The sequence below is a fragment of the Enterobacter cloacae complex sp. P29RS genome, from assembly GCF_014893445.1.
Taxonomy (GTDB): Bacteria; Pseudomonadota; Gammaproteobacteria; order Enterobacterales; family Enterobacteriaceae; genus Enterobacter; species Enterobacter intestinihominis.
The window spans coordinates 114621-172291 of sequence record NZ_JADBPZ010000005.1; the positions used below are offsets into that span (position 1 = coordinate 114621).

Genomic DNA, 57671 nt, shown 5'->3' on the forward strand with positions numbered 1-57671 from the left:
AGGCGGCTACGCATCTGGTCCGGGGTAATGTTGTTCTGCTTTGCAATGTTGGCGATCGCCTGATCGAGCTGCTCGTCAGAGATCTTCACACCCATTTTCTGGCCCATTTGCAGGACAATCTGATCCATGATCAGACGTTCCAGGATCTGGTGGCGCAGCGTAGCGTCATCCGGAAGTTGTTGACCTGCCTGGCCCGAGTTGAGCTTTACAGATTTCATCAAACCGTCAACGTCACTTTCAAGCACGACGCCGTTGTTAACCACAGCCGCGACTTTATCGACAACCTGTGGGGCCGCGAAGCTGGTATTCGCAACCATAGCGACACCGAGTAGCAGCGTTTTCCAGTTCTTCATACTTTTTCCATTTCAATTAACCGCAAAGCGGATTACGTTGTAAATCAAGCACATTACAATGAACTACGATACGGCAGAATGTTCGAGCGCAGCATCTGCTGCGTGCCCAGACCGTAGTTAGAGCTCAGGCCGCGCAACTCGATATTAAAGCCAATCACGTTATCGTATTTGCCCTGACTGTTTTGCGTATCCCAGCCGTTAAGTTTGCGTTCGTAACCGACACGTATTGCGTAACAGCAGGAGTTATATTGCAGACCCAGCATCTGGTCAGCAGGTTTTTGGGCATTCGTGTCATAGTAGTACGCTCCGACGACTGACCAACGATCGGCGATCGGCCAGCTCGCGGCGGTACCCACCTGTGAAATACCGTCTTTGTATTGGTCTGTATTCGCATAGTTTGGCAGTGTCGCCTGGATATACTCCGGGCTGGCGTAACGGTACGTCAACTGCAACATGCGATCTTCATCACGACGATATTCGATGGCAGCGCTGCCCGTCGCGATATTGTCCAGTCGTGTATCGTACTGAACACCACCGCGCAGACCCCAACGATCCGTCATACGCCAGTAGGTGTCGCCCGCCCATACCAGTGAGCCCGTTTTGTTGTCTTTCTCCCAGTTAATGTCGTCATCACCGGTACGAGACTCGGTGAAATAGTAGATTTGACCAACAGAAACGTTAAAACGTTCAACGGCAGCATCATCATAAATGCGCGTTGTGACGCCGGTCGTTAACTGGTTAGCAGACGCAATACGGTCAAGGCCGCCGTAGGTACGATCTCGGAACAGGCCGCTGTAGTCTGATTGCAGGAAGGACGAGTCGTAGTTTTGAATTTTGCTCTGATCGCGATAAGGCACGTACAGATACTGCATACGTGGCTCAAGCGTCTGGGTGTAACCATCCGCGAGAAGAGCCATATCACGTTCGAAAATCAGCTTCCCATCCATTTTGAATTGCGGAAGCGTACGGTTTACCGACTCTTCAAGATCGGTGCCATAGCGTTTGTTATACCAGTCCAGATTTTTCTGCTGATAGTGGGTGGCCATCAGCTTGGCTTCGGTATTCAGGCTCGCCCAGTCGTTTGACCACGGCAGATTGATCGTCGGCTCGATATGCAGACGCGTTGATTCCGGCATATCCGAGTTGGTGTTGACGAAATGGACCGCCTGAGCGTAAACGTGCGTGTCGAAAGGACCCACATCGTTCTGGTACCAGTTCACGTCCAGCTGCGGCTCTGCACCATAGGTACTACGCGATTGCGTATCAAATACCTGGAACTGCTTGGTCGACACCGTCGCGTCAAAGTTCTCAATGGCGTAGCCCACGCTGAATTTCTGCGTGGCGTAACCGTCGGTACTGGACCCGTATTTAGAGTCGAAGTCGTTGAAGTAATACGGATCGCTGACTTTGGTGTAGTCGATGTTGAAGCGCCACACCTGATCCAAAACCCCGGCGTGCTTCCAGTAGTACATCCAGCGGTGCTTATCACCTTCGCTCGGATGTTCGTCCTGGAACACCTTATCTGATGGCAGATAATCAAACTCCATCAGACCCGCGCCCGCTTTGGTCAGATAGCGGAATTCGTTCTCCCACATGATGTTACCGCGCTTATGGATGTAGTGCGGCGTGATCGTGGCGTCCATGTTGGGCGCAATGTTCCAGTAGTACGGCAGGTAGAACTCAAAGTAGTTCGACGTGCTGTACTTGGCGTTCGGGATCAGGAAGCCTGAACGACGTTTGTCACCCACAGGCAGTTGCAGGTAAGGACTATAGAAAATGGGCACCGGGCCGAGTTTAAAACGGGCGTTCCAGATCTCTGCAACCTGTTCTTCACGGTCGTGGATCACTTCGCTGCCCACAACGCTCCAGGTATTTGACCCTGGCAAACAGGACGTAAACGAGCCGTTTTCGAGAATGGTGTAGCGGTTCTCGCCGCGCTGCTTCATCAGGTCTGCGGTACCGCGCCCCTGACGACCGACCATCTGATAATCACCTTCCCAGACGTTGGTGTCTTTGGTATTCAGATTCGACCAGGCTTTCGGACCTTTCAGGATGACCTGATTGTCGTCATAGTGCACATTACCCAGCGCATCCACCGTACGGACAGGCGCCTGAGCACCTTCCGGCTGCTTCTGGTGCAATTGCACTTCGTCAGCCAGCAGACGGCTGTTTCCCTGGTTAATATCGACATTGCCCGTAAAGGTTGCATTGTCAGGATAATTACCTTTTGCGCTGTCGGCATTAATGGTGACGGGTAAGTCATTCGTATCGCCTTTCACCAGTGGGCGATTGTAACTTGGGACGCCAAGCATACACTGCGAGGCGAGATCGGCTGCGAGCCCCTGTTGGCTGTACAGGGCGGTGCCAATCATTGTGGCCAGAAGGGTGGGGATACGTTTTTTCATACGTTGTATTTTATTGTTCCGTCATCAGTGGCTACGGCTTACAAACGCTCAGAGACTATCTTACTCATCAGCGCAGTACCAGCGTTAATCCTGCCCGTTTGCGCGCCAGAGTGTTAGGCTCGCTATCGAATGACGAGTATGATAATGCAAATTATAGGCGATGTCCCTCAATTGACCGTGGCGCGACCACTGTAATGATGGCGTTGCGTCGGCCAGGAACATGACCATTCGGGGAGTATATGCAGTATTGGGGTAAAATAATCGGCGTTGCGTTCGCAATTATTATGGGTGCCGGATTCTGGGGTGTTGTTCTTGGCCTCATTATCGGCCATATGTTTGATAAAGCACGCAGCCGCAAAATGGCCTGGTTTGCCAACCAGCGCGAGCGCCAGTCACTCTTCTTCTCCACCACCTTCGAGGTGATGGGGCACTTAACCAAATCAAAAGGGCGCGTAACGGAAGCCGATATTCAGGTTGCCAGCGTCTTTATGGATCGCATGAATCTGCACGGCGAATCCCGCGTCGCGGCGCAGAATGCATTCCGGATTGGTAAAGCGGATAACTACCCGCTGCGTGAAAAAATGCGGCAGTTCCGTAGCATCTGCTTCGGGCGCTTTGATTTAATTCGGATGTTTCTGGAAATTCAAATCCAGGCCGCCTTCGCGGATGGCTCTCTGCATCCGAATGAACGGGACGTCCTGTATGTGATTGCTGAAGAGCTGGGCATTTCCCGCATGCAGTTCGATCAGTTCCTGCGCATGATGCAGGGTGGCGCGCACTTTGGCGGCGGTTATCAACAGCAATCGTCCGGTGGCGGCTGGCAGCAGGCGCAGCGTGGCCCTACGCTTGAAGATGCCTGTAATGTCCTCGGCGTGAAGCCCTCTGACGATGTCACGACCATCAAACGCGCCTATCGTAAGCTGATGAGCGAGCACCATCCGGATAAGCTGGTGGCGAAAGGCCTGCCGCCTGAGATGATGGAGATGGCGAAACAGAAAGCGCAGGAAATCCAGAAAGCCTACGAGCTGATTAAAGAGCAGAAAGGTTTTAAATAAAAAAATGGCCCGACAGTGTCGGGCCATTTTTTCAGAAGTCCACCGGGGCTTTGAACGTCATGGCGTTGTAGAAAGCAGGGTGGGTGATGGTGAGCGTCTGCGCATGCAGTTGCAGGCGCGGCGCTAACGCCAGCGCTTCCGGCGGCGCATAGAATCTGTCACCCAGAATCGGGTGACCCATCGCAAGCATATGCACACGCAGCTGATGGGAACGCCCGGTAATCGGCTTCAGCAGGACGCGCGCGGTATTATCCGGCGCGTACTCCAGCACTTCATACTCGGTCTGCGCAGCCTTGCCGGTTTCATAACACACCTTCTGCTTTGGCCGGTTCGGCCAGTCGCAAATCAGCGGTAAATCCACCAGCCCTTCCGCCTGCGCCGGATGGCCCCACACGCGGGCGACATACTGCTTCTTCGGCTCGCGCTCGCGGAACTGACGCTTCAGCTCACGTTCTGCCGCCTTATTAAGAGCCACCACAATCACGCCGCTGGTCGCCATATCCAGACGATGGACAGACTCGGCCTGGGGATAATCGCGCTGGATACGCGTCATCACGCTGTCTTTATGCTCTTCCAGACGCCCCGGCACGGACAACAGACCGCTCGGCTTGTTAACCACCATAATGTGCTCGTCCTGATACAGAATGACCAGCCACGGATCCATCGGGGGATTGTAGGGCTCCATTACCATTTTGCGCTCCGCTTACTGATGCGTCACAACGATAAGACGCAGGGCGTCGAGACGCCATCCGGCCTGATTCAGACTTTCCAGCACCTGCTGGCGGTTGCTCTCAATTGCGGCCAGCTCATCGTCACGAATGTTCGGGTTCACCGCTTTCAACGCTTCCAGACGCGACAGCTCGGCAGAAAGCTTCTCATCGGCTTCGCTGCGCGCCGCATCAATCAGCACTCTGGCCGCTTTTTCGGCCTGGGTTTCACCCAGTTGCAGAATGGCATGCACGTCCTGTTGCACCGCATTCACCAGCTTGCTGCCGGTATGGCGGTTCACCGCGCTCAACTGACGGTTGAAGCTTTCAAACTCCACCTGGCCGGCCAGATTCGTACCGTTTTTATCCAGCAGCAGACGCACCGGCGTTGGCGGGAGGAAGCGGTTAAGCTGAAGCTGTTTCGGCGCCTGCGCTTCCACAACGTAGATCAGCTCCACCAGCAGCGTGCCCACAGGCAAGGCTTTGTTCTTCAACAGGGAAATGGTGCTGCTGCCGGTATCGCCGGAGAGGATCAGATCCAGACCGTTGCGGATCAGCGGGTGCTCCCAGGTAATGAACTGTGCGTCTTCGCGGGACAGCGCCACATCACGCTCAAAGGTGATAGTGCAGCCGTCTTCCGGCAGGCCCGGGAAATCCGGCACCAGCATATGATCGGACGGGGTCAGCACGATCATGTTCTCGCCGCGATCGTCCTGGTTTATACCGACGATGTCGAACAGATTCATGGAGAAGCTGATCAGGCTGGTGTCGTCGTCCTGCTCTTCAATGCTTTCGGCCAGCTGCTGCGCTTTTTCACCGCCGTTGGAGTGGATCTCCAGCAGGCGATCGCGACCCTGCTCCAGCTGCGCTTTCAGTGCGTCGTGCTTCTCACGGCAGGATTTGATCAGTTCATCAAAGCCCTCACTATTTTCAGGCGCGGCCAGGTAACCGATCAGATCGCCATGGACCTGATCGTAAATGGTGCGGCCGGTCGGGCAGGTGTGTTCAAACGCGTCCAGCCCTTCGTGGTACCAGCGCACCAGCACCGACTGGGCGGTTTTCTCCAGATACGGCACGTGGATCTGAATATCGTGCGCCTGCCCGATACGATCCAGACGGCCGATACGCTGCTCCAGCAGATCCGGGTTAAACGGCAGATCGAACATCACCAGATTGCTGGCGAACTGGAAGTTACGGCCTTCAGAACCGATTTCAGAGCACAGCAGAACCTGCGCGCCGCTGTCCTCTTCACCAAACCAGGCTGCTGCACGATCGCGCTCAACTATGGACATGCCTTCGTGGAACACGGCGGCGCGAATGCCTTCGCGCTCACGCAGAACCTGCTCCAGCTGCAATGCGGTAGCGGCTTTGGCGCAGATCACCAGCACTTTCTGGGAACGGTGAGCGGTGAGGTAGCCCATCAACCACTCCACGCGCGGATCGAAGTTCCACCAGGTGCCGGTGTCGCCTTCGAATTCCTGATAAATCTGCTCCGGGTAGAGCATGTCGCGCGCGCGATCTTCCGCAGATTTACGGGTACCCATAATGCCGGAGACTTTAATCGCCGTCTGGTACTGGGTCGGCAGCGGCAGTTTGATGGTGTGCAGCTCGCGTTTCGGGAAGCCTTTCACGCCGTTACGGGTGTTACGGAACAGCACGCGGCTGGTACCGTGGCGGTCCATCAGCATGTCGATCAGCTCTTTACGCGCGGATCCCGCATTATCGCTGTCGCTGTTCGCGGCCTGAAGCAGCGGCTCAATATCCTGCTCGCCAATCAGATCGCTGAGAGTGTTAAGCTCATCATTAGAGAGACGATTACCGGCCAGCAGCAGCGCGACGGCGTCCGCCACCGGGCGGTAGTTTTTCTGCTCTTCAACAAACTGCTCAAAATCGTGGAAACGGTTGGGATCGAGCAGGCGCAGACGGGCGAAGTGGCTCTCAAGACCCAGCTGCTCCGGCGTGGCGGTCAGGAGCAGAACGCCCGGTACGCGCTCGGCAAGCTGCTCAATCGCCATGTATTCACGGCTTGGCGCGTCTTCGCTCCAGACGAGGTGGTGCGCTTCGTCGACGACCATCAGATCCCATTCAGCGTCGCACAGATGCTCCAGGCGCTGCTTGCTGCGGCGCACGAAGTCCAGGGAACAAATGACCAGCTGTTCGGTTTCAAACGGGTTGTCCGCGTCGTGCTGGGCTTCGGCATAGCGCTCATCGTCGAACAGGGAGAAGCGCAGGTTAAAGCGGCGCAGCATTTCAACCAGCCACTGATGTTGCAGCGTTTCTGGAACCACAATCAGCACGCGCTCGGCAGCGCCAGAGAGCAGCTGCTGGTGCAGGATCATGCCTGCTTCGATGGTTTTACCCAGGCCCACTTCGTCAGCCAGCAGCACGCGAGGCGCATGGCGACGGCCCACGTCATGGGCGATATTCAGCTGATGGGGAATAAGGCTGGTACGCTGACCGCGCAGGCCGCTCCACGGCATGCGGTACTGCTCACTCTGGAACTTACGCGCGCGGTAGCGCAGGGAGAAGCGATCCATTCGGTCGATTTGCCCGGCAAACAGACGGTCCTGCGGCTTGCTGAACACCAGTTTGCTGTCGAGCAGCACTTCACGCAGGATGACATTCGTCTCGTCGGTATCAAGACGCGTTCCGATGTAGGCGAGCAGTCCATTCTCTTCTTTTACGTCTTCAACCTTCAGTTGCCAGCCGTCATGGCTGGTCACGGTATCACCCGGATTGAACATTACGCGGGTAACAGGGGAGTCATTGCGAGCGTACAGGCGGTTTTCACCGGTAGCAGGGAAAAGGAGGGTAACCATGCGCGCATCGACGGCAACGACGGTTCCTAATCCAAGTTCGCTTTCTGTATCGCTGATCCAGCGTTGACCAAGTGTAAAAGGCATAGTTGTTCGGCTCTAATCTTTAATTGCAGGCAATAGTTCGACCCCGTCAAAAAAGACGGTCATCGAAAAATGGGTCCGGGAATGGAAAGGGCGCTATGGTACTGGATGGCAACGGTTTCGTCACGCGTCAAAATAGCCCAAGTTGTCCTGTCACTAGTGTAGCAAAGTCGTCGTTGATGAACGGTAAAATTCCCTCCGCAACAGGCTGAAGCTGGCGGGTCAGGTAGTGATCGTAATCGAGCGGAGACTGCTGGTAATCAACGGGTTCTGGTCCGTTCGTTGTCCAGACGTATTTGATCGTTCCCCGGTTCTGATACTGCGGCGCGCGGCCCCGTCGAACGTTCTCTTCATCCGCCAGTCGCGCCGCGCGGACGTGCGGAGGAACATTACGCTGGTAGTCCGCCAGCGGGCGGCGCAGGCGCTTGCGATACACCAGCTGCGCGTCAAGTTCGCCCGCCATCAGGCTGGCTATCGTCTCGCGCACGTAGTCCTGATACGGCTCATTGCGGAACACCCGCAGATAAAGGGTTTGCTGAAACTGCTGTGCCAGCGGCGTCCAGTCGGTGCGCACTGTCTCCAGCCCTTTAAACACCATCCGCTGCTTGTCGCCTTCCTGAATCAGTCCGGCGTAGCGCTTCTTGCTGCCCTGGTCGGTCCCGCGAATGGTCGGCATTAAAAAGCGGGCAAAATGGGTTTCAAACTCCAGCTCTAACGCACTGGTTAACCGCTCTTTTTGCAAACTTTCGCGCCACCAGGCGTTCACGAAGGCGACCAGTTCTTTGCCGATTTGCGCGGCGTCGTCTTCTGAACGGGCCGATTTCAGCCAGACAAAGGTGGAATCGGTGTCGCCATAAATAACGTCATAACCCCGGGATTCAATTAACGCTTTGGTCTGGCGCATAATGTCGTGCCCGCGCATGGTGATGGACGACGCCAGACGCGGATCAAAGAAGCGGCAGGCGCTGGTGCCCAGCACCCCGTAAAAGGCGTTCATAATGATTTTCAGCGCCTGTGAGAGCGGCTTGTTGCCGTGGCGTTTTGCCTCGTCGCGGCCGTGCCAGATGTTTCCCACGATCTCAGGCAGGCAGTGTTTTTCGCGCGAGAAGCGTGCCCCGAGAAAACCTTCAGTACTGTGCGCATCGTCTGGCTGCGCCATCCCCTCGACCAGCCCTACCGGATCAATCAGAAATGTGCGGATAATCGACGGGTACAGACTTTTATAATCCAGCACCAGCACCGAATCATACAGCCCGGGCCGTGAATCCATCACGTAACCGCCGGGACTGGCCTGCGGCGGCACGTCACCGAGGTTAGGGGCCACATAGCCCGCCCGGTGCATCCGCGGGAAATAGAGGTGGCTGAAGGCCGCTACCGAGCCGCCGTGCCTGTCGACCGCGAGACCGTTTACCGTTGCGCGTTCCAGCAGGAAGGGCATGATCTCGGTTTTATGGAAAATCTGCGTTACCAGCTCACAGTCTTTCAGGTTATAGGTAGCGAGCGCTGGCTTATCCTCATTAAAGCGCCGGTCGATCTCGTCCATTCGGTCCCAGGGATTGTCGATGGATTTACCTTCACCGAGCAGCGCCTGGGCGACCGCTTCCAGCGAGAAGGAAGAGAAGTTCCAGAAGGCCGATTTCAGCGCCTCGATGCCGTCGATTATCAGGCGACCGTTAGCCTGTGCGAAGAATACGCCGTTCTTAAAACCGTGCTCTCGCCACTCCAGCTCCGTGTTTCCGCGCCCTAACGTCATGGGAATGCGGTACCGCTCGGCATGTTTTTGCAGCACGCGCAGGTCAAACTGCACCACGTTCCAGCCGATCAGCACGTCGGGATCGTGCTCGGCAAACCACTGGTTAAGCTTCTCCAGCAGCTGTGGTCGGCTGATAACGTATTCCAGATGAAAATCCAGCGCGGACGCATCGCCGTTCGGGGGCCCGAGCATATAGACAACCCGCTGCCCACAGCCCTCCAGGCCGATGCAGTAAAGCTCGCCGTGACGGGTGGTTTCGATATCCAGCGAGACCCACTTCAGCGGCGGGCGATAGTGCGGGTTAGGCTTCAGGCGCGCGTTCACGAGAAAACCGTTCTGCTCAGCGCCGTCCACCCAGACGGGGGCGGTGATAAACCGCTCCATCAGAAAACGTTCCGGCGGGCGAATGTCCGCTTCGTAGAGCGTCACGCCCGCTTCGCGGAGCAATTTTTCATAGCGCATCAGCTGGCGATGGGCGCGACAGTAGAGGCCATAAACCGGCTGGCGGTGGAAGTCTTTTAGCTCAAGAGGCGTGAGGCGCCAGCCGTTTTCACCGCGCAGCAGCTGCTTTACCTTCTCGACGTGGTGTTCAGGGATAAACGCCACGGACTCCTGAGGCGGCAGGGTAACGTGCAGCGGGCCGTTATCCGTCGCCAGCCAGAACGCAACCTCGGTGCCCTGAGGGGTATCCCGCCAGTGTCGGGTCAGTAAAAAGCCTTCTTGCGCCTGTGCCACGCCGCTATCCCACAAAACAAAACCAGGCCTGATTATAGCCTGGTTGAGGGGTATTTGCTGGGGTTTTATACAGTGCCTGTTTTGCCGGATGGCGCTACGCTTATCCGGCCAACAGGATCCGTAGGCCCGATAAGCGCAGCGCCACCGGACAATGTTTTACTGCCCGTAGTACGCCTTCGCGCCGTGCTTGCGCAGATAATGCTTATCCAGCAGGGTTTGCTGCATATCCGGCAACTGCGGTGCCAGCTGGCGGCAGAAGATCCCCATGTAGGCGACTTCCTCCAGCACGATCGCGTTGTGCACCGCGTCCTCCGCGTTTTTACCCCAGGCAAACGGACCGTGGGAGTGCACCAGCACGCCGGGCATTTGCGCCGCGTCGATACCCTGTTTTTCGAAGGTTTCGACGATCACGTTCCCGGTTTCCCATTCGTACTCACCGCCGATCTCCGCATCGGTCATCAGACGCGTGCAGGGAATGGTGCCGTAAAAGTAGTCCGCGTGGGTGGTGCCGGTGGCCGGAATTGGCTGGCCCGCCTGCGCCCAGATGGTCGCGTGACGCGAATGGGTATGCACAATCCCACCGATGGTCGGGAAGGCCTGATACAGCAGGCGGTGAGTGGGCGTATCGGAGGAGGGCTTTTTATCGCCTTCAACCACTTCACCCGTTTCGATGCTGACCACCACCATATCTTCCGCGGTCATCACCGTGTAATCCACGCCCGAAGGCTTGATCACGAACACGCCTTTTTCCCGGTCAACGGCGCTGACGTTGCCCCAAGTCAGGGTCACCAGGTTATGTTTTGGCAGCGCCAGGTTGGCTTCGAGTACCTGACGTTTGAGATCTTCTAACATTGTCGTCTCCTGCCGGATGGCGTTTCGCTTATCCGGCCTACAGAACCGTAGGCCCGGTAAACGAAGTGCCACCGGGCATTCAGGGCTTAGCGTTTTGAACCGTAATAGACTTCGTTCCAGCGCAGCGCGTCTTTAAAGGCTGGCAGACGGGTGTCGTTATCAATCACGGTCAGTTCGATGTCGTGCAGCTCGGCAAACTGACGCATATCGTTCAGGTCAAGCGCGTGGCTGAAGACGGTGTGGTGCGCGCCGCCGGCCAGGATCCAGGCTTCCGACGCGGTTGGCAGGTCAGGTTGCGCTTTCCACAGGGCGTTCGCGACCGGCAGTTTCGGCAGAGAATGCGGAGTTTCCACAGCATCGACGCAGTTCACCAGCAGGCGGAAACGGTCGCCGAGGTCGATCAGGCTGGCGTTAATGGCCGGGCCGGTACGGGTGTTGAAGATCAGACGGGCCGGATCCGCTTTGCCGCCAATGCCGAGGTACTGCACATCGAGGATCGGTTTCTCTTCAACGGCGATAGACGGACACACTTCCAGCATGTGCGAGCCGAGCACCAGATCGTTACCGTTCTCGAAGTGGTAGGTGTAGTCTTCCATAAAAGAGGTGCCGCCCTGCAGACCGGTCGACATCACCTTCATGATGCGAAGCAGAGCGGCAGTTTTCCAGTCGCCTTCGCCCGCAAAACCGTAGCCCTGCTGCATCAGACGTTGTACAGCCAGGCCCGGGAGCTGTTTCAGGCCGTGGAGATCTTCAAAGGTGGTGGTGAAGGCATGGAAGCCGCCCTGTTCCAGAAAACGCTTCATGCCCAGTTCAATGCGTGCGGCATCCAGCACGTTCTGGCGCTTGTCACCGTTGACCTGTGCCGCAGGCGTCAGGCGGTAGCTGCTTTCGTACTCGTCCACCAGCGCGTTCACGTCGCCATCGCTGATGTCATTCACCACCTGCACCAGGTCGCCCACCGCCCAGGTATTTACGGAGAAGCCGAACTTGATCTGCGCGGCCACTTTGTCGCCGTCGGTTACGGCAACTTCACGCATGTTGTCGCCGAAACGCACCACTTTAAGGTGACGGGTATCCTGCTTAGAGACCGCCTGACGCATCCAGGAGCCAATGCGTTTTTGTGCCTGGCCGTCCTGCCAGTGGCCGGTCACCACGGCATGCTGTTGACGCATACGTGCGCCGATGAAGCCGAACTCGCGACCGCCGTGCGCGGTCTGATTCAGGTTCATGAAGTCCATGTCGATGCTGTCCCACGGCAGGGAGGCGTTGAACTGAGTGTGGAATTGCAGCAGCGGTTTGTTGAGGATAGCCAGGCCGTTGATCCACATTTTGGCTGGCGAGAAGGTGTGCAGCCACACCACCAGGCCAGCGCATTTGTCATCGTAATTGGCATCGCGGCAGATGTTAGTGATTTCGTCCGGCGTAGTACCCAGCGGCTTCAGCACCAGTTTGCACGGCAGTTTGGCTTCCGCGTTCAGCGCATTCACAACGTGCTCCGCGTGTTTCGTCACCTGCTGCAACGCTTCCGGTCCGTATAAATGCTGGCTGCCAATCACAAACCACACTTCATAATTATTAAAAATGGTCATTATCGTGTCCTTAATGTGTCAGGGTTGCCGTAGTGTCCGCGGTACTTTTGGCCGGGGCGGCGACAGGGAGATAGTGAAGTTCGGCGCTTTTTGCCCATTGCTGGTAGCGCTGATAAAGCTGTTCAAAGCGTTGTGCCTGCTGAGCCTGCGGCTGAAGCGTACTTTCGACGGCGCTCGCCATATGCTGTTGCGCGGTCGGGATATCCGCATGGACGCCTGCGGCCACGGCAGCGAAAATCGCTGCGCCCAGCGCACAGCACTGATCGGAGGCCACAATTTGCAGCGGACGGTTGAGCACGTCGCAGCAGGCCTGCATGATCACCGGGTTTTTACGGGCGATACCGCCCAAAGCCATCACGTTGTTCACGTCAATGCCCTGCCCGGTGAAGCACTCCATGATGGCGCGCGCGCCGAACGCGGTGGCGGCGATCAGGCCGCCAAACAGCGCGGGCGCGTCGGTCGCCAGGTTGAGATCGGTAATCACCCCTTTCAGACGCTGGTTGGCAAACGGCGTACGACGGCCGTTGAACCAGTCCAGCACCACCGGCAGGTGATCGAGAGACGGATTTTTTGCCCAGGCTTCGGTGAGCTGCGGCAGGAGCTGTTTTTTGCTCGTGGTAATCTGGTTTTTCAGTTCAGGATGCGCGGCCGCCAGCTGATCCAGCGGCCAGCCGAGCACCCGGCCAAACCAGGCGTAGATATCGCCAAACGCGGACTGACCCGCTTCGAGGCCGATAAAATCAGGCACCACGCTGCCGTCAACCTGACCGCAGATACCCTTCACCGCGCGGTCGCCAACGGTCGTTTTATCCGCCGTCAGAATGTCGCAGGTGGAGGTGCCAATCACTTTCACCAGCGTGTTAGGCTGCGCACCCGCGCCCACGGCGCCCATATGGCAGTCGAACGCGCCGCCGGAAATGGTCACGTTTTGCGGCAGACCGAGGCGTTTCGCCCACTCCTCGCAGAGCATGCCGACCGGAATATCGGCGGTGAAGGTGTCGGTAAACAGCGGGTATGTCAGGTTTTTGTTGATGATCGGGTCGAGTTCATCGAAGAACGCTGCCGGAGGCAGACCACCCCAGCTTTCATGCCACAGCGATTTATGCCCGGCGCTGCAACGGCCACGGCGAATAGCCTGCGGGCGAGTGGTGCCGGAAAGCAGAGCGGGAACCCAGTCGCACAGCTCAATCCATGACGCCGCTGCCTGTGCGACCGACGCGTCCGCGCGGGTAACGTGCAGGATTTTTGCCCAGAACCATTCGCTGGAGTAGATCCCGCCGATGTAGCGCGAGTAGTCGGTTTTGCCCGGCTGGTGGCATAAGCGGGTGATGGCTTCCGCCTCTTCCACGGCGGTATGGTCTTTCCACAGCACAAACATGGCGTTCGGGTTATCGGCAAACTCCGGGCGAAGCGCCAGTACGCGGCCTTCTGCATCAACCGGGGCTGGCGTTGAACCGGTACTGTCGACGCCAATCCCCACGACGTCGGCCCGCTGGGCATCCGTCAGCTCCGCCAGCACGGTTTTGATCGCCGCTTCCATTGATTCAATGTAATCGCGCGGGTGGTGACGGAACTGGTTGTTCGGCGCATCGCAGTAGCGCCCCTCTTGCCAGCGCGGATACCACTCAACGCTGGTTGCTATTTCCTGGCCAGTCGTACAGTCCACTGCCAGCGCGCGAACTGAGTCGCTGCCAAAATCGAGGCCAATTGCAATTGCCATGGTGTTGCTCCATCCAAAACAGGTATGGAAGAACATTAGAGACTGGGGACAAAGATCGTCAGGCAGGATCCGCTAATCTTATGGACTAAATTGCTGTTACGATTGAAAGTGTGACGCCGTGCAAATATTCAATGTGGACATTTCTGCCGTACTTATAGACACTTTTGTTACTGCTTATCCGCCCGTGCTGGCGGAGAAATCAGGGGAAAAGGCTGAAACATGGCGGACGTAAAAGAGGCGTGATGCTTTTTGGATCTTTTCGCGGGCCATTTTTATACTGCTTTTATCGATATGGACAATTGGTTTCCTTCAGGACCCTTGGGAGAACTGAATCTATGGCCGAACCGCAAAACGATCCCCTGCTGCCGGGATACTCATTTAACGCCCATCTGGTGGCGGGGCTGACGCCCATTGAGGCCGAGGGGTATCTCGATTTCTACGTCGATCGACCGCTCGGAATGAAAGGGTATATTCTGAACCTGACCGTTCGCGGGGAAGGGGTGATTAAAAACGGCGATCGGCAGTTTATCTGCCGCCCTGGTGATATGCTGCTGTTCCCGCCGGGGGAGATCCACCACTACGGACGCCACCCGGATGCCAAAGAGTGGTATCACCAGTGGGTCTATTTCCGTCCGCGCGCCTACTGGCAGGAGTGGCTCTCGTGGCCGGCCATTTTCGCGCAAACCGGTTTTTATCGCCCGGATGAGGCGCATCTGGCGCAGTTCCGTGAGCTGTTCGCACAGATTATTGAGGCAGGGCAGGCGGGAGGGCGCTACGCCGAACTGCTGGCCATCAATCTGCTTGAACAGGTGCTGCTGCGCCGCATGGAGGCCATCAACGAGTCGCTTAATCCGCCGCTGGACAACCGCGTCCGCGACGCCTGCCAGTACATTAGCGACCACCTTGCCGACAGCCAGTTTGATATTGCCAGCGTCGCCCAGCATGTGTGCCTGTCGCCGTCACGGCTGTCGCATCTGTTCCGCCAGCAGCTTGGCGTGAGCGTACTCAGCTGGCGCGAGGATCAGCGCATCAGCCAGGCGAAACTGCTGCTCAGCACCACCCGAATGCCTATCGCCACCGTCGGGCGTAACGTCGGCTTTGAAGATCAGCTCTATTTCTCTCGCGTGTTTAAGAAGTGCACCGGTGCCAGCCCGAGCGAATTCCGTGCGGGATGTGAATAATCGGTAAACATTCAGGTGAACTTCAGGCGCATCTTGTAAACTATTCAGACAATTGATGCCTTGACGCGGTGCAGGGCGCTAAGCAGAATCGCTGATTCGTTTTCTGACCGGAATAGTTATGCAGGCATTGCTGGAACATTTTATTACCCAGTCCGTTATGTATTCGCTCATCGCCGTGGCGCTGGTGGCGTTTCTGGAGTCGCTGGCGCTGGTCGGGCTGATCCTGCCCGGCACCGTGATGATGGCGGGGCTTGGGGCGCTTATCGGCAGCGGCGAGGTCAATTTCTGGCAGGCGTGGATGGCCGGTATTATCGGCTGTTTGCTGGGGGACTGGATCTCCTTCTGGCTGGGCTGGCGCTTTAAGAAGCCGCTACACCGCTGGTCGTTCATGAAAAAAAACAAAGCGCTGCTGGATAAAACCGAGCACGCGCTGCACCAGCACAGCATGTTCACCATCCTCGTGGGGCGCTTCGTTGGGCCAACGCGTCCACTGGTGCCGATGGTGGCCGGGATGCTGGATCTGCCCGTCGCGAAGTTTGTGGTGCCGAATATCATCGGCTGCGTCTTCTGGCCGCCGTTCTACTTCCTGCCGGGTATCCTGGCGGGCGCGGCGATTGATATTCCTGACGGTATGCAAAGCGGTGAGTTTAAATGGCTGCTGCTGGGTACGGCGGTGCTGCTGTGGCTGGCGGTTTGGCTCTGCTGGCGCCTGTGGCGCAGCGCGAAAGCGAGCGTCGATCGCCTGACCCGCTATCTCCCGCGCACGCGCCTGCTCTGGCTGGCCCCACTTACGCTCGGCGTGGCGGTGGTAGCGCTGGTGGCGCTAATCCGCCACCCGCTGATGCCGGTGTACGGCGAGATCCTGTTGAAGGTGGTGAGCCGTTAAGGTGTTTTCCCTCTCCCCGTGGGAGAGGGCCAGGGTGAGGGCATCAGACCGCACGAATACCCAACAATGAAGATGCCCCTGCGTTACCACTCAGAAGTTCTTCTGTTTCTCCATCCCACAAAATACGTCCCTCCGCGATCACCACCGATCGCGGCGCGATGCGTGCGGCATCTTCAATGCTGTGCGAAACCATCAGCATCGTCAGTTGTTCGCGCTCGCACACCTCCTCAACCAGCGAGAGCATCTCCTGGCGCAGGGCCGGGTCGAGCGCCGAAAAGGGTTCGTCGAGCAGCAGCAGCGGCTGCTCGCGCACCAGACAGCGTGCCAGCGCCACGCGCTGGCGCTGGCCGCCGGAAAGCTCCCCCGGAAGTCTGTTGATAAACGCAGACAGGCCCATTTGTTCGGCGATCGCCTCCAGCGTCTGACGCTGCGCAGCACTGAGCTTTAACCCCGGATCCATACCCAGCGCGATGTTCTGCCAGACCGTAAGATGATTGAACAGATTGTTTTCCTGAAACAGCATCGACACCGGGCGCTTAGCCGGCGGAGCGTAGGTATACTCGCCATTATCAATGACGATCGACCCGCTGGCTGGCTGCAAAAAACCGGCAATCAGATTGAGCAGGGTACTTTTTCCGGCCCCGCTGGGGCCAAGCACTGCGATTCGCTCTCCCTGACGAACGGAGAGGGTAAAACGCATTGGCAGGTGCTCATAAAGCCAGGTTACATCAGTCAGTTTTAACATCACGCCCCGGAAGTTTTTCGATAACGGTAAATAACGCAAAGCACAGCAGCAACAGGAGCAGCGCCGTGACGGCGCCATCCTGGCTACGATAGGAGCCAATTTGCTGATAAAGCCAGAACGGCAGCGTGCGGAAATCCTCGTTGCCGAAGAGCGCCACTACGCCAAAATCGCCAATCGACAGCACGCAGGCAAACGCCAGCGCCTGGGCGAGCGGACGTTTCAGTGCGCGCAATTCTACCACCTTCAGACGCTGCCAGCCCTGCATGCCCAGCGACTGACACAGCAAGCTGTAGCGGCTGTTGACGTCGCGCATCGGGTTTTCCAGCACCTTGAGCGCGTAAGGGATGGCCATCAGTGCGTTGGTAAAAATGACGATGCCGTCGGCGCTTTCCGGCAGGCCGAGGGTGCTGTTGAACAGTAAAAAGAATCCGGTCGCCAGCACAATGCCCGGCATCGCCAGGATCAGCATACCCGTCAGTTCCAGCGCGTGTCCGGCTTTACGGGCATGACGCGCGTACAGCTCGCGGCTGCTCCAGAGCAGCATCATGGTCAGGATCACGCACAGTAGCCCGGCTGCCAGCGCAATGCGCAAGGAGGTCCACGTCGCTTGCCACAGGACAGGTTGTTGCAGTACCGACAACACATTGCGATTCAGTCCATCAACGATAACGGCCAGCAGCGGGGGCAGCAAAAGCAGGAGTGCCAGTGCGATCAGCATAAAATCCGCGACGCGGCTATACAGGCAGTCCTGCGGATCGCGCCAGCCTGTCATGTTATTGCTTCCTGTGGGGATCGTTTTGCTTAGCCTCTGGCTGAGTAACACCAGTGCCAGACAGCATACCATCTGCACGATCGCCAGCAGCGCGGCGCGGCCCGGATCGTAGTCGTAACTTAAAGCCTGATAGATCGCCAGCTCAATGGTGGTGGCCTGCGGCCCGCCGCCGAGAGAAAGTACGGTCGCGAAGCTGGCGAAGCAGAGCATAAAGATTAGCGCGGCAACCGGGGCAATCTGGCGTCGCAGCCACGGCCATTCGACAAAGCGGAAGAACGACCAGCCGCGCATGCCAAGCTGGGCGGCAATCTGACGCTGCTCACCGGGAATGTTTTCCAGCGCCTGTAAAAAGAGGCGCGTGGCCATCGGCATATTGAAAAAAATATGCGCCAGCAGAATGCCTTTCAGGCCGTATGGCGAGAAGGTCCATTCCAGACCAAGCAGGTTGAAAAGGAATGCCAGCCATCCCTGCCGACCATAGACGCTCAGAATGCCGAACACCGCCACCAGCACGGGCAGGATCAGCGTCATCGCGCACAGCCGCAGCAGGGCAAGCCTGCCGGGGAAACGTCTGCGATAGAGGGCGCGCGCGAGGAAAATGGCCGGGAGCGTCGACAGCAGCGCGGAGAGAAACGCCTGCCAGAAGGAGAAACGGATGACGTGCCAGAGATAGCTATCGTGCCAGAGCGCGAGCAGATCGCTCTCTGGCGCGTTAAACCACAGCGCAAGGAATGCACCCAGGCTGACGACCACCATCAGTATAGCGGCGAGCAGCCCGGGAACTAACCAGCCGGGGATCAGCGGCTGACGGCGCGTTGCCATTCACTTATCCATGCGGCGCGCTGGGTGGCAACCTGCTGCGGCGTAAATTCCAGGGAGGTTTGCGGTTTGTTCAGCTGCTCAAAACCTGCCGGCAGCGCAACATCAGTGACCGGGTACATCCAGTTTCCTGTCGGAATAGCATTCTGGAATGCCGGTGAAACCATAAACTTCAGGAATTTCTCGGCGAGCTCCGGCTGTTTGCTCGCGGCGGTGCGGGCGGCCACTTCCACCTGCAAATAATGTCCTTCAGCAAAGTTCGCGGCGGCGTAGTTGTCTTTCTTCTCGGCGATAATGTGGTAGGCCGGAGAAGTCGTGTAGCTCAGCACAAGGTCGCTTTCGCCTTTCAGGAACAGGCCGTAGGCTTCGCTCCAGCCTTTGGTGACGGTAACGGTTTTCGCAGCCAGTTTCTGCCACGCCTCAGGCGTTTTGTTGCCATAGACTTTCTGCATCCACAACAGCAGCCCCAGACCCGGCGTGCTGGTGCGCGGATCTTCATAAATCACGCGCCACTTCTGATCGCTTTCGACCAGCTCTTTCAGGCTTTTAGGCGGATTTTTCAGCTTGTTTTTATCGTAGACAAACGCAAAGTAACCGTAATCAAAGGGTACGAAGGTGTCGTTTTTCCAGCCGCCCGGCACGTTGACGGCATCTGCCGCCACGCCGCTCTTGGCGAACAGTCTGGTTTGAGTGGCGGCTTGCAGCAGGTTGTTATCCAGCCCGAGCACCACGTCGGCTTTGCTGTTTTTGCCTTCCATACGCAGCCGGTTAAGCAGAGAGACACCATCTTCCAGTGCCACGAATTTCAGCTCGCAGTTGCAGTCGGCTTCAAAGGCTTTTTTCACCGCCGGGCCGGGGCCCCAGTCGGCGGAGAAGGAGTCGTAGGTGTAGACCGTCAGGACAGGCTTAGCAAAAACAGGCAGCGCAAACAGCGCCAGCAGAGGAAGAACGTTTTTTAACACTTTGCACCTCAGGGTTGAGTGGCAAAGGATTTTGAGAGACAGCCTCAAATCCCTTCGCCGGCGTTATCCGGATCAGGTTCGACGGGTATTATCTCAGCGCACATCAGTGATGCAGCACCCCGTTGAGAACGGCGCTATTGTAATGATTTGGTGAATATTACGAAAGCGTTATGGCTCCGGCGGCGCAAACCACGCGGATTTAAAATCAAACCAGCCCAGGGTATTCATTCGCAGGCCGCGCATGCTGCGCTGCCCTTGGATCAGCAGCCAGTGGTGAATCAACGGTACGATCGTCTGCCCGGCCAGCAGCTCCTGACACCAGGCGGCCAGATCCATTTCTCCTGCCCGCCACCGTGCGGCGTCTCGCTGCCAGTCCCGATTGATACAGTGCTGAATCAGGGGCACTTCATACAGGTGAGAGAAGAGCGAAAAATCAAGCGGCAGCGTGAAGTTCGCACTGTTGAGCCAGATATCGCTGATAACATCTCCACGGTGCCATTCATCATAGTCCACTTCCTGTATCGCCAGCGTCACGCCCTCGGCTGCCAGCAGCTTACTCATGATCCTTGCGATAAACCGGTGTTCAATGTGATCGCGATAGTAGCTGAGGGTGATGGTCTCCAGTCCGGCAGGTTTTTCACTGCGTACTGGCTGCGCATGGTGCCAGCGCGGAAGCAGGCCATAGGCCGGGAACCACCAGGTCTGGTATTGCTCCTCTGCGTGATAAATCAGGTTAGCGGGCGCCAGAACATGGCTGATCCACCTGCGTACGTCGTGATTCGCCCCGCGATGGCTGCGGCTATCGAAGAGCAGGTAGTAGCAGCCCTCCTCCAGGCGGCTTTCGAACGCCTTTTCACCGGCTGTTGGCCCTTCCAGCGTCAGGCCTGCGCTCAGCTCTTCGTTGAGATCCGGTAGTACCCAGACGTTGACTTCGTCGATCAGCGCCCTATAGCCAAAGTAATCATCAAAGGCGCGGATCTTCAGCTGATTACTGTTGTTCCGTGAAACGGAGTAGGGGCCCGTACCAATCGGCTGGCTGGAAAAATTGTTCAGGGATCGCCACTCGGCAGGCAGGATCATCGAGGGTACGTAGCCCAGAAGCCACGGAAGCCATTTGTCCGGCTGCGATAGCTCAATATCCAGGGTCCAGGCCGTGGGGGAGTGGATCCGCGCGATATGCGAATAGAGCGGCAGCGTGCGGGCGCGCTCTAAGGAATCGATAACGTCGCGCATCTCCAGCTCGCGTCCATGGTGGAAATGAATGCCGGGACGTAAAAAGAAGCGCCAGTGCAACGGAGACACCTGTTGCCAGTGATGGGCAATATCCGCTTCCAGTTCCCCGTTTTCCTCATTTATCCGCGTCAGACCGCTAAAAATCTGCCGGGCCATGTGGGTTTCAGAGCGACGTAACGCCGTACCGGGCAACAGATTTTTCATTGGGCGATAGTAAAGCACTCGCAGAATGTGGCGTCCCTGACGAAAGCTGCGTCCCAGATGCGAGACCAGCATCTGGCGCACGGCGGCTTTGTCGCCCACCAGCTGGACCAGCTGATCGATGCGGTCTTGCTCCAGCAGATCCTCCGCCCGCTGTTGCTGCAACGCCAGGCCGGTATAGAGGAAAGTCAGGCGCGAGCGCTTACCGCGTCCGGCTTCGGCCTCCCAGTTTAGCCAGCCCTGCTGCTGCATGGTGTTAAGGAGGGTACGCATATGACGCCGGGAGCAGTTGAGGAGCTCAGCCAGCTCGTTCAGCGTGGTCTCCTGCGATTGCCCCTCGCAGCACTGCCAGAGGCGGATAAATTGTTGTTGCAGACGACCAGAAGGCATAAAAGAGGAACTCCTGACAAAAAATCAGCAATTTATTAATCCCTATATTAAGCCAATAATCCTTATCGATGAAGCGAGGAGGTAAATTATGAAGAGGTCTACCGCACGTCAGTTTTATCAGCACTATTTTTCAGCGACAAAGGGAGTGTCCTGGCTGGCCCGCCAGTGCGCAGAGCAGCGGCTGAGAATACTGGAAGATCTGATGCAGTGGGACGTTACGAAACCGACCTCTTCTCGCTAACTCGCCTCGATCATGTGTGACTGAGTATTGGTGCTAATCACCCGCCAGCAAAATGTTTTTGCTGGCTTTTTTCGTTTACTATTTCACCCAATTTCGATTCGCTTTCACAAGGACTTGCGCATGCTCTGGTTGATGACGATGGGGCGACGCCTGAACGGCGTGTACGCCGCTTTTATGCTGGTGGCCTTCATGATGGGCGTGGCCGGTGCGCTACAGGCGCCGACGCTGAGCCTGTTTCTCAGCCGTGAGGTTGGGGCGCAGCCATTTTGGGTAGGCCTGTTCTACACCGTCAACGCCATTGCCGGGATCCTCGTCAGCCTGTGGCTGGCGAAACGATCCGACAGCCAGGGCGATCGCCGCAAGCTGATCCTCTTTTGTTGCGCCATGGCCGTGGGCAACGCGTTGCTGTTTGCCTTTAATCGTCACTACCTGACGCTTATCACCTGTGGCGTGCTGTTGGCCTCTCTGGCGAACACCGCCATGCCGCAGCTCTTCGCCCTGGCCCGGGAGTACGCCGACAACTCGGCGCGGGAAGTGGTGATGTTCAGCTCGGTGATGCGTGCGCAGCTCTCTCTCGCATGGGTCATCGGCCCCCCGCTGGCGTTCATGCTGGCGCTGAACTACGGTTTCACCGTCATGTTCACCATCGCCGCGGGAATTTTTGCCATCAGCCTGGCGCTGATAGCCTTTGTGCTGCCATCGGTGGCGCGCGTAGAGCAGGTGACGGACAAGCCCATCACCCAGGTAAGCGGCTGGCAGGATAAAAACGTCCGCATGTTGTTTATCGCCTCCACGCTGATGTGGACCTGCAACACCATGTACATTATCGATATGCCGCTGTGGATCAGCAGCGATCTGGGACTGCCCGACAAGCTCGCGGGGATCCTGATGGGCACCGCTGCCGGGCTGGAGATCCCGGCGATGATTCTGGCGGGTTACTACGTAAAACGTTTCGGAAAGCGTCGGATGATGGTCGTCGCCGTGGCGGCTGGGGTAGTGTTCTACGCGGGGTTAATCCTTTTCCATTCGCGTGAAGCTTTGCTGGCGTTACAGCTATTTAACGCGGTATTTATCGGAATCGTTGCCGGGATCGGCATGCTCTGGTTCCAGGATTTAATGCCGGGGCGAGCAGGCTCCGCGACCACGCTGTTTACTAACAGTATCTCTACCGGCGTGATTCTGGCAGGGGTGATTCAGGGGGCGCTGTCGCAAAGCTATGGACATGCATCCGTGTACTGGGTGATCGCAGCGATTTCGGTCATCACGCTTGTATTAACGTGCCGGGTTAAAGACGTTTGATTCTGGAAGGCGGCTTCACGAAATGAAACGATTTTCTGACAGGAGCAGAGAAGGCGCATAGAGTGCGTGACGGGTGCTTGAGGCTGTTTGCCTCAGGCTTTCGCAAGAGGCAAACAGTGGAGAGTCCCACATCAAAAAAACTGATGGGGAGACCAACTTCACAACCAACATTGCGAGGTTAGTCTCTTCATTGCCGAAAAGCAATAAGGAGGCTGGAATGCCAAAACGTACTCTGCTGTTAGGTTTGTTTCTGATCCGTACGACGTTGTTGATCTTCACCTGGATGGTGCGTGACTCGCTGTGTGAGCTGCACTTCAGACAGGAGAAAACAGAGCTGGCGGCAGTGTTGGCTTACGAAGCAAAACGTTAGCGGTATTGGCGGGGTTTTTCCCCGCCTCTCCAGAGTGGTTACGCCTCAACGCACCCTTATCAATGGCCCGCGCCCTGCGGGCCATTGCCTTTAGCCCATAAACGCAGGCTGTTTTTTCTCGTAGGCGGAGATAGCCTCTTCGTGTTGCAGCGTCAGGCCAATGCTATCCAGACCGTTCAGCATGCAGTGGCGACGGAACGCATCAATGCTAAAGCTGTAGGTCTTGTCACCGGCTTTCACCACTTCTGCTTCCAGATCCACTTCAAACGACATCCCCGGATTTGCCTGCACCAGCGCAAACAGTTCATCGACCTGTTCGTCACTCAGCGTCACCGGCAGCAGCTGGTTGTTGAAGCTGTTGCCGTAGAAGATATCCGCGAAGCTTGGGGCGATAACCACTTTAAAACCGTAGTCGGTCAATGCCCATGGCGCGTGTTCACGCGACGATCCGCAGCCAAAGTTTTCCCGCGCCAGCAAAATGGAGGCGCCTTTGTATTGCGGAAAGTTCAGGACGAACTCCGGGTTCGGCACTTCGCCTTTATCGTCGAGGAAGCGCCAGTCGTTGAACAGATGCGCCCCAAAACCCGTGCGCGTCACTTTCTGCAAAAACTGTTTAGGAATGATCGCGTCAGTATCGACGTTAGCGGCGTCCAGCGGGACAACACGGCCCGTATGTTGGGTAAATTTCTCTGCCATGATTGTCTCCTTATTTCAGGCTGCGAATATCGGCGAAATGACCGGTGACTGCCGCAGCGGCGGCCATTGCCGGGCTGACCAGGTGGGTGCGCCCACCGCGGCCCTGACGGCCTTCAAAGTTACGGTTGCTGGTGGAGGCACAGCGCTCGCCCGGATTCAGGCGGTCGTTGTTCATCGCCAGACACATGGAGCAGCCGGGCAGGCGCCACTCGAAGCCTGCTTCGATAAAGATCTTATCCAGACCTTCCGCTTCCGCCTGGGCTTTCACCGGACCGGAGCCCGGCACAACCAGCGCCTGCACGCCCGGTGCCACTTTGCGGCCTTTTGCAATTTCTGCCGCAGCGCGTAAATCTTCGATACGGGAGTTAGTGCAGGAGCCGATGAACACTTTATCAATGCTCACGTCGGTCAGCGGTACGCCGGGTTTCAACCCCATGTAAGCCAGCGCCTTTTCCGCACTCGCGCGCTCGACCGGATCGGCGAAGGAAGCCGGGTCAGGAATGCTGTCGTTGACGGAAATGACCTGGCCCGGGTTGGTGCCCCAGGTGACTTGCGGGGCGATCTCTTCCGCCTGCAACGTCACAACGGTATCAAAAATTGCCCCCTCGTCCGTTTTCAGGGTTTTCCAGTACGCTACCGCGTCGTCAAAATCCTGTCCTTTCGGCGCATGAAGACGCCCCTTCACATAGTTGAAGGTGGTGTCGTCTGGGGCCACCAGGCCTGCTTTGGCACCCATCTCAATGGCCATGTTGCACAGGGTCATACGACCTTCCATGCTCAGCGCCTGGATAGCGTCGCCGCAGAACTCAACGACGTGACCGGTACCACCTGCACTGCCGGTTTTGCCGATAATCGCCAGCACGATATCTTTCGCGGTGATACCCGGCGCGGCTTTCCCCTTCACTTCAATCTTCATGGTTTTGGCGCGGCCCTGCTTCAGGGTCTGCGTCGCCAGAACGTGTTCCACTTCAGAGGTGCCAATCCCGAACGCCAGGGCGCCAAATGCGCCGTGCGTCGCGGTGTGGGAGTCGCCGCAGACAATGGTCATGCCCGGCAGAGTAATACCCTGTTCAGGTCCCATTACGTGGACGATGCCCTGATAGGGGTGGTTCAGATCGTACAGCTCCACGCCAAACTCGTTACAGTTCTTAATCAGCTCCTGCATCTGGATACGTGCCATCTCGCCAGATGCATTAATGTCTTTGGTCTGGGTGGAAACGTTGTGATCCATCGTGGCAAAGGTTTTACCCGGCTGACGCACCGGGCGCTTGTGCGCACGCAGGCCGTCAAATGCCTGAGGAGACGTCACTTCGTGTACCAGATGACGGTCGATGTACAACAGTGGGGTTTCGTCTGGCGTCTCGTAAACAACGTGCGCATCAAACAACTTCTCATATAACGTCTTAGCCATGATTACACCCCTTCAGCGACATAGCGGGCAATGATGTCGCCCATTTCATCGGTACTGACTGCCGCCGTGCCGCGTGCTAAATCACCGGTACGGACGCCTTCTTCTAACGCCCGGTTAATGGCGTTTTCAATTGCGGTTGCTGCATCGCCTGTATCCAGGCTGTAGCGCAGCAGCAGAGCCAGGGAGAGGATCTGCGCAATCGGGTTGGCGATGTTTTTGCCTGCGATATCCGGCGCGGAGCCCCCCGCCGGTTCGTACAGGCCAAAGCCTTCTTCGTTCAGGCTGGCGGAGGGCAGCATTCCCATGGAGCCAGTGATCATGGCGCATTCATCCGAGAGAATATCGCCGAACAGGTTGGAGCACAGCAACACGTCAAACTGAGACGGATCTTTGATCAGCTGCATCGTTGCGTTGTCGATATACATATGCGACAGCGCAACGTCCGGGTACTGCTTAGCGACTTCACTGACGATTTCGCGCCACAAAATGGAAGACTGGAGCACGTTCGCTTTATCAATAGAGGTCACTTTACGGCGGCGTTTGCGCGCTGACTCAAACGCGATATGGGCGATACGTTCAATTTCAAAACGGTGATAGACCTCGGTATCAAACGCTTTCTCATGCTGACCGCTGCCTTCGCGACCTTTTGGCTGACCGAAGTAGATGCCGCCGGTCAGCTCACGCACGCAGAGAATGTCGAAACCGTTGGCCGCGATATCCGCGCGCAGCGGGCAGAACTCTTCCAGCCCCGGGTACAGCTTCGCCGGACGCAGGTTGCTGAACAGTTTGAAATGTTTACGCAGCGGCAGCAGCGCACCGCGCTCCGGCTGCTCTGCTGGCGGCAAATGTTCCCACTTAGGGCCGCCCACGGAGCCAAACAGCACGGCATCGGCATTTTCACAGCCTTCCACAGTGGCTTTCGGCAATGGCGTACCGTGGTTATCAATCGCAATACCGCCCACATCGTAGTGGCTGGTGGTAATTTTCATCGCAAAACGCGAACGAACGGCTTCCAGTACTTTCAGCGCCTGTGCCATCACTTCCGGGCCAATACCGTCACCCGGCAACACAGCAATATGGTAATTCTTCGACATCACACGGTTTCCTTGTTGTTCTCTTTATTCTGAGCTTTGCGTTGCAACTCTTTTTCGACTTCGGCGGCGCGCCAGATGTTGTTCAGGACATGCACCATCGCTTTCGCGGAGGATTCGACGATATCTGTCGCCAGACCCACACCGTGGAAGCGGCGACCGTTATAATTGACGACGATATCCACCTGACCCAGGGCGTCTTTACCGTGCCCTTTAGCCGTCAGGTCGTATTTCACCAGCTCTACGTCGTACTCAGTGACGCGGTTAATCGCCTGGTAAATGGCATCCACAGGGCCGTTGCCGTTGGCGGCTTCCGCTTTAATTTCATCCCCGCAGGCCAGCTTAACGGAGGCGGTGGCGATGTCGCTTGAGCCGGACTGGACGTTGAAGTAGTCCAGACGGAAGTGCTCTGGCTCTTCCTGCTGTTTGTTGATGAATGCCAGCGCTTCCAGATCGTAATCGAACACCTGGCCCTTCTTGTCCGCCAGCTTCAGGAAGGCGTCGTACAGCTGATCCATGTTGTAATCGCTGTCCTTGTAGCCCATCTCTTCCATACGGTGCTTCACTGCCGCGCGACCAGAGCGTGAGGTCAGGTTCAACTGAACCTGGTTCAGACCGATGGATTCCGGAGTCATGATTTCGTAGTTTTCACGGTTCTTCAGCACCCCATCCTGGTGGATACCGGAAGAGTGAGCGAACGCGCCCGTACCGACAATCGCTTTGTTGGCTGGGATCGGCATGTTGCAAATCTGGCTGACGGTCTGGCTGGTGCGCCAGATTTCGTTGTGATTGATGCGTGTGTGCACGTCCATGATGTCTTTGCGCACTTTGATCGCCATGATCACTTCTTCCAGCGAACAGTTGCCTGCGCGTTCGCCGATGCCGTTCATCGCGCCTTCTACCTGACGCGCGCCGGCGTGCACCGCCGCGATAGCATTGCCAACGGCCAGACCCAGGTCATCGTGGGTGTGTACAGAGATAATGGCTTTATCAATATTTGGTACGCGGTCATACAGACCAGTAATGATGTTGGCAAACTCAAACGGCATGGTGTAGCCGACGGTATCCGGGATGTTGATGGTTCTGGCTCCGGCATTAATAGCGGCTTCCACTACACGGGCCAAATCGTCAATCGGCGTGCGGCCTGCATCTTCACAGGAAAATTCCACGTCGTCAGTGTAGTTACGCGCCCGTTTAACCATATACACCGCACGTTCGATCACTTCATCCAGCGTGCTGCGCAACTTGGTTGCAATGTGCATGGGGGAGGTGGCAATAAAAGTATGGATACGGAAAGCTTCTGCAACTTTCAGGGATTCCGCGGCCACATCGATATCTTTCTCAACGCAGCGAGCCAGAGCGCACACGCGGCTGTTTTTGATGGTGCGGGCGATGGTCTGCACTGACTCAAAATCACCCGGCGAGGAGACAGGAAAACCGACCTCCATTACGTCTACACCCATGCGTTCCAGGGCCAGCGCAATTTGCAGTTTTTCTTTAACACTCAGGCTCGCCTGTAATGCCTGTTCACCGTCACGTAAAGTAGTATCGAAAATAACGACTTGCTGGCTCATGGGTTAGGTCCTTGTCAGTCTTAGGGCGCCTTGCTACGAGCATAAAAAAACCCGCGCAGTGGCGCGGGTTTTTAGTTTTACTGAAGACGATTCAACGCTGAATTTCGCCCGCCAGTCTACCGCGCACAGTGGATGCGTTTAGTAGTAGTAGACCGGTGAAACGAAGGGTGCGAATCATGAATCCTGCTCCAGGTGAATGCGATATGCTTTTAGTGGTACTGGATACGCCGACTCATGTCAACCCCTCCCGGACAAAACGGAGACCCAGCGCAGGGAGAATACATTAGCTAATTGTGCTGGTTTTTGCGTGGCTAACCGATTTTATTGTCTATTATTGGACTGGGGATTCATCTCTGGAATAATTTGAATATAATTGGTAGCAATTGAACATACTATTTTCACCAACATGCTATGAAATGGAATGTGTTTCATATCATTGATTTATAAACTTCATGAATGATTTACGGGTAAGTAAGTTATCAAAGTTGATATCAATTTGTTAATGAATATGCGTTGTATACTATTAATAGTTTAATAACGCTTAAGTCATTATTAATGAGAGCGTTGATTGTGTATTTGTCTGGTTTATGGTTTCATGCTCACAATAAAGTTTGAGATATCTTTTGAACGATTTTTAACTCTTCATTTATGGGGTGCGTAAAGCCGCTCGGTGAATGGGGCTCTTTATATATTCCGAATTTTAAATAATTTCCTTTCGCTTGTTGTATATGCATGGTAAATCATATTTTTCGAAGTTATTACTGTACCTGGGCAAAGGGAATTTAGCGTGACGGTGGAGTCAGAAATGCCAGAAAATAATATTAACCAACCACAGACTTATGATGGGGTTAAGCCTCAGTTACGCACAGTGGATCTTAACTTGTTAACTGTATTCGATGCAGTGATGCAGGAGCAGAATATTACGCGAGCAGCGCAATCTCTGGGAATGTCTCAGCCTGCCGTGAGTAATGCCGTAGCCAGACTTAAGGTGATGTTTAACGACGAGTTATTCGTTCGTTATGGGAGGGGGATTCAGCCCACAGCGCGTGCATTCCAGCTATTCGGTTCGATTCGTCAGGCGCTACAGCTAGTTCAAAATGAACTTCCCGGTTCGGGCTTTGAACCCTTAAGCAGTGAGCGGGTTTTCCATCTCTGTGTTTGCAGTCCGTTAGATAATTATTTGACGTCTGTTATATATAATAAAGTTGAACAGATCGCCCCAAATATTCATCTCGTTTTTAAATCATCATTAAATCAAAACACTGAACACCAGCTTCGTTATCAGGAAACAGAGTTTGTTCTGGGATACGAAGAGTTCCGCCGTCCAGAGTTTGCCTGTGTTCCGTTGTTCAAAGACGAAATGGTGTTAGTCGCCAGTAAAAAACATCCCCGTATGAATTCGCCGCTGCGTGAAAGCGATGTTTACAGTGAGCAACACGCCGTTGTTGCTCTTGACAGATATGCCTCATTCAGTCAGCCGTGGTATGACACCGCCGATAAACAAGCCAGCGTGGCTTATCAGGGAATGGCCATGGTCAGTGTATTAAATGTCGTTTCTCAGACGCAGTTAGTCGCTATTGCGCCGCGCTGGCTTGCTGAAGAGTTCTCCGATTCACTTAATCTGCAAATTTTACCTCTGCCGCTCAAGCTTAATAGCCGTACCTGTTATCTTTCCTGGCATGAGGCTGCGGGTCGGGATAAAGGGCATCAGTGGATGGAAGAGCTGCTGATCAATATTTGCCGTCGCTAGGTTCTGGTGAATAAACCGCATGGCGTCATGCGGTTTATTCTGCGATTTTTAAAACTGGCGATATTATGTTCTGTGTTCGTTTTTTCAGTTACTTATGCATGCTCAAAAATAGATGATTTCCTGATCCATCCTCTTTTTAAGAGATGAATTATTATTGTCTCCACTCATACCAGACGAATTCACCATATTCGTGTCTGTCAGCTGTTTTTTCTGCTTTTATTGCTCATTCCCGCATCCCGTTTGCTAATTGCCTGCCTCATAACGAGCGGTTAAGGTATCCATCACTCTGCACATTATAAGATGGGTTTACCCTGTCAGAAGACGGCGCGGAAATGAATTCTGTAGACCGTCTATAACAAAAGCCTGGAGGCAAAGCATGGAGATGTTGTCTGGCGCGGAAATGGTCGTCCGATCGCTTATCGATCAGGGCGTGAAACAAGTGTTCGGCTATCCCGGAGGCGCGGTTCTCGATATTTATGACGCGCTGCACACGGTAGGCGGTATTGATCATGTTCTGGTTCGTCATGAACAGGCTGCTGTGCATATGGCTGACGGCCTGGCCCGCGCCACGGGCGAAGTGGGTGTTGTGCTGGTCACTTCCGGGCCGGGGGCGACCAATGCCATTACCGGCATAGCGACTGCGTATATGGACTCTATTCCACTGGTCATTCTTTCCGGACAGGTGGCGACGTCGCTGATTGGCTATGATGCGTTTCAGGAGTGCGACATGGTGGGGATCTCACGCCCCGTGGTGAAGCACAGCTTTCTGGTTAAACAAACTGAAGATATCCCGGGCGTACTGAAAAAAGCCTTCTGGCTGGCCGCCAGCGGTCGTCCTGGGCCAGTGGTTGTCGATCTGCCAAAAGATATTCTCAATCCGGCGAATAAACTGCCTTACCTTTGGCCTGAGTCGGTGAGCATGCGTTCGTATAATCCGACCACGCAAGGGCACAAAGGACAGATTAAACGTGCGCTTCAAACGCTGCTGTCTGCGAAAAAACCGGTGGTCTATGTGGGGGGCGGCGCCGTCAATGCAGCCTGCGAAACGCAACTACGCGAACTGATCGAGAGGCTCAATCTTCCTGTCGCGTCATCACTGATGGGGCTGGGGGCATTCCCTGCCACGCATCGGCAGGCGCTGGGCATGCTGGGTATGCACGGCACCTACGAAGCCAATATGACGATGCACAATTCTGACGTGATTTTTGCCGTCGGCGTGCGTTTTGACGATCGCACCACGAACAACCTGGCGAAATACTGCCCGAATGCGACGGTGCTGCACATTGATATCGATCCTACTTCTATCTCTAAAACGGTGCCGGCGGATGTGCCGATCGTGGGAGACGCACGACAGGTGCTGGATCAAATGTTGGATCTGCTGGCGCAGGAGACCGCCTCTCAACCGCTGGACGAGATCCGCGACTGGTGGCAACAAATCGAGCAATGGCGTGGCCGTCAGTGCCTTAAATACGACACGCAAAGTGAGAACATCAAACCGCAGGCGGTGATCGAGACGATCTGGCGTCTGACCAATGGCGATGCGTATGTCACTTCTGACGTGGGCCAGCATCAGATGTTTGCTGCGCTGTATTACCCGTTTGATAAACCGCGTCGCTGGATCAACTCAGGCGGGCTCGGCACGATGGGCTTTGGTTTGCCCGCCGCGCTGGGGGTAAAGCTGGCGTTGCCAAACGAAACGGTTATTTGCGTAACGGGTGACGGCAGTATACAGATGAATATTCAGGAACTTTCCACTGCGCTGCAATATGAACTGCCAGTGCTGGTGCTGAACCTGAATAACGGTTACCTCGGCATGGTAAAACAGTGGCAGGATATGATTTATTCGGGCCGTCACTCCCAGTCCTATATGAAATCACTTCCGGACTTTGTCCGTCTGGCTGAAGCCTATGGTCATATTGGCATGCGGGTAACCGATCCGTCAGAGCTGGAAGCGAAGCTCGGCGAAGCGCTTGAGCACGTTAAAAACAATCGCCTCGTCTTCATGGACGTTATCGTCGATGGCACAGAGCACGTTTATCCGATGCATATTCGTGGCGGTGGTATGGATGAAATGTGGTTAAGCAAAACGGAGAGAACCTGATATGCGCCGGATATTATCTGTATTACTGGAAAATGAGTCGGGCGCACTGTCGCGGGTTATTGGGCTTTTTGCCCAGCGCGGCTATAACATTGAAAGCCTGACCGTCGCACCGACCGATGACCCTACGCTCTCGCGCATGACGATCCAGACTGTCGGCGATGCGAAAGTGCTTGAGCAGATCGAAAAGCAATTGCACAAGCTGGTGGACGTACTGCGCGTCAGCGAGCTGGGGCAGGGGGCTTACGTCGAACGTGAAGTGATGCTGGTGAAAATTCAGGCCAGCGGTTACGGCCGTGAAGAGGTCAAGCGCAACACGGATATTTTCCGTGGGCAGATTATTGACGTCACGCCTTCTATATATACTGTCCAGCTTGCCGGAACGAGCGATAAGCTGGACGCTTTCCTGGCCTCTGTCAGGGATGTGGCAAAAATTGTTGAAGTTGCGCGCTCTGGCGTTGTTGGCCTCTCGCGCGGCGATAAAATCATGCGTGAGTAGCGCAATAGGTTCGCCTCTTTCAGCCCGGTAGCCAAAGCCGGGCTTTTTTTTGCGTAATCCGCCGACAACGCAGACAAAAGCGGTTGCCGTGAAGGCTATTCTGCGTTTAGATGTTAAAATATTTAACCATAACCTTGACAGGGCCATGGACTCTTTTCTTTTTTTGAGGGGCAATTGTGAAACTGGATGAAATCGCCCGGCTCGCCGGCGTGTCGAGAACCACGGCCAGCTATGTGATTAACGGTAAAGCAAAGCAGTATCGTGTCAGCGATAAGACCGTTGAGAAAGTGATGGCAGTCGTTCGTGAGCATAATTACCATCCGAATGCTGTCGCCGCAGGTTTACGTGCCGGGCGCACCCGCTCTATTGGCCTGGTGATCCCGGACCTGGAAAACACCAGCTATACCCGCATCGCCAACTATCTGGAACGTCAGGCTCGTCAGCGGGGCTATCAGCTGTTGATTGCCTGCTCCGAGGATCAGCCCGACAACGAGATGCGCTGCATTGAGCATCTGCTGCAACGTCAGGTTGATGCCATCATCGTGTCGACCTCTTTACCACCCGAGCATCCGTTCTATCAGCGCTGGGCGAACGATCCGTTCCCGATAGTGGCGCTGGATCGTGCGCTCGATCGTGAACATTTCACCAGCGTCGTGGGTGCCGATCAGGACGATGCAGAAATGCTGGCTGCCGAGCTGCGTACCTTCCCGGCTGAAACGGTGCTGTATCTTGGCGCTTTGCCTGAACTTTCGGTAAGCTTCCTGCGTGAACAAGGGTTCCGTACGGCATGGAAAGACGATCCGCGTGACGTTCATTATCTCTATGCCAACAGTTATGAGCGCGAAGCGGCTGCCCAGCTGTTCGAGAAATGGCTGGAAACGCACCCGATGCCGCAGGCGTTGTTTACCACCTCGTTTGCTCTGTTGCAGGGAGTGATGGACGTGACGTTACGTCGCGATGGCAAGCTGCCATCCGATCTGGCGATTGCTACCTTCGGTGATAACGAACTGCTCGACTTCCTGCAATGTCCAGTGCTGGCGGTGGCTCAGCGTCACCGCGACGTCGCCGAGCGCGTGCTGGAGATTGTTCTGGCAAGCCTGGATGAACCCCGCAAGCCGAAACCCGGGCTTACGCGTATCAAACGTAATCTCTATCGGCGCGGAATTTTGAGCCGCCATTAATATTTCCACAGGGGCGGTATAACTGCCCCTTTTGCGGCGAATTTATTGCGATAAATAATTCCCGGATAAAAATTAGGATTTATCTCTAAGATTCATAGCCTGCTATTTTTCTGAATCCATTTTGGTGTTAAAAAGCACAATTATAAATTTTTGACTGACATTTCTTTGTATTGTTTTGTTACAAACAGGCGCCAGCCGATGAATATTCAGCCATTTTTCACTCTCCCTCCAGGCCTCAATGCACACGAACGAATCCATATTGCCTCGGGATTAAACTGGTGCTGTTATCCCCCGGCGATATGCCTTAAAATGCTGCCCGCGTCGCAAACTGACACTTTATATTTCCCTGCGATGATATTGAGTGAGTCTTAACGCTCGTGTGCATATTCGGTTTTTTTCTTACAAATATTCATAACGTTAATTTTGCCTCGCCAGTTGTTTAGTTATTAGCCAGGTCACTCTTGCTCTGTAAATAGGATGCTTTCGGGTCCGTACAGAGAGAGTCCTGGCTTGACAAGCTTTTCCCTCGCTCCGTAAACTCCTTCAGGTGGGAATTTGTGGGTTAAAGTGGTGAGGAGGGGTGAGGCTGGCATGTTCCGTGGAGCAACGTTAGTCAATCTCGACAGCAAAGGGCGTTTATCGGTACCAACCCGATACCGTGACCAGCTGATTGAGAACGCTTCGGGTCAACTGGTTTGCACCATTGACATCAACTCCCCCTGCCTGCTGCTTTATCCTTTGCCTGAATGGGAAATCATTGAGCAAAAGCTGTCGCGACTGTCGAGCATGAACCCGCAGGAACGCCGCGTACAGCGGTTGTTATTGGGACATGCCAGTGAATGTCAGATGGATAGCGCCGGGCGATTATTGATTGCGCCTGTGTTGCGGCAACATGCCGGTCTGACTAAAGAAGTGATGCTGGTCGGGCAGTTCAACAAGTTTGAACTGTGGGACGAAACGACCTGGTATCAACAGGTCAAGGAAGATATCGACGCTGAGCAGTCTGATTCCGCAACATTATCGGAACGGCTGCAGGACTTGTCTCTATAAATATGATGGAAAATTATAAACATACAACGGTGCTGCTGGATGAGGCCGTTAACGGCCTGAATATTCGTCCAGATGGCATCTATATTGATGGCACTTTTGGTCGCGGTGGCCACTCGCGTTTGATCCTCTCTCAGCTTGGAGCGGAAGGGCGCCTGCTGGCAATTGACCGCGATCCGCAGGCGATTGCCGTTGCGCAAACCATCGATGACCCTCGCTTTTCCATCGTGCATGGACCTTTCTCTGCGCTTGCGGATTATGTCGCCGAGCGCGGCCTGACCGGCAAAATCGACGGGATCCTCCTCGATCTTGGCGTCTCTTCACCACAGCTTGATGATGCAGAACGCGGCTTCTCCTTTATGCGCGACGGTCCGCTGGATATGCGTATGGACCCCACCCGCGGCCAGTCTGCCGCCGAGTGGTTACAAACTGCTGACGAAGCGGATATTGCCTGGGTGATCAAAACCTTCGGCGAAGAACGCTTTGGCAAACGTATTGCGCGCGCCATCGTGGAGCGCAACCGCGTTGAGCCAATGACCCGTACCAAAGAGCTGGCAGAAGTCATCGCGGCGGCAACGCCAGTGAAGGACAAGCACAAACATCCTGCGACCCGTACCTTCCAGGCGGTTCGTATCTGGGTAAACAGTGAACTGGAGGAAATAGAGCTGGCGCTAAAAAGCTCGCTCGACGTGCTGGCCCCGGGTGGGCGGTTATCCATCATCAGCTTCCATTCGCTGGAAGATCGCATCGTTAAGCGCTTTATGCGTGAACAGAGCCGCGGTCCGCAGGTTCCAGCTGGGCTGCCGATGACGGAAGAACAACTCAGAAAGCTGGGAGGCCGTCAGTTGCGAGCATTAGGCAAGTTGATGCCGGGCGAAGAAGAGGTGGCAGAGAATCCACGTGCCCGTAGTTCAGTGCTGCGTATTGCAGAGAGGACGAACGCATGATCAGCAGAGTGACAGAGACCCTAAGCAAAGTTAAGGGATCGTTAGGAAGCAACGAGCGCCATGCCTTGCCTGGCGTGATCGGCGACGATCTTTTGCGGTTTGGGAAGCTGCCACTCTGCTTGTTCATTTGCATCATTGTGACGGCAGTCATGGTGGTAACCACCGCTCACCATACCCGTTTGTTAACTGCGCAGCGCGAACAGATGGTACTGGAACGCGATGCGCTGGATATTGAATGGCGAAATCTGATCCTTGAAGAAAACGCGCTCGGCGATCACAGCCGGGTTGAACGGATCGCAACGGAAAAACTGCAATTACAGCATGTTGATCCTTCGCAGGAAAATATCGTAGTACAAAAATAAGGGAAAACGCGACGCATGAAAGCAGCGGCAAAAACGCTAAAACCAAAACGCCAGGAAGAACAGGCCAACTTTATCAGTTGGCGTTTTGCGTTGCTTTGCGGCTGCATTTTACTGGCGCTGGGTTTCCTGCTGGGACGCGTGGCGTGGCTACAAATCATCGCGCCTGACATGCTGGTACGTCAGGGTGATATGCGTTCTCTGCGCGTGCAGGAAGTTTCTACCTCTCGTGGGATGATCACCGACCGCTCCGGCCGCCCGCTGGCGGTGAGCGTACCGGTGAAGGCGATCTGGGCCGATCCTAAAGAGCTGCATGACGCAGGCGGGATCACCCTTGATAACCGCTGGAAGGCGCTCTCAGACGCGTTGAAAATGCCGCTGGATCAGCTGGCGTCACGCGTTAACGCCAACCCGAAAGGGCGCTTCATCTATCTTGCCCGTCAGGTGAACCCTGATATGGCTGACTACATTAAAAAACTCAAGCTGCCCGGCATTCATCTGCGGGAAGAATCCCGCCGTTATTATCCTTCCGGCGAAGTCACCGCGCACCTGATTGGCTTCACCAACGTGGATAGCCAGGGGATTGAAGGCGTTGAAAAAAGCTTCGACAAGTGGCTTACCGGCCAGCCTGGCGAGCGAATCGTGCGTAAAGACCGCTATGGTCGCGTCATTGAAGATATTTCCTCGACAGACAGCCAGGCCGCGCACAACCTGGCCCTGAGTATTGATGAGCGCTTGCAGGCGCTGGTCTATCGTGAGCTGAACAACGCCGTCGCGTTTAACAAGGCGGAATCGGGCAGTGCCGTGCTGGTGGATGTGGCGACAGGTGAAGTGCTGGCGATGGCCAGTAGTCCCTCATACAACCCGAATAATTTTGCCGGTACAGCAAAAGATGCGATGCGTAACCGCTCCATCACCGATGTGTTTGAACCCGGTTCAACCGTAAAACCTATGGTGGTGATGACGGCTCTACAGCGGGGCATCGTCAACGAAAATACCGTTCTGAATACGATCCCTTATCGAATTAACGGCCACGAAATAAAAGACGTGGCACGTTACAGCGAACTGACCCTGACCGGGGTCTTACAGAAGTCGAGTAACGTCGGTGTGTCAAAACTGGCGTTAGCGATGCCGTCCTCAGCGTTAGTAGATACTTACTCACGTTTTGGGCTGGGAAAGGCGACCAATTTGGGGTTGGTCGGAGAACGCAGTGGCTTATATCCTCAAAAACAACGGTGGTCTGACATAGAGAGGGCCACCTTCTCTTTCGGCTACGGGCTAATGGTAACTCCCTTACAGTTAGCGCGAGTCTACGCAACGATTGGCAGCTATGGCATTTATCGCCCGCTGTCGATCACCAAAGTTGATCCACCGGTTCCGGGGGAACGTGTTTTCCCGGAATCTATCGTTCGTACCGTCGTACATATGATGGAAAGCGTCGCGCTGCCCGGTGGTGGTGGCGTGAAGGCTGCGATTAAGGGCTATCGTATCGCCATCAAAACCGGTACAGCGAAAAAAGTGGGGCCGGACGGCCGCTATATCAACAAATACATTGCCTATACCGCAGGCGTAGCGCCTGCAAGCAATCCGCGTTTTGCGCTGGTGGTCGTCATCAACGATCCGCAGGCGGGTAAATACTACGGCGGCGCCGTCTCCGCGCCTGTGTTCGGGGCTATTATGGGCGGCGTGTTGCGCACCATGAACATTGAACCGGATGCGCTGGCGACGGGCGAAAAAAGTGAATTTGTAATTAATCAAGGCGAGGGAACAGGTGGCAGATCGTAATTTGCGCGACCTTCTTGCTCCGTGGGTGCCTATGCTACCTGCGCGAGCACTGCGAGAGATGGTACTGGATAGCCGCGTAGCGGCTTCTGGCGATCTTTTTGTGGCAGTGGTAGGTCATCAGGCGGACGGGCGTCGTTATATCCCGCAGGCGATTGCGCAAGGTGTTGCTGCCATTATTGCTGAGGCCAAAGATGAGGCAACAGACGGTGAGATCCGTGAAATGCACGGCGTGCCGGTCATCTATCTCAGCCAGCTGAATGAGCGTCTCTCCGCGCTGGCAGGACGTTTTTACAACGAACCTTCCGACCAGTTAAAGCTGGTTGGCGTGACAGGAACCAACGGAAAAACCACCACCACTCAGCTGATGGCGCAATGGGCTCAGCTGCTGGGTGAAACCGGTGCCGTCATGGGCACGGTGGGGAACGGTATTCTGGGCAAAGTAAGCCCGACGGAAAACACTACAGGCTCGGCGGTTGACGTGCAGCGTGTGCTGGCAGGCCTTGCAGAGCAGGGGGCGACCTTCGCGGCTATGGAGGTCTCCTCCCATGGTCTGGTACAACATCGCGTGGCGGCACTGAAATTTGCCGCCTCTGTCTTTACAAACCTGAGCCGCGATCACCTTGATTATCATGGTGATATGGAGCACTACGAAGCGGCGAAATGGCTGCTTTATTCCACTCACTACCACGGGCAGGCGATCATTAACGCCGACGACGAAGTCGGTCGCCGCTGGCTGGAAAAACTGCCAGATGCGGTGGCGGTGTCGATGGAAGATCGCATTAATCCGAACTGTCGTGGCCGCTGGCTGAAGGCAGTCGAAGTGAACTACCACGATAGCGGGGCGACGATCCGCTTTGCTTCCACCTGGGGCGAAGGTGAAATTGAAAGCCGCCTGATGGGGGCTTTCAACGTCAGTAACCTGCTGCTGGCGCTGGCGACGCTGCTGGCGCTGGATTACCCGATGGCGGATCTGCTGAAAACGGCTGAGCGTTTGCAACCGGTCTGTGGCCGCATGGAAGTGTTTAGCGCGCCGGGCAAGCCGACGGTGGTCGTGGATTACGCCCACACGCCGGATGCGCTGGAAAAAGCGCTGGAAGCGGCGCGTCTGCACTGCGCTGGCAAGCTCTGGTGCGTGTTTGGCTGCGGTGGCGATCGCGACAAGGGCAAACGTCCGCTGATGGGCGCCATCGCTGAGCAGTTCGCGGATATTCCCGTGGTGACCGATGACAACCCGCGTACCGAAGAACCGAGGGCCATTATCAACGACATTCTGGCGGGCATGCTGGATGCGGGTCGTGCGCGCGTGGTCGAAGGCCGTGCGGAGGCCGTGACTAACGCCATTATGCAGGCGCAGGAGAACGATGTGGTTCTGCTGGCCGGTAAAGGTCATGAAGATTATCAGATCGTCGGCAATCGTCGTCTGGATTACTCCGACCGCGTGACGGCAGCGCGTCTGCTGGGAGTGGTGGCATGATTAGCATTACGTTAAGCCAGGCCGCTGCGGTATTGCAGGGGATGCTGCATGGTCAGGATCAGACCATCGAGGCTGTGACCACCGACACCCGTAAGGTGACGGCGGGCTGCCTGTTTGTGGCGCTGAAGGGTGAACGTTTTGACGCCCACGATTTTGCGCAACAGGCTAAAGATAACGGCGCGGGTGCGCTGCTGGTCAACCGTAAGCTCGATATCGATTTGCCGCAGATTGTGGTGAAAGATACGCGCCTGGCGTTTGGTGAGCTGGCGGCATGGGTTCGCCAGCAGGTGCCAACACGCGTCGTGGCGCTGACGGGCTCGTCGGGCAAAACCTCCGTTAAAGAGATGACGGCGGCGATCCTTAGCCAGTGCGGAAACACGCTTTATACGGCGGGCAACCTTAATAATGACGTCGGTGTACCGATGACGCTGCTGCGCCTGACCCACGAGCATGAATATGCGGTGATTGAGTTAGGGGCTAACCATCAGGGCGAAATCGCCTGGACCGTGAGCCTGACGCGTCCGGAAGCGGCGCTGGTGAATAACCTGGCGGCGGCACATCTTGAAGGTTTTGGTTCGCTGGCCGGTGTGGCGAAAGCGAAAGGTGAAATTTATACCGGCCTGCCGGATGACGGCATCGCCATTATGAATGCCGATAACAATGACTGGCTGAACTGGCAGAGCATCATTGGTTCACGCAAAACCTGGCGCTTCTCCCCGAATGCGGCAAACAGTGATTTTTCGGCGACCAACATTCATGTGACGTCACACGGCACCGAGTTCACCCTCATGACCCCAACGGGCGACATCGACGTGCTGCTGCCGTTGCCGGGTCGTCATAACATCGCCAATGCGCTTGCTGCGGCAGCGCTCTCAATGGCGGTAGGTGCCTCACATGCTGCGATAAAAACTGGTCTGGCAAATTTAAAAGCCGTGCCGGGGCGTCTGTTCCCGATCCAGCTGGCTGAAAACAAACTCCTGCTGGATGACTCCTACAACGCTAACGTCGGCTCCATGACGGCGGCCGTGCAGGTCTTGTCTGAGATGCCGGGCTATCGCGTGATGGTTGTTGGCGATATGGCCGAGCTGGGTGATGAAAGCGAAGCCTGCCACGTACAGGTTGGCGAAGCGGCGAAAGCTGCCGGGCTTGACCGCGTACTGAGCGCAGGCACGCTGAGCAAGGCCATTTCCGATGCCAGTGAAGTTGGCGAACATTTTGCCGATAAATCTGCACTGATCGAACGCCTGAAGGCATTGATTACAGAAAAACAGATTGTGACTGTTTTAGTTAAAGGTTCACGTAGTGCCGCCATGGAAGAGGTTGTGCACGCATTACAGGAGAACGGGACATGTTAGTTTGGCTGGCCGAACATTTGGTCAAATATTATTCAGGCTTTAACGTCTTTTCCTATCTGACGTTTCGCGCCATCGTCAGCCTGCTGACTGCGCTGTTCATCTCGTTGTGGATGGGCCCGCGCATGATTGCCCGTTTGCAAAAACTCTCTTTCGGCCAGGTTGTACGCAACGATGGTCCGGAATCGCATTTCAGCAAGCGCGGTACGCCGACCATGGGCGGGATCATGATCCTGACCGCGATTGTGGTGTCCGTTCTGCTGTGGGCTTATCCGTCTAACCCCTACGTCTGGTGCGTGCTGACTGTTCTGGTTGGCTACGGGATCATCGGTTTTGTTGATGACTACCGCAAAGTCGTGCGCAAAGACACCAAAGGTTTGATCGCGCGCTGGAAGTATTTCTGGATGTCGGTAATTGCGCTGGGTGTGGCCTTCGCGCTTTACCTGGCAGGAAAAGACACCCCGGCCACCGAGCTGGTGGTGCCGTTCTTCAAAGACGTGATGCCGCAGCTGGGGCTATTCTACATTCTGCTGGCTTACTTTGTGATCGTCGGCACCGGCAACGCCGTCAACCTGACCGATGGTCTGGACGGCCTGGCCATCATGCCAACCGTGTTTGTCGCGGGCGGTTTCGCGCTAGTGGCGTGGGCGACCGGTAACATGAACTTTGCAAACTACCTGCACATCCCGTACCTGCGACACGCTGGTGAGCTGGTGATCGTCTGTACGGCGATTGTCGGCGCGGGGCTGGGCTTCCTGTGGTTCAACACCTATCCGGCGCAGGTCTTTATGGGCGACGTCGGTTCACTGGCACTGGGCGGCGCGCTGGGCATTATCGCCGTGCTGCTGCGTCAGGAGTTCCTGCTGGTGATTATGGGCGGTGTGTTTGTGGTTGAGACCCTGTCGGTGATTTTGCAGGTCGGTTCCTTCAAGCTGCGCGGCCAGCGCATCTTCCGTATGGCACCGATTCACCACCACTATGAACTGAAAGGCTGGCCGGAGCCGCGCGTCATTGTGCGCTTCTGGATTATTTCGCTGATGCTGGTGCTGATTGGCCTGGCAACGCTGAAGGTACGTTAATCATGGCAGATTACCAGGGCAAAAAAGTCGTTATCATCGGGTTGGGCCTTACCGGCCTCTCCTGCGTGGACTTTTTCCTTGCGCGTGGCGTGACGCCGCGCGTGATGGATACGCGCGTCTCTCCGCCGGGTCTGGACAAGCTGCCGGAGCAGGTTGAACGCCACCTGGGTGGTCTGAATGATGAGTGGCTGCTGGTCGCCGATCTGATTGTTGCCAGCCCGGGCATGGCGCTGGCGCATCCTTCGCTGAGTGCCGCGGCGGATGCAGGCGTTGAGATTGTTGGCGATATCGAACTGTTCTGCCGGGAGGCGCAGGCCCCGATCGTTGCCATTACCGGTTCAAACGGTAAAAGCACCGTCACCACCCTGGTGGGTGAGATGGCGAAAGCGGCGGGCAAAAATGTCGGCGTGGGCGGTAATATTGGCCTGCCCGCGTTGATGCTGCTCGATAAAGGGTGTGAGCTGTTTGTACTTGAGCTTTCCAGCTTCCAGCTGGAAACCACTTCAAGCCTGCATGCGGCGGCGGCGACGATCCTTAATGTCACCGAAGATCATATGGACAGATACCCGTTCGGCTTGCAGCAGTACCGCGCGGCCAAGCTGCGTGTCTATGAAAATGCCAAAGTCTGCGTGGTGAATGCCGATGATGCACTCACCATGCCGGTGCGTGGCGCAGACGATCGCTGCATTAGCTTCGGTATTAACATGGGTGACTATCACCTTAACCGCCAGCAGGGCGAAACCTGGCTGCGGGTGAAAGGTGAGAAGGTGCTGAACGTGAAAGAGATGATGCTCTCCGGCCAGCATAACTACACCAACGCGCTGGCGGCGCTGGCGCTAGCGGATGCCGTTGGCCTGCCGCGATCTTCAAGCCTGAAGGCGCTGACCACCTTTACCGGCCTGGCTCACCGTTTTCAGCTGGCGCTGGAACACAACGGCGTACGCTGGATTAACGATTCCAAAGCGACCAATGTGGGTAGCACCGAGGCGGCATTGAACGGTCTGCACGTTGAAGGCACACTGCATCTGCTGCTGGGCGGCGACGGTAAATCAGCCGATTTCTCCTCGCTGAAGCAGTACCTCAACGGTGATAACGTGCGCCTTTATTGCTTTGGCCGCGATGGCAGCGAGCTTGCGGCGTTGCGTCATGAGGTCGCCGAACAAACCGAGACCATGGAACAGGCGATGCGCCTTATCGCCCCCCGCGTGAAGCCCGGCGATATGGTGCTGCTCTCGCCAGCCTGTGCCAGCCTCGATCAATTTAAGAATTTCGAACAGCGGGGCGATGTCTTTACCCGCCTGGCGAAGGAGTTAGGCTGATGCGTTTATCTCTCCCTCGCCTGAAAATGCCGCGTCTGCCAGGGTTTGGTATCCTGGTATGGCTGTTTACGGCGCTGAAAGGCTGGGTGATGGCTTCACGGGATAAAGATTCCGACAGCCTGATTATGTACGACCGCACGCTGTTCTGGCTCACGCTGGGGCTGGCTGCGACCGGCTTTATTATGGTCACCTCGGCGTCGATGCCTGTCGGACAGCGTCTGGCAAACGATCCGTTCCTGTTTGCCAAGCGTGACGGGCTGTACATCATTCTCGCGTTCTGCCTGGCGATGATCACCTTACGCCTGCCGATGTCGTTCTGGCAGCGGCACAGTACGGCCATGCTTATCGCCTCAATCATCATGCTGTTGATCGTTCTGGTCGTCGGGAGCTCCGTTAACGGGGCATCACGCTGGATCGCCTTTGGTCCGCTGCGTATTCAGCCTGCAGAGTTCACCAAGCTTTCGTTGTTCTGCTACCTGGCAAACTACCTGGTGCGTAAAGTCGACGAAGTTCGTAACAACCTGCGCGGCTTCTTAAAACCGATGGGCGTGATTCTGGTGCTTGCGATCCTGCTGCTGGCGCAGCCCGACCTCGGTACGGTAGTCGTACTGTTTGTCACTACGCTGGCGATGCTGTTCCTGGCGGGAGCAAAACTGTGGCAGTTCATTGCCATCATCGGGATGGGGATTTCGGCGGTGGTGCTGCTGATCCTCGCCGAACCATACCGTATCCGCCGTGTGACCTCGTTCTGGAACCCATGGGAAGATCCGTTCGGCAGCGGTTATCAGCTGACACAGTCGCTGATGGCGTTTGGCCGCGGCGAAGTCTGGGGCCAAGGCCTGGGCAACTCGGTGCAAAAACTGGAGTATTTACCGGAGGCGCATACCGACTTTATCTTCTCCATTATTGGGGAAGAACTGGGTTATATCGGTGTGGTATTGGCGCTATTAATGGTATTCTTCGTCGCTTTCCGCGCCATGTCGATTGGCCGTAAAGCGCTGGAGATCGATCACCGCTTCTCCGGTTTCCTGGCCTGCTCAATTGGTATCTGGTTTAGCTTCCAGGCACTGGTAAACGTTGGGGCCGCAGCGGGTATGCTGCCGACCAAAGGTCTGACGTTGCCGTTGATCAGTTATGGTGGTTCGAGTCTGTTGATCATGTCGACGGCCATCATGTTTTTGTTACGCATAGATTATGAAACGCGTCTGGAGAAAGCTCAGGCGTTTACACGAGGTTCACGATGAATCAACCGAAGCGGTTAATGGTGATGGCAGGCGGGACCGGCGGACACGTGTTCCCGGGACTGGCGGTTGCGCACCATTTAATGGAACAGGGCTGGCAGGTACGCTGGCTGGGAACCGCAGACCGCATGGAAGCCGACCTTGTACCTAAACACGGTATCGAGATCGACTTTATTCGTATTTCTGGCCTTCGTGGCAAAGGGATCAAGGCGCTGCTGCTGGCGCCGGTGCGCATTTTCAATGCCTGGCGTCAGGCGCGCGACATTATGAAGCGCTTTAAGCCTGACGTCGTTCTGGGCATGGGCGGCTACGTTTCCGGTCCGGGAGGACTGGCGGCGTGGTCACTGGGCATCCCTGTTGTTCTGCATGAGCAGAACGGTATTGCCGGGTTGACCAACAAATGGCTGGCAAAAATCGCCACCAAAGTTATGCAGGCCTTCCCCGGGGCATTCCCGAAAGCGGATGTCGTAGGGAACCCGGTGCGTGTGGACGTGCTGGCGCTGCCGCTGCCAGATGCACGTCTGGCGGGCCGAGAAGGGCCGGTGCGCGTGCTGGTTGTCGGCGGTTCCCAGGGCGCACGTATTTTAAACCAGACGATGCCACAGGTTGCGGCAAAACTGGGTGATGCGGTGACCATCTGGCACCAGAGCGGGAAGGGCGCTCAGCAGAGCGTTGAGCAGGCTTACGCGCAGGAAGGTCAGCCGCAGCATAAAGTGACTGAATTTATTGATGATATGGCCGCAGCCTATGCCTGGGCCGATGTCGTGGTCTGTCGCTCGGGCGCGCTGACGGTGAGCGAAATCGCCGCCGCCGGTTTGCCAGCGCTTTTTGTGCCGTTCCAGCACAAAGACCGACAGCAGTACTGGAATGCGCTGCCGCTTGAGAAAGCGGGTGCCGCAAAAATTTTTGAGCAGCCACAATTTACCGCTGATGCGGTCGCCACTACCCTGGCGGGCTGGAACCGGGATGTATTACTGGAGATGGCGCAACGCGCACGCGCGACCGCTATCCCGGATGCAACGGAACGGGTGGCAAAAGAAGTGAGCCTGGCAGCCCAGGCATAATTCTCGCAGCGCGTGTTGCGCTGCACGATTTTTTTGAAGTAGTCGATGGCGTTTAGAGAATGAATACACAACAACTGGCAAAACTGCGTTCTATCGTGCCCGAGATGCGTCGCGTCCGGCACATTCACTTTGTCGGCATCGGTGGTGCTGGCATGGGCGGTATTGCCGAAGTGTTAGCTAACGAAGGCTATCAGATCAGCGGGTCTGACCTGGCGCCAAACCCTGTTACGCAGCAGCTGGCGTCGCTGGGGGCGACTATCTATTTCAATCATCGCCCGGAAAACGTGAGCGATGCGAGCGTGGTTGTAGTGTCCAGCGCGATCTCCGCGGATAACCCGGAAATCGTTGCGGCGCATGAGGCGCGCATTCCGGTGATCCGTCGCGCGGAAATGCTGGCGGAACTGATGCGTTTCCGTCACGGCATTGCGGTGGCCGGTACGCACGGTAAAACCACAACAACAGCGATGGTCTCCAGCATTTATGCGGAAGCGGGTCTCGACCCAACGTTCGTTAACGGTGGTCTGGTGAAAGCCGCTGGCGTGCATGCGCGTCTGGGCCACAGCCGTTATCTGATTGCGGAAGCGGATGAAAGCGACGCGTCGTTCCTGCATTTGCAGCCGATGGTGGCTATCGTCACCAATATCGAAGCTGACCATATGGATACCTACCAGGGCGACTTCGAGAACTTAAAGCAGACCTTTATTAACTTCCTGCACAACCTGCCGTTCTATGGCCGTGCGGTGATGTGCGTGGACGACCCGGTGATCCGCGAGCTGCTGCCGCGCGTCGGGCGTCAAATTACCACCTACGGCTTCAGCGAAGACGCTGATGTACGCGTGGAAGATTATAAGCAGATTGGTGCGCAGGGACATTTCACCCTGGCACGCCAGGATAAAGAGCTCCTGCATGTCACCCTGAACGCGCCGGGACGTCACAATGCCCTGAATGCTGCGGCGGCGGTGGCTGTTGCAACGGAAGAAGGCATTGATGATGAGGCGATCCTGCGCGCGCTGGAAAGCTTCCAGGGAACGGGCCGTCGCTTCGACTTCCTGGGTGAGTTCCCACTGGAGCCGGTAAACGGTAAGCCCGGTTCTGCGATGCTGGTCGACGACTATGGTCACCATCCGACGGAGGTTGACGCAACCATCAAAGCGGCACGCGCGGGTTGGCCGGAAAAGAATCTGGTCATGATCTTCCAGCCGCACCGTTACACACGTACCCGCGATCTGTATGACGATTTTGCCAACGTCCTTTCGCAGGTCGATACCCTGCTGATGCTGGATGTTTATGCCGCGGGCGAAGCGCCGATTCCGGGCGCGGACAGTCGGTCTTTATGTCGTACCATCCGCGGACGCGGTAAAGTGGACCCTATCCTGGTCCCCGACCCGGTGCAGGTAGCTGAAATGCTTGCCCCGGTCCTGACGGGTAACGATCTGATCCTGATTCAGGGTGCGGGAAATATCGGCAAAATCGCCCGTACCTTAGCTGAAATCAAACTGAAGCCGCAAACTCAGGAGGACGAGCGTCATGGCTGATAAGATTGCGGTCCTGTTTGGCGGCACTTCCGCCGAACGCGAGGTTTCTCTGAATTCGGGCGCTGCCGTGCTGGCGGGCCTGCGTGAAGGTGGCGTGGACGCGCATCCGGTTGATCCGAAAGAGGTGGACGTTACGCAGCTGAAAGCGATGGGCTTCGATAAAGCCTTTATCGCGTTGCATGGCCGCGGCGGTGAAGACGGCACGTTGCAGGGGCTGCTGGAGCAGATCGGTATGCCGTACACCGGCAGTGGCGTGATGGCATCCGCTATCTCCATGGATAAACTGCGCAGCAAACTGCTGTGGCAGGGGGCGGGTCTGCCCGTTGCGCCATGGGTTGCACTGACGCGCCGTGAATTTGAATTGGGCTTGTCGGACAGCGTTAATACACGCATTGCGTCACTGGGCTTACCGGTTATTGTGAAGCCTAGCCGTGAAGGGTCGAGCGTGGGAATGTCCAAAGTTGATAAAGCTGTAGATTTGGCTGACGCTTTAGCTCTGGCATTTCAACATGATGAAGAAGTTCTGATTGAAAAATGGCTTAGCGGGCCGGAATTTACCGTCGCGATGCTTGGTGAAGAAATTTTACCGTCAATTCGCATCCAACCCGCCGGAGTCTTCTATGATTATGAGGCGAAGTATCTCTCTGATGAGACGCAATATTTCTGCCCAGCTGGTCTTGAAGCACAACGTGAAGCGGAATTACAGTCTCTGGTGCTTAAAGCCTGGAATGTTTTGGGATGCCGAGGCTGGGGACGAATTGATGTGATGCTTGACGGTGATGGGCAATTTTATCTGCTGGAAGCAAACACGTCTCCGGGTATGACCAGCCATAGCCTTGTGCCGATGGCGGCGCGTCAGGCGGGAATGAGCTTCTCGCAATTAGTCGTACGTATTCTGGACCAGGCGGGCTGATATGTCTCAGGCTGCGTTGAACACGCGCAACCGCGATGACGAAGAAGAATATTCTTCTTCGCGCCGGAGTAATGGAACGCGTCTTGCAGGGATTATCTTCCTGCTCGGGGTGCTGTGCACCGTGTTTATCAGCGGCTGGATGGTGCTGGGCTGGATGGAAGACGCACAGCGGTTGCCGCTGTCGAAGCTGGTAGTGACCGGAGAGCGTCACTACACGCGTAACGATGACATTCGCCAGTCAATTCTGGCGCTAGGGTCGCCTGGCACCTTTATGACGCAGGACGTCAACATTATCCAGAGCCAGATTGAACGTCTGCCGTGGATAAAACAGGCGAGTGTCAGAAAGCAATGGCCTGATGAATTGAAGATTCATCTGGTTGAATATGTGCCGATTGCGCGTTGGAATGATCAGCATATGGTTGACGTAGACGGAAATTCGTTTAGCGTCCCGAGCGATCGTGTCAACAAGCAGAATTTACCGATGTTGTATGGCCCGGAAGGCAGCGAAAACGAAGTATTGCAGGGTTTTCGTGAGATGGGGCAGGTGCTGGCTAAGGATCGCTTTACGTTAAAAGATGCTGCGATGACGGCGCGCCGTTCCTGGCAGCTGACCTTAACGAATGGCATTAAGCTCAATCTTGGCCGTGGCGACACAATGAAACGTCTGGCGCGTTTTGTAGAACTTTACCCGGTTTTACAGCAGCAGGCGCAGACGGATGGCAAACGGATAAGCTACGTTGATTTGCGCTATGACTCAGGCGCAGCAGTCGGTTGGGAGCCGGCTCCGGTCGAGGAACCTAATCAGCAACAAAATCAGGCACAGGTACAGGCAGAACAACAATGATCAAGTCGACGGACAGAAAATTGGTAGTAGGACTGGAGATTGGCACCGCGAAGGTTGCCGCTTTGGTAGGGGAAGTTCTGCCCGACGGTATGGTCAATATCATTGGCGTGGGCAGTTGCCCTTCCCGTGGTATGGATAAAGGTGGGGTAAACGACCTTGAGTCGGTGGTGAAATGCGTTCAGCGCGCCATCGACCAGGCTGAATTGATGGCAGATTGCCAGATTTCCTCTGTCTATCTGGCCCTTTCTGGTAAGCACATCAGTTGCCAGAATGAAATCGGTATGGTGCCGATTTCTGAAGAAGAAGTGACGCAGGAAGACGTTGAGAACGTTGTCCACACGGCGAAATCCGTGCGTGTTCGCGACGAGCACCGTGTGCTGCATGTGATCCCGCAAGAATACGCGATCGACTACCAGGAAGGTATCAAGAATCCGGTCGGTCTGTCGGGCGTACGTATGCAGGCAAAAGTGCACCTGATCACATGTCACAACGATATGGCGAAGAACATTGTAAAAGCCGTTGAACGTTGTGGCCTGAAAGTTGACCAACTAATTTTCGCCGGACTTGCCGCGAGCTATTCCGTGCTGACCGAAGACGAACGTGAACTGGGCGTCTGTGTGGTCGATATTGGTGGTGGTACAATGGACATGGCTGTCTATACCGGCGGTGCGTTGCGCCACACCAAAGTGATCCCGTACGCCGGGAATGTGGTGACCAGCGATATCGCTTACGCCTTTGGTACGCCACCGAGCGATGCAGAGGCGATTAAAGTGCGCCACGGTTGCGCGCTGGGCTCTATCGTCGGCAAAGACGAGAGCGTTGAAGTACCGAGCGTAGGCGGTCGACCGCCGCGCAGTTTGCAACGCCAGACGCTGGCAGAGGTAATTGAGCCGCGTTATACCGAGCTGCTCAACCTGGTCAACGAAGAGATTTTGCAGTTACAGGAACAGCTTCGCCAGCAGGGTGTGAAACATCATCTCGCAGCGGGGATTGTATTAACCGGCGGGGCAGCGCAAATTGAAGGTCTTGCGGCCTGCGCTCAGCGCGTGTTCCATACGCAGGTGCGTATTGGTGCGCCGCTGAATATCACCGGTTTAACGGATTATGCTCAGGAGCCGTACTATTCAACGGCGGTGGGCCTGCTGCACTACGGGAAAGAATCCCATTTAAGTGGTGAGGCAGAGGTGGAAAAACGCGTCTCGGTGGGGTCGTGGGTCAAACGACTTAACACCTGGTTGCGAAAAGAATTTTAATTTTTTAAGAGACCGGAGAGAATTAGCGGTCTCGGGCGACAGGCACAACGGAGAGAGAGATTATGTTTGAACCTATGGAATTAACCAACGACGCGGTGATTAAAGTCATCGGCGTCGGTGGCGGCGGCGGTAACGCCGTAGAGCACATGGTGCGCGAGCGCATCGAAGGTGTTGAATTCTTCGCGGTGAACACCGATGCGCAGGCGCTGCGTAAAACGGCTGTTGGCCAGACGATTCAGATCGGTGGTGGCATCACCAAAGGTCTGGGAGCAGGGGCTAACCCGGAAGTGGGCCGCAACGCGGCTGAAGAAGATCGTGAAGCGCTGCGCGCTGCACTGGACGGTGCAGACATGGTCTTCATCGCAGCGGGTATGGGCGGCGGTACAGGTACCGGTGCAGCACCCGTTGTGGCGGAAGTCGCTAAAGATTTAGGTATTCTGACCGTTGCTGTCGTGACCAAGCCTTTCAACTTTGAAGGTAAGAAGCGTATGGCTTTCGCGGAGCAGGGTATCACCGAGCTGTCCAAGCACGTGGACTCTCTGATTACCATTCCGAACGACAAGCTGCTGAAAGTGCTGGGTCGCGGTATCTCTCTGCTGGACGCCTTTGGCGCGGCAAACGACGTGCTGAAAGGCGCGGTTCAGGGTATCGCTGAACTGATTACCCGTCCTGGCCTGATGAACGTTGACTTTGCAGACGTTCGCACAGTGATGTCCGAGATGGGCTACGCGATGATGGGCTCTGGCGTGGCGAGCGGTGAAGACCGTGCGGAAGAAGCCGCTGAAATGGCGATCTCTTCTCCACTGCTGGAAGATATCGATCTGTCTGGCGCGCGCGGCGTGCTGGTCAACATTACCGCTGGCTTTGACCTGCGTCTGGATGAGTTCGAAACCGTGGGTAACACCATCCGTGCATTCGCCTCTGACAACGCTACCGTTGTTATCGGTACGTCCCTTGACCCGGAAATGAACGACGAACTGCGTGTGACTGTTGTGGCCACCGGTATCGGTATGGACAAGCGTCCTGAGATCACCCTCGTGACCAACAAACAGACTCAGCAGCCGGTGATGGATCGTTACCAGCAGCACGGTATGTCGCCTCTGACTCAGGAGCAAAAACCGGCTGCGAAAGTGGTGAACGACCCGACTCCACAAACGGCAAAAGAGCCAGATTATCTGGATATCCCGGCGTTCCTGCGTAAGCAAGCTGACTAAGAATTGGCTGGAATTTGGGGATTTGCGCTCTTTGTGCTAAACTGGCCCACCGTTAGTGATATACACTCTCGGTTGGATAGTTAATTTGGCGAGATTATACGATGATCAAACAAAGGACACTTAAACGTATCGTTCAGGCGACGGGTGTCGGTTTACATACCGGCAAGAAAGTCACACTGACGTTACGCCCTGCGCCGGCCAATACCGGGGTCATCTATCGTCGCACCGACTTGAATCCACCGGTAGATTTTCCGGCCGATGCCAAATCTGTGCGTGATACTATGCTCTGTACTTGTCTGGTGAACGAGCATGACGTGCGGATTTCTACCGTAGAGCACCTGAACGCCGCCCTGGCGGGTCTGGGTATCGACAACATTATGGTTGAAGTCGATGCGCCAGAAATCCCGATCATGGACGGGAGTGCTGCTCCGTTCGTTTATTTGTTGCTGGATGCCGGCATCGAAGAACTGAACTGCGCGAAGAAATTTGTTCGCATTAAAGAGACCGTTCGCGTCGAAGATGGCGACAAATGGGCTGAATTCAAACCGTACAATGGTTTCTCGTTGGACTTCACCATCGATTTTAACCATCCGGCGATTGACTCCAGCACCCAGCGCTATGCGATGAACTTCTCTGCGGATGCGTTCATGCGTCAGATCAGCCGAGCACGTACCTTCGGCTTTATGCGTGATATCGAATATCTGCAATCCCGCGGCCTGTGCCTGGGCGGCAGCTTCGATTGTGCCATCGTTGTTGACGATTATCGCGTACTGAACGAAGACGGTCTGCGTTTTGAAGATGAATTTGTTCGTCACAAAATGCTGGACGCGATCGGCGACCTCTTCATGTGTGGTCACAACATCATTGGTGCCTTTACCGCGTTTAAATCCGGTCATGCACTGAACAACAAACTGTTGCAGGCCGTCCTGGCAAAACAGGAAGCCTGGGAATATGTGACCTTCGAAGACGAAGCTGAACTGCCGCTGGCGTTCAAAGCCCCGACTATGGTCCTGGCGTAACGGTTAAAGCCGTTTCGTAAGAAAAGCGACTGGTTCACCTGGTACTCTCTCCGACCAGGGAAGCCAGTCGTTTTTATTTCTGCCCTTTCTGGATTTGTCTCTCTCACCCCTGGCCTGTGTTGGGTGCCAAATAACGGTGTGTTCGCTGCATTAATGACCGTTTTTACCTGCTGCAAGGTGTCATTCCTGCTGTCGTGTATTGGCTTTAGTGGTAATATCTGGGCGCTAAAAAAGAATAACTGAACTCAGCCTGCACTGGCGGGCGAACGTGGTGGAGCAAGTGAGCGGAATACTGACGCGCTGGCGACAATTTGGCAGACGTTACTTCTGGCCGCATCTCTTATTGGGGATGGTCGCGGCGAGTCTCGGCTTGCCTGTGCTCAGCAACAGCGCAGACGCGGCAACCCCAGCACGTTCCACGACGACCAAGCACGATCTCACCACGCGGGTTAACTTCACTAATCTCGCATGGCTTGAAGCCAGTCGTCGTCCCAATTTCTCCGTTGATTACTGGCAGCAACACGCGATTCGCACGGTTATTCGCCATCTGTCGTTCGCGATGGCGCCGCAGACGATGCCTGTTGCTGAAGAAACGCTGCCGGTCCAGGCTCAGCACCTTGCTCTGCTCGATACGCTCAATGCGCTTCTGACGCAGGACAACCAGCCGCCTGTGACCGTGAGTCAGACGGCGCAAACTGCTTTTGTTTCCCCCGCATCCTTCTCTGTTTCGGCCTGGATTAGCCAGGTTCACGGCATCCGTGCCGGGCCTCAACGCCTCAGCTAAATTAACCCTTTTTCAATACCTTAATTTATCTGCCCGACTGGGGCGTTTGAGAATTTATTATGCTAATCAAATTATTAACCAAAGTTTTTGGTAGTCGTAACGATCGTACCCTGCGCCGCATGCGCAAAGCTGTGAACGTCATCAACGGTATGGAACCGGCGATGGAGAAGCTCTCTGATGATGAACTGAAAGCAAAAACCGCGGAGTTCCGTGCGCGTCTGGAGAAAGGCGAAACCTTAGAAAGCCTGATCCCGGAAGCCTTTGCCGTAGTACGTGAGGCCAGTAAACGCGTGTTCGGCATGCGTCACTTCGACGTGCAGCTGCTGGGCGGGATGGTGCTCAACGAGCGCTGCATCGCGGAAATGCGTACCGGTGAAGGTAAAACCCTGACTGCAACGCTGCCGGCTTACCTGAATGCGCTGACGGGTAAGGGCGTTCACGTTGTTACCGTCAACGACTATCTGGCGCAACGCGACGCCGAAAATAACCGTCCACTGTTCGAATTCCTCGGCATGACCGTGGGCATTAACATGTCCGGCCTGCCGGCACCTGCGAAGCGTGAAGCCTACAACGCGGACATCACCTACGGCACCAACAACGAATACGGCTTCGACTACCTGCGTGACAACATGGCGTTCAGCCCTGAAGAGCGCGTCCAGCGTAAACTGCACTATGCGCTGGTGGATGAGGTTGACTCCATTCTGATCGATGAAGCGCGTACCCCGCTGATCATCTCCGGCCCGGCCGAAGACAGCTCCGAGATGTACCGTAAAGTCGACAAAATCATTCCACACCTGCTGCGTCAGGAGAAAGAAGACTCCGATACTTTCCAGGGTGAAGGTCACTTCTCCGTGGATGAAAAAGCGCGTCAGGTCAACCTGACCGAACGCGGCCTGGTGAAAATCGAAGAGCTGCTGGTGGCTGAAGGCATTATGGAAGAGGGCGAGTCTCTGTACTCCCCGAGCAACATCATGCTGATGCACCACGTAACGGCTGCACTGCGCGCGCACGCCCTGTTCACCCGCGACGTTGACTATATCGTTAAAGACGGTGAAGTCATCATCGTCGATGAACACACCGGTCGTACCATGCAGGGACGTCGCTGGTCCGATGGTCTGCACCAGGCCGTGGAAGCGAAAGAAGGCGTGGATATTCAGAACGAAAACCAGACGCTGGCCTCTATCACCTTCCAGAACTACTTCCGTCTGTACGAGAAGCTGGCGGGGATGACCGGTACCGCAGATACCGAAGCGTTTGAGTTTAGCTCCATCTATAAGCTGGATACCGTGGTAGTACCAACCAACCGTCCAATGATCCGTAAGGATATGCCGGACCTGGTATACATGACCGAAGCGGAAAAAATCCAGGCGATCATCGAAGATATTCGCGATCGTACCGCGAAGGGCCAGCCGGTTCTGGTGGGGACCATCTCCATCGAGAAATCTGAAGTGGTGTCTAACGAGCTGACCAAGGCGGGCATCAAGCACAACGTGCTGAACGCCAAGTTCCACGCTAAAGAAGCAGATATCGTTGCGCAGGCGGGTTACCCGGCTGCCGTAACCATCGCTACCAACATGGCGGGTCGTGGTACCGATATTATGCTCGGCGGTAGCTGGCAGGCCGAAGTGGCCGAGCTGGAAAACCCAACCCCGGAGCAAATCGCGCAGATCAAAGCCGACTGGCAGGTGCGTCACGACGCGGTGCTGGCATCCGGTGGTCTGCACATCATTGGTACCGAGCGTCATGAATCTCGTCGTATCGATAACCAGCTGCGCGGTCGTGCGGGCCGTCAGGGTGATGCCGGTTCTTCCCGCTTCTATCTGTCCATGGAAGATGCGCTGATGCGTATTTTCGCCTCTGACCGTGTGTCCGGCATGATGCGTAAACTGGGCATGAAACCTGGCGAAGCGATCGAGCACCCGTGGGTTACCAAAGCGATTGCCAACGCCCAGCGTAAAGTAGAAAGCCGCAACTTCGACATTCGTAAGCAACTGCTGGAATATGATGACGTTGCCAACGACCAGCGTCGTGCGATCTATACCCAGCGTAACGAACTGCTGGACGTGTCCGACGTGAGCGAAACCATCAACAGCATTCGCGAAGATGTGTTCAAAGCCACTATCGACGCGCACATTCCACCGCAGTCTCTGGAAGAGATGTGGGATATCGAAGGCCTGCAGGAACGTCTGAAAAACGACTTCGACCTCGAACTGCCAATCAAAGAGTGGCTGGACAAAGAGCCTGAGCTGCACGAAGAGACCCTGCGCGAGCGTATCTACGAAACCGCGCTGGACGTCTATAAGCGTAAGGAAGAAGTGGTTGGCGCTGAGATGATGCGTCACTTCGAGAAAGGCGTAATGTTGCAGACCCTGGACTCCCTGTGGAAAGAGCACCTGGCGGCGATGGACTACCTGCGTCAGGGTATCCACCTGCGTGGTTATGCGCAGAAAGATCCGAAGCAGGAGTACAAGCGTGAATCCTTCTCCATGTTTGCTGCCATGCTGGAGTCGCTGAAGTATGAAGTCATCAGCACTCTGAGCAAAGTTCAGGTGCGTATGCCGGAAGAAGTGGAAGCGATGGAGCAGCAGCGTCGTGAAGAAGCTGAGCGTCTGGCACAGATGCAGCAGCTGAGCCATCAGACCGATGAGAGCGAAGCCGCAGCAGCAATCGCAGCGCAAACGGGCGATCGTAAAGTCGGTCGTAACGATCCGTGCCCATGCGGTTCCGGCAAAAAATACAAGGCGTGCCACGGCCGCCTGAGCTAAGAACATAACAAACCGAAAAGGCGCAGATATCTGCGCCTTTTTTATGGACGTGACATGATGAAAACACTGCAAATTGCTGTCGGGATCATTCGCAACCCGCAAAACCAGATCTTCATTACCCAACGTGCCGCCGATGCGCATATGGCCAACAAATGGGAATTCCCCGGCGGAAAAATCGAATCAGGTGAAACGCCGGAGCAGGCGCTGGTGCGTGAGCTTCAGGAAGAGGTGGGGATCACCCCGCATGGCGCAACGCTGTTCGATAAGCTGGAGTACCAGTTTCCGGACAGGCACATCACGCTGTGGTTCTGGCTGGTGGAAAACTGGGAAGGTGAGCCATGGGGAAAAGAGGGGCAGCCGGGTAACTGGATTGAGCTTCAGGCCAGTGATGCGGAAAAATTCCCGCCTGCCAATGAGCCTGTGATCCTCCGGCTGGTCGCACAACCGTAGGCCTGCTAAGCGAAGCGCCAGCAGGCTTTAAATGTTACTGCTGGTTTTCGCTCCAGTCATCGCTATCCGAGAGATCGCCTTCGCTCGGAATGCGTTTCTCTTCCGCCGCCCATTCGCCCAGGTCAATAAGTTGACAGCGTTTGCAGCAGAATGGGCGAAATGGACTCACTTCTCCCCAGACGACAGTTTTCCCACAGGTTGGGCAGTTTACGGTGGTTACGTCAGACATCGGCACTCCTTAACAACAGGCCAGTTCAAAATCGAGGCGTTCCGGCACGGTGCCATGCTCACTGTCCAGCGGCATAAAGCGGATCGCGAAACGGCTTTTATGTCCGGAAATTTGCGGGTAAAGCTGCTCGCCAAGAGAGAGATTCAAACGCAGAAGATCGGCGTCGTCGCCGTTATCCTGATAAAAACCGTTGAGACTGGTCTGCTTGCGGAACGGGGCAGAGTTACGCACAAGATCGAGGATCAGGGATAACGTTTGATTCATCGGCTCCAGACTGCCCATCCAGCTGTTTACCTGGCGATCGCGCTGTTCCTGCGGCATGTGCAGCCACATATGCAGCGTTGGAAGGTCAAAGCTACAGCAACCGCCCGGTATGCTCAGACGCTGACGCACCAGCGCAATCAGACGGTCCTCGCGTAAAAATTGTCCAACGCGCGGCGCGGCCATCAGCGTCGCGCTGCTGTTTTTTAGCTGCTGGCGTAAAGCGTCAATTCGACTTTTATCTACACCCGGTACTTCGGCCCAGGCCTGTAATTTACGCTGCTGGCGCTCCAGCTCTTTCAACAGCTCAGTGCGGACATCGCCGCGTTCAATCACATCCAGCAGATCGCCCACGTTGCGGAAAAAATGCAGCGCGGTGGCATGATCGTTGACGGGCAGATGTTGTGAAAGTTGTTGAATAAGAAATTCTATGCGTAGCCAGGTACGCATTTTTTCGTTAAGCGGATGCTCAAAAAGGATATGAGTCGACATTATGGTTTTTCCTGTGCAACGGCCTGCGCGGCGAAGGTCAGATACTGCGCGTGCAGACGAGCAACATCCGATGCAATGGCATCTGGTGCGCCGTTATTATCAATAACATCATCCGCAACGGCGAGGCGCGCTTCGCGCGTGGCCTGTGCGGCAAGAATTTGTTCAGCATGCTCGCGTGAAACATGGTCACGCGCCATGGTTCTCTGGATTTGCGTTTCGCGGGAAACGTCAATCACCAGCGTTCTGTCCGCCTTATTCTGTAGCTGATTTTCCACCAGTAACGGGATCACCCACAACACATAGGGCGAACTGGCTGCGGCAATCTGACGCTGAGTTTCATGGTGGATAATGGGGTGGAGCAGGGCATTAAGCCAGGCTTTTTCCGCCGGATCGGAAAATATGCACTCACGCAGCTGCCGACGATTCAGGGTGCTGTCAGCCTGTATCACACGGCGACCAAAATGCGCTTCGATGGCGTTTAAGGCGGGTGTATTGGGTTCTACCACCTGACGGGCAATGATATCGGCGTCGATAATCGTGATGCCGAGACGAGCAAACGCGTGCGCAACGGTGCTTTTACCACTACCGATGCCGCCGGTTAATGCGACGATATACCCCATTAAATCAGATCCTGGGAATTATTCAGTTTTAAAATCAGTTGCTTAAAATTCAAACTTACAACAGCCAATGTTTAGCTCTCTTTACCCGCTTTTTACCAGGTAAATTTATAGGATTGTAGCGTAAAAAAAGAGAATTTCGCAGTCTTGCGGAGCAGGT

Annotated in this window: 49 protein-coding genes and 1 riboswitch (1 of these 50 only partly in view); of the genes, 29 read left to right on the forward strand and 20 right to left on the reverse strand. The window is 55.6% G+C overall.

The genetic code is table 11. The features are described from left to right. Positions 1-353: the beginning of a peptidylprolyl isomerase SurA gene (gene surA / locus IM282_RS05565; RefSeq protein ID WP_003856417.1), read on the reverse strand. It extends 934 nt beyond the left edge of the window; only the first 353 of its 1287 coding nucleotides appear in the window; its start codon is at positions 351-353; its stop codon lies off the left edge, out of view. 53 nt (positions 354-406) lie between these two features. Next, on the reverse strand, positions 407-2758 hold the full coding sequence (gene lptD, locus IM282_RS05570) for an LPS assembly protein LptD (protein WP_023299304.1): 2352 nt from the start codon (positions 2756-2758) through the stop codon (positions 407-409). Between the two features lie 239 nt (positions 2759-2997). Here lptD and djlA point away from each other — a divergent pair, with 239 nt between their 5' ends. Further along, positions 2998-3813, forward strand: a complete 816-nt coding sequence (gene djlA / locus IM282_RS05575) for a co-chaperone DjlA (RefSeq protein WP_023299305.1) — start codon at positions 2998-3000, stop codon at positions 3811-3813. A gap of 31 nt (positions 3814-3844) precedes the next feature. Here the strand turns inward: djlA and rluA are convergent, their stop codons facing one another. From rluA to araB, 6 genes are all read right to left on the reverse strand, one after another. After that, positions 3845-4504 carry a bifunctional tRNA pseudouridine(32) synthase/23S rRNA pseudouridine(746) synthase RluA gene (rluA, locus tag IM282_RS05580; protein WP_192970217.1) on the reverse strand — a complete coding sequence of 220 codons (660 nt, stop codon included), beginning with the start codon at positions 4502-4504 and terminating at the stop codon, positions 3845-3847. A gap of 12 nt (positions 4505-4516) precedes the next feature. Next, positions 4517-7423 carry an RNA polymerase-associated protein RapA gene (gene rapA, locus IM282_RS05585; RefSeq protein WP_023299306.1) on the reverse strand — a complete coding sequence of 969 codons (2907 nt, stop codon included), beginning with the start codon at positions 7421-7423 and terminating at the stop codon, positions 4517-4519. Positions 7424-7550: 127 nt separating this feature from the next. Then, positions 7551-9908, reverse strand: coding sequence for a DNA polymerase II (gene polB / locus IM282_RS05590; RefSeq protein WP_192970218.1), 2358 nt, complete (start codon positions 9906-9908; stop codon positions 7551-7553). A 156-nt stretch (positions 9909-10064) separates the two neighbouring features. Beyond that, positions 10065-10760 carry an L-ribulose-5-phosphate 4-epimerase gene (araD, locus tag IM282_RS05595; protein ID WP_022647024.1) on the reverse strand — a complete coding sequence of 232 codons (696 nt, stop codon included), beginning with the start codon at positions 10758-10760 and terminating at the stop codon, positions 10065-10067. Positions 10761-10846: 86 nt separating this feature from the next. Continuing rightward, positions 10847-12349: an L-arabinose isomerase gene (araA, locus tag IM282_RS05600; protein ID WP_015572656.1), complete on the reverse strand. Its 1503-nt coding sequence runs from the start codon at positions 12347-12349 to the stop codon at positions 10847-10849. 10 nt (positions 12350-12359) lie between these two features. Beyond that, positions 12360-14069 (reverse strand): ribulokinase, encoded by a 1710-nt coding sequence (araB, locus tag IM282_RS05605; RefSeq protein WP_192970219.1) that lies wholly within the window; start codon positions 14067-14069, stop codon positions 12360-12362. A gap of 335 nt (positions 14070-14404) precedes the next feature. Here araB and araC point away from each other — a divergent pair, with 335 nt between their 5' ends. Further along, positions 14405-15250, forward strand: a complete 846-nt coding sequence (gene araC, locus IM282_RS05610) for an arabinose operon transcriptional regulator AraC (RefSeq protein WP_032625458.1) — start codon at positions 14405-14407, stop codon at positions 15248-15250. 118 nt (positions 15251-15368) lie between these two features. Next, positions 15369-16136, forward strand: coding sequence for a DedA family protein (locus IM282_RS05615; RefSeq protein WP_017383796.1), 768 nt, complete (start codon positions 15369-15371; stop codon positions 16134-16136). Between the two features lie 43 nt (positions 16137-16179). Here the strand turns inward: IM282_RS05615 and thiQ are convergent, their stop codons facing one another. The 4 genes from thiQ to sgrR form a co-directional block, all read right to left on the reverse strand. Continuing rightward, positions 16180-16881: a thiamine ABC transporter ATP-binding protein ThiQ gene (gene thiQ, locus IM282_RS05620; protein WP_045308058.1), complete on the reverse strand. Its 702-nt coding sequence runs from the start codon at positions 16879-16881 to the stop codon at positions 16180-16182. Continuing rightward, positions 16865-18475 (reverse strand): thiamine/thiamine pyrophosphate ABC transporter permease ThiP, encoded by a 1611-nt coding sequence (thiP, locus tag IM282_RS05625; RefSeq protein WP_046619880.1) that lies wholly within the window; start codon positions 18473-18475, stop codon positions 16865-16867. The genes thiQ and thiP overlap by 17 nt, the downstream gene beginning before the upstream one ends. Next, the gene (gene thiB, locus IM282_RS05630) at positions 18451-19434 is read right to left on the reverse strand and encodes a thiamine ABC transporter substrate binding subunit (RefSeq protein WP_023299313.1); all 984 of its coding nucleotides are present in this window, start codon (positions 19432-19434) and stop codon (positions 18451-18453) included. The genes thiP and thiB overlap by 25 nt, the downstream gene beginning before the upstream one ends. A gap of 31 nt (positions 19435-19465) precedes the next feature. After that, a riboswitch (TPP riboswitch) is annotated at positions 19466-19566 on the reverse strand. 36 nt (positions 19567-19602) lie between these two features. Continuing rightward, positions 19603-21258 carry an HTH-type transcriptional regulator SgrR gene (gene sgrR, locus IM282_RS05635; protein WP_022647030.1) on the reverse strand — a complete coding sequence of 552 codons (1656 nt, stop codon included), beginning with the start codon at positions 21256-21258 and terminating at the stop codon, positions 19603-19605. An 88-nt stretch (positions 21259-21346) separates the two neighbouring features. On the opposite strand from sgrR, the gene sgrT reads away from it, so the two are divergent. The 3 genes from sgrT to IM282_RS05650 all read left to right on the forward strand — a co-directional run bounded on the left by sgrT (position 21347) and on the right by IM282_RS05650 (position 23168). Then, the gene (sgrT, locus tag IM282_RS05640; protein ID WP_003856388.1) at positions 21347-21499 is read left to right on the forward strand and encodes a glucose uptake inhibitor SgrT; all 153 of its coding nucleotides are present in this window, start codon (positions 21347-21349) and stop codon (positions 21497-21499) included. Between the two features lie 120 nt (positions 21500-21619). Continuing rightward, complete coding sequence (locus tag IM282_RS05645) at positions 21620-22798, forward strand: sugar efflux transporter (protein WP_022647031.1); 1179 nt, start codon at positions 21620-21622, stop codon at positions 22796-22798. A gap of 217 nt (positions 22799-23015) precedes the next feature. Continuing rightward, a complete protein-coding gene (locus IM282_RS05650) occupies positions 23016-23168 on the forward strand; it encodes a Hok/Gef family protein (RefSeq protein WP_048966484.1) in 153 nt (50 codons plus the stop codon). 90 nt (positions 23169-23258) lie between these two features. Here the strand turns inward: IM282_RS05650 and leuD are convergent, their stop codons facing one another. The 5 genes from leuD to leuL all read right to left on the reverse strand — a co-directional run bounded on the left by leuD (position 23259) and on the right by leuL (position 28118). Next, the gene (leuD, locus tag IM282_RS05655; protein WP_045622483.1) at positions 23259-23864 is read right to left on the reverse strand and encodes a 3-isopropylmalate dehydratase small subunit; all 606 of its coding nucleotides are present in this window, start codon (positions 23862-23864) and stop codon (positions 23259-23261) included. 10 nt (positions 23865-23874) lie between these two features. Further along, the gene (leuC, locus tag IM282_RS05660; protein WP_022647033.1) at positions 23875-25275 is read right to left on the reverse strand and encodes a 3-isopropylmalate dehydratase large subunit; all 1401 of its coding nucleotides are present in this window, start codon (positions 25273-25275) and stop codon (positions 23875-23877) included. Between the two features lie 2 nt (positions 25276-25277). Continuing rightward, positions 25278-26369, reverse strand: coding sequence for a 3-isopropylmalate dehydrogenase (leuB, locus tag IM282_RS05665; RefSeq protein WP_023305434.1), 1092 nt, complete (start codon positions 26367-26369; stop codon positions 25278-25280). Then, the gene (gene leuA / locus IM282_RS05670) at positions 26369-27940 is read right to left on the reverse strand and encodes a 2-isopropylmalate synthase (RefSeq protein ID WP_022647035.1); all 1572 of its coding nucleotides are present in this window, start codon (positions 27938-27940) and stop codon (positions 26369-26371) included. Before leuA ends, leuB begins: the two co-directional genes overlap by 1 nt. Before the next feature lie 91 nt (positions 27941-28031). After that, positions 28032-28118, reverse strand: a complete 87-nt coding sequence (gene leuL / locus IM282_RS22005) for a leu operon leader peptide (RefSeq protein WP_057979999.1) — start codon at positions 28116-28118, stop codon at positions 28032-28034. Between the two features lie 627 nt (positions 28119-28745). Between leuL and leuO the strand changes: the two genes are divergently transcribed. The 23 genes from leuO to mutT all read left to right on the forward strand — a co-directional run bounded on the left by leuO (position 28746) and on the right by mutT (position 55912). Beyond that, positions 28746-29690, forward strand: a complete 945-nt coding sequence (gene leuO / locus IM282_RS05680) for a transcriptional regulator LeuO (protein ID WP_022647036.1) — start codon at positions 28746-28748, stop codon at positions 29688-29690. Positions 29691-30066: 376 nt separating this feature from the next. After that, the gene (gene ilvI / locus IM282_RS05685; protein ID WP_038415330.1) at positions 30067-31791 is read left to right on the forward strand and encodes an acetolactate synthase 3 large subunit; all 1725 of its coding nucleotides are present in this window, start codon (positions 30067-30069) and stop codon (positions 31789-31791) included. A 1-nt stretch (position 31792) separates the two neighbouring features. Next, positions 31793-32287, forward strand: coding sequence for an acetolactate synthase small subunit (gene ilvN, locus IM282_RS05690; RefSeq protein ID WP_001252742.1), 495 nt, complete (start codon positions 31793-31795; stop codon positions 32285-32287). Positions 32288-32463: 176 nt separating this feature from the next. Further along, entirely contained in the window at positions 32464-33468 is a 1005-nt protein-coding gene (gene cra / locus IM282_RS05695; protein WP_003856369.1) for a catabolite repressor/activator, read from the forward strand. A 591-nt stretch (positions 33469-34059) separates the two neighbouring features. Further along, a complete protein-coding gene (gene mraZ, locus IM282_RS05700; RefSeq protein ID WP_014830641.1) occupies positions 34060-34518 on the forward strand; it encodes a division/cell wall cluster transcriptional repressor MraZ in 459 nt (152 codons plus the stop codon). A gap of 2 nt (positions 34519-34520) precedes the next feature. After that, positions 34521-35462, forward strand: coding sequence for a 16S rRNA (cytosine(1402)-N(4))-methyltransferase RsmH (rsmH, locus tag IM282_RS05705; protein WP_003856366.1), 942 nt, complete (start codon positions 34521-34523; stop codon positions 35460-35462). Next, positions 35459-35824, forward strand: a complete 366-nt coding sequence (gene ftsL / locus IM282_RS05710; protein ID WP_003856363.1) for a cell division protein FtsL — start codon at positions 35459-35461, stop codon at positions 35822-35824. The genes rsmH and ftsL overlap by 4 nt, the downstream gene beginning before the upstream one ends. A gap of 15 nt (positions 35825-35839) precedes the next feature. Then, complete coding sequence (ftsI, locus tag IM282_RS05715) at positions 35840-37606, forward strand: peptidoglycan glycosyltransferase FtsI (protein WP_022647040.1); 1767 nt, start codon at positions 35840-35842, stop codon at positions 37604-37606. Next, positions 37593-39080, forward strand: a complete 1488-nt coding sequence (murE, locus tag IM282_RS05720) for a UDP-N-acetylmuramoyl-L-alanyl-D-glutamate--2,6-diaminopimelate ligase (protein WP_192970220.1) — start codon at positions 37593-37595, stop codon at positions 39078-39080. Before ftsI ends, murE begins: the two co-directional genes overlap by 14 nt. Beyond that, positions 39077-40435, forward strand: coding sequence for a UDP-N-acetylmuramoyl-tripeptide--D-alanyl-D-alanine ligase (gene murF / locus IM282_RS05725; protein ID WP_063152268.1), 1359 nt, complete (start codon positions 39077-39079; stop codon positions 40433-40435). Before murE ends, murF begins: the two co-directional genes overlap by 4 nt. Then, positions 40429-41511 carry a phospho-N-acetylmuramoyl-pentapeptide-transferase gene (gene mraY, locus IM282_RS05730; RefSeq protein WP_003856353.1) on the forward strand — a complete coding sequence of 361 codons (1083 nt, stop codon included), beginning with the start codon at positions 40429-40431 and terminating at the stop codon, positions 41509-41511. The genes murF and mraY overlap by 7 nt, the downstream gene beginning before the upstream one ends. A gap of 2 nt (positions 41512-41513) precedes the next feature. Beyond that, positions 41514-42830 carry a UDP-N-acetylmuramoyl-L-alanine--D-glutamate ligase gene (gene murD, locus IM282_RS05735; RefSeq protein WP_126314607.1) on the forward strand — a complete coding sequence of 439 codons (1317 nt, stop codon included), beginning with the start codon at positions 41514-41516 and terminating at the stop codon, positions 42828-42830. After that, entirely contained in the window at positions 42830-44074 is a 1245-nt protein-coding gene (gene ftsW, locus IM282_RS05740; RefSeq protein ID WP_022647044.1) for a cell division protein FtsW, read from the forward strand. The genes murD and ftsW overlap by 1 nt, the downstream gene beginning before the upstream one ends. Beyond that, positions 44071-45135 carry an undecaprenyldiphospho-muramoylpentapeptide beta-N-acetylglucosaminyltransferase gene (gene murG / locus IM282_RS05745; protein WP_038415340.1) on the forward strand — a complete coding sequence of 355 codons (1065 nt, stop codon included), beginning with the start codon at positions 44071-44073 and terminating at the stop codon, positions 45133-45135. The genes ftsW and murG overlap by 4 nt, the downstream gene beginning before the upstream one ends. A gap of 59 nt (positions 45136-45194) precedes the next feature. Continuing rightward, positions 45195-46670: a UDP-N-acetylmuramate--L-alanine ligase gene (murC, locus tag IM282_RS05750; protein ID WP_022647046.1), complete on the forward strand. Its 1476-nt coding sequence runs from the start codon at positions 45195-45197 to the stop codon at positions 46668-46670. After that, complete coding sequence (locus IM282_RS05755; protein ID WP_046619900.1) at positions 46663-47583, forward strand: D-alanine--D-alanine ligase; 921 nt, start codon at positions 46663-46665, stop codon at positions 47581-47583. Before murC ends, IM282_RS05755 begins: the two co-directional genes overlap by 8 nt. A gap of 1 nt (position 47584) precedes the next feature. Beyond that, complete coding sequence (gene ftsQ / locus IM282_RS05760; RefSeq protein ID WP_003856342.1) at positions 47585-48427, forward strand: cell division protein FtsQ; 843 nt, start codon at positions 47585-47587, stop codon at positions 48425-48427. After that, positions 48424-49680 carry a cell division protein FtsA gene (ftsA, locus tag IM282_RS05765; RefSeq protein ID WP_003856340.1) on the forward strand — a complete coding sequence of 419 codons (1257 nt, stop codon included), beginning with the start codon at positions 48424-48426 and terminating at the stop codon, positions 49678-49680. Before ftsQ ends, ftsA begins: the two co-directional genes overlap by 4 nt. Positions 49681-49742: 62 nt before the next feature. After that, on the forward strand, positions 49743-50894 hold the full coding sequence (gene ftsZ, locus IM282_RS05770) for a cell division protein FtsZ (RefSeq protein ID WP_022647048.1): 1152 nt from the start codon (positions 49743-49745) through the stop codon (positions 50892-50894). Between the two features lie 101 nt (positions 50895-50995). Next, a complete protein-coding gene (gene lpxC, locus IM282_RS05775) occupies positions 50996-51913 on the forward strand; it encodes a UDP-3-O-acyl-N-acetylglucosamine deacetylase (RefSeq protein ID WP_003856337.1) in 918 nt (305 codons plus the stop codon). A gap of 280 nt (positions 51914-52193) precedes the next feature. After that, positions 52194-52697, forward strand: a complete 504-nt coding sequence (gene secM, locus IM282_RS05780; RefSeq protein WP_105323059.1) for a secA translation cis-regulator SecM — start codon at positions 52194-52196, stop codon at positions 52695-52697. A 59-nt stretch (positions 52698-52756) separates the two neighbouring features. Beyond that, positions 52757-55462: a preprotein translocase subunit SecA gene (gene secA, locus IM282_RS05785; RefSeq protein WP_022647050.1), complete on the forward strand. Its 2706-nt coding sequence runs from the start codon at positions 52757-52759 to the stop codon at positions 55460-55462. A gap of 57 nt (positions 55463-55519) precedes the next feature. Further along, positions 55520-55912 (forward strand): 8-oxo-dGTP diphosphatase MutT, encoded by a 393-nt coding sequence (gene mutT, locus IM282_RS05790; RefSeq protein ID WP_032625594.1) that lies wholly within the window; start codon positions 55520-55522, stop codon positions 55910-55912. Positions 55913-55946: 34 nt separating this feature from the next. Here the strand turns inward: mutT and yacG are convergent, their stop codons facing one another. Genes yacG through coaE form a run of 3 tightly spaced genes read right to left on the reverse strand, consistent with a single transcriptional unit; the run spans position 55947 to position 57514 of the window. Further along, positions 55947-56141: a DNA gyrase inhibitor YacG gene (gene yacG, locus IM282_RS05795; RefSeq protein ID WP_003856332.1), complete on the reverse strand. Its 195-nt coding sequence runs from the start codon at positions 56139-56141 to the stop codon at positions 55947-55949. Positions 56142-56150: 9 nt separating this feature from the next. Further along, positions 56151-56894, reverse strand: a complete 744-nt coding sequence (gene zapD / locus IM282_RS05800; protein ID WP_022647052.1) for a cell division protein ZapD — start codon at positions 56892-56894, stop codon at positions 56151-56153. Further along, positions 56894-57514, reverse strand: coding sequence for a dephospho-CoA kinase (gene coaE, locus IM282_RS05805; protein WP_192970221.1), 621 nt, complete (start codon positions 57512-57514; stop codon positions 56894-56896). Before coaE ends, zapD begins: the two co-directional genes overlap by 1 nt. Positions 57515-57671: the final 157 nt, after the last annotated feature.

Bases quoted from the DNA above. Each gene is read 5' to 3' on its own strand.
- lptD (WP_023299304.1), bottom strand. From the start codon at position 2,758: ATGAAAAAACGTATCCCCACCCTTCTGGCCACAATGATTGGCACCGCC.
- djlA (WP_023299305.1), top strand. From the start codon at position 2,998: ATGCAGTATTGGGGTAAAATAATCGGCGTTGCGTTCGCAATTATTATG.
- rluA (WP_192970217.1), bottom strand. From the start codon at position 4,504: ATGGTAATGGAGCCCTACAATCCCCCGATGGATCCGTGGCTGGTCATT.
- rapA (WP_023299306.1), bottom strand. From the start codon at position 7,423: ATGCCTTTTACACTTGGTCAACGCTGGATCAGCGATACAGAAAGCGAA.
- araD (WP_022647024.1), bottom strand. From the start codon at position 10,760: ATGTTAGAAGATCTCAAACGTCAGGTACTCGAAGCCAACCTGGCGCTG.
- araA (WP_015572656.1), bottom strand. From the start codon at position 12,349: ATGACCATTTTTAATAATTATGAAGTGTGGTTTGTGATTGGCAGCCAG.
- araB (WP_192970219.1), bottom strand. From the start codon at position 14,069: ATGGCAATTGCAATTGGCCTCGATTTTGGCAGCGACTCAGTTCGCGCG.
- araC (WP_032625458.1), top strand. From the start codon at position 14,405: ATGGCCGAACCGCAAAACGATCCCCTGCTGCCGGGATACTCATTTAAC.
- IM282_RS05615 (WP_017383796.1), top strand. From the start codon at position 15,369: ATGCAGGCATTGCTGGAACATTTTATTACCCAGTCCGTTATGTATTCG.
- thiQ (WP_045308058.1), bottom strand. From the start codon at position 16,881: ATGTTAAAACTGACTGATGTAACCTGGCTTTATGAGCACCTGCCAATG.
- thiP (WP_046619880.1), bottom strand. From the start codon at position 18,475: ATGGCAACGCGCCGTCAGCCGCTGATCCCCGGCTGGTTAGTTCCCGGG.
- sgrR (WP_022647030.1), bottom strand. From the start codon at position 21,258: ATGCCTTCTGGTCGTCTGCAACAACAATTTATCCGCCTCTGGCAGTGC.
- sgrT (WP_003856388.1), top strand. From the start codon at position 21,347: ATGAAGAGGTCTACCGCACGTCAGTTTTATCAGCACTATTTTTCAGCG.
- IM282_RS05645 (WP_022647031.1), top strand. From the start codon at position 21,620: ATGCTCTGGTTGATGACGATGGGGCGACGCCTGAACGGCGTGTACGCC.
- IM282_RS05650 (WP_048966484.1), top strand. From the start codon at position 23,016: ATGCCAAAACGTACTCTGCTGTTAGGTTTGTTTCTGATCCGTACGACG.
- leuD (WP_045622483.1), bottom strand. From the start codon at position 23,864: ATGGCAGAGAAATTTACCCAACATACGGGCCGTGTTGTCCCGCTGGAC.
- leuC (WP_022647033.1), bottom strand. From the start codon at position 25,275: ATGGCTAAGACGTTATATGAGAAGTTGTTTGATGCGCACGTTGTTTAC.
- leuB (WP_023305434.1), bottom strand. From the start codon at position 26,369: ATGTCGAAGAATTACCATATTGCTGTGTTGCCGGGTGACGGTATTGGC.
- leuA (WP_022647035.1), bottom strand. From the start codon at position 27,940: ATGAGCCAGCAAGTCGTTATTTTCGATACTACTTTACGTGACGGTGAA.
- leuL (WP_057979999.1), bottom strand. From the start codon at position 28,118: ATGATTCGCACCCTTCGTTTCACCGGTCTACTACTACTAAACGCATCC.
- leuO (WP_022647036.1), top strand. From the start codon at position 28,746: ATGCCAGAAAATAATATTAACCAACCACAGACTTATGATGGGGTTAAG.
- ilvI (WP_038415330.1), top strand. From the start codon at position 30,067: ATGGAGATGTTGTCTGGCGCGGAAATGGTCGTCCGATCGCTTATCGAT.
- ilvN (WP_001252742.1), top strand. From the start codon at position 31,793: ATGCGCCGGATATTATCTGTATTACTGGAAAATGAGTCGGGCGCACTG.
- mraZ (WP_014830641.1), top strand. From the start codon at position 34,060: ATGTTCCGTGGAGCAACGTTAGTCAATCTCGACAGCAAAGGGCGTTTA.
- rsmH (WP_003856366.1), top strand. From the start codon at position 34,521: ATGATGGAAAATTATAAACATACAACGGTGCTGCTGGATGAGGCCGTT.
- ftsL (WP_003856363.1), top strand. From the start codon at position 35,459: ATGATCAGCAGAGTGACAGAGACCCTAAGCAAAGTTAAGGGATCGTTA.
- ftsI (WP_022647040.1), top strand. From the start codon at position 35,840: ATGAAAGCAGCGGCAAAAACGCTAAAACCAAAACGCCAGGAAGAACAG.
- murF (WP_063152268.1), top strand. From the start codon at position 39,077: ATGATTAGCATTACGTTAAGCCAGGCCGCTGCGGTATTGCAGGGGATG.
- mraY (WP_003856353.1), top strand. From the start codon at position 40,429: ATGTTAGTTTGGCTGGCCGAACATTTGGTCAAATATTATTCAGGCTTT.
- murD (WP_126314607.1), top strand. From the start codon at position 41,514: ATGGCAGATTACCAGGGCAAAAAAGTCGTTATCATCGGGTTGGGCCTT.
- ftsW (WP_022647044.1), top strand. From the start codon at position 42,830: ATGCGTTTATCTCTCCCTCGCCTGAAAATGCCGCGTCTGCCAGGGTTT.
- murG (WP_038415340.1), top strand. From the start codon at position 44,071: ATGAATCAACCGAAGCGGTTAATGGTGATGGCAGGCGGGACCGGCGGA.
- murC (WP_022647046.1), top strand. From the start codon at position 45,195: ATGAATACACAACAACTGGCAAAACTGCGTTCTATCGTGCCCGAGATG.
- IM282_RS05755 (WP_046619900.1), top strand. From the start codon at position 46,663: ATGGCTGATAAGATTGCGGTCCTGTTTGGCGGCACTTCCGCCGAACGC.
- ftsQ (WP_003856342.1), top strand. From the start codon at position 47,585: ATGTCTCAGGCTGCGTTGAACACGCGCAACCGCGATGACGAAGAAGAA.
- ftsA (WP_003856340.1), top strand. From the start codon at position 48,424: ATGATCAAGTCGACGGACAGAAAATTGGTAGTAGGACTGGAGATTGGC.
- ftsZ (WP_022647048.1), top strand. From the start codon at position 49,743: ATGTTTGAACCTATGGAATTAACCAACGACGCGGTGATTAAAGTCATC.
- lpxC (WP_003856337.1), top strand. From the start codon at position 50,996: ATGATCAAACAAAGGACACTTAAACGTATCGTTCAGGCGACGGGTGTC.
- secA (WP_022647050.1), top strand. From the start codon at position 52,757: ATGCTAATCAAATTATTAACCAAAGTTTTTGGTAGTCGTAACGATCGT.
- mutT (WP_032625594.1), top strand. From the start codon at position 55,520: ATGAAAACACTGCAAATTGCTGTCGGGATCATTCGCAACCCGCAAAAC.
- yacG (WP_003856332.1), bottom strand. From the start codon at position 56,141: ATGTCTGACGTAACCACCGTAAACTGCCCAACCTGTGGGAAAACTGTC.
- zapD (WP_022647052.1), bottom strand. From the start codon at position 56,894: ATGTCGACTCATATCCTTTTTGAGCATCCGCTTAACGAAAAAATGCGT.
- coaE (WP_192970221.1), bottom strand. From the start codon at position 57,514: ATGGGGTATATCGTCGCATTAACCGGCGGCATCGGTAGTGGTAAAAGC.